General features: G+C 33.0%; 39 protein-coding genes and 2 pseudogenes (1 of these 41 cut by a window edge). 18 read left to right on the forward strand and 23 right to left on the reverse strand.

Annotated features, from left to right (window positions below; translation table 11 throughout):
* Positions 1 to 351 carry the final stretch of an alanine racemase gene (locus HX049_RS10410; RefSeq protein ID WP_286415743.1) on the forward strand. 729 nt of this gene lie to the left of the window's left edge, so only the last 351 of its 1080 coding nucleotides appear in the window; the start codon falls outside the window, past its left edge; its stop codon occupies positions 349 to 351.
* Positions 352 to 445: 94 nt separating this feature from the next.
* Positions 446 to 685: a Sec-independent protein translocase subunit TatA/TatB gene (locus HX049_RS10415; protein ID WP_286415744.1), complete on the forward strand. Its 240-nt coding sequence runs from the start codon at positions 446 to 448 to the stop codon at positions 683 to 685.
* 53 nt (positions 686 to 738) lie between these two features.
* Here HX049_RS10415 and HX049_RS10420 read toward each other — a convergent pair whose 3' ends face one another.
* Both HX049_RS10420 and HX049_RS10425 read right to left on the reverse strand, forming a co-directional pair.
* Positions 739 to 1422, reverse strand: coding sequence for a phosphoribosylaminoimidazolesuccinocarboxamide synthase (locus tag HX049_RS10420; RefSeq protein ID WP_286415745.1), 684 nt, complete (start codon positions 1420 to 1422; stop codon positions 739 to 741).
* Between the two features lie 161 nt (positions 1423 to 1583).
* Positions 1584 to 2318 (reverse strand): OmpA family protein, encoded by a 735-nt coding sequence (locus HX049_RS10425; protein ID WP_286415746.1) that lies wholly within the window; start codon positions 2316 to 2318, stop codon positions 1584 to 1586.
* Between the two features lie 409 nt (positions 2319 to 2727).
* On the opposite strand from HX049_RS10425, the gene HX049_RS10430 reads away from it, so the two are divergent.
* From HX049_RS10430 to HX049_RS10440, 3 genes are all read left to right on the forward strand, one after another.
* The gene (locus HX049_RS10430) at positions 2728 to 2967 is read left to right on the forward strand and encodes a hypothetical protein (protein WP_286415747.1); all 240 of its coding nucleotides are present in this window, start codon (positions 2728 to 2730) and stop codon (positions 2965 to 2967) included.
* Between the two features lie 355 nt (positions 2968 to 3322).
* Positions 3323 to 3550 (forward strand): hypothetical protein, encoded by a 228-nt coding sequence (locus HX049_RS10435; RefSeq protein ID WP_286415748.1) that lies wholly within the window; start codon positions 3323 to 3325, stop codon positions 3548 to 3550.
* A 123-nt stretch (positions 3551 to 3673) separates the two neighbouring features.
* The gene (locus HX049_RS10440) at positions 3674 to 5086 is read left to right on the forward strand and encodes a PLP-dependent aminotransferase family protein (RefSeq protein ID WP_286415749.1); all 1413 of its coding nucleotides are present in this window, start codon (positions 3674 to 3676) and stop codon (positions 5084 to 5086) included.
* A gap of 63 nt (positions 5087 to 5149) precedes the next feature.
* Here HX049_RS10440 and HX049_RS10445 read toward each other — a convergent pair whose 3' ends face one another.
* Both HX049_RS10445 and corA read right to left on the reverse strand, forming a co-directional pair.
* A complete protein-coding gene (locus HX049_RS10445; protein WP_039329459.1) occupies positions 5150 to 6184 on the reverse strand; it encodes an LLM class flavin-dependent oxidoreductase in 1035 nt (344 codons plus the stop codon).
* 1099 nt (positions 6185 to 7283) lie between these two features.
* A complete protein-coding gene (corA, locus tag HX049_RS10450) occupies positions 7284 to 8369 on the reverse strand; it encodes a magnesium/cobalt transporter CorA (protein WP_286415751.1) in 1086 nt (361 codons plus the stop codon).
* A gap of 79 nt (positions 8370 to 8448) precedes the next feature.
* Between corA and hutI the strand changes: the two genes are divergently transcribed.
* From hutI to HX049_RS10470, 4 genes are read left to right on the forward strand one after another with little or no spacing between them, the layout of a single operon-like run.
* Entirely contained in the window at positions 8449 to 9690 is a 1242-nt protein-coding gene (gene hutI / locus HX049_RS10455) for an imidazolonepropionase (RefSeq protein WP_286415752.1), read from the forward strand.
* A gap of 39 nt (positions 9691 to 9729) precedes the next feature.
* Complete coding sequence (locus HX049_RS10460) at positions 9730 to 10773, forward strand: formimidoylglutamase (RefSeq protein WP_286415753.1); 1044 nt, start codon at positions 9730 to 9732, stop codon at positions 10771 to 10773.
* A 2-nt stretch (positions 10774 to 10775) separates the two neighbouring features.
* Positions 10776 to 11450: a response regulator transcription factor gene (locus HX049_RS10465; protein WP_286415754.1), complete on the forward strand. Its 675-nt coding sequence runs from the start codon at positions 10776 to 10778 to the stop codon at positions 11448 to 11450.
* Position 11451: 1 nt separating this feature from the next.
* On the forward strand, positions 11452 to 12801 hold the full coding sequence (locus HX049_RS10470) for a HAMP domain-containing sensor histidine kinase (protein WP_286415755.1): 1350 nt from the start codon (positions 11452 to 11454) through the stop codon (positions 12799 to 12801).
* A gap of 3 nt (positions 12802 to 12804) precedes the next feature.
* On the opposite strand, the gene aroC is transcribed toward HX049_RS10470, so the two are convergent.
* Positions 12805 to 13872, reverse strand: a complete 1068-nt coding sequence (aroC, locus tag HX049_RS10475; RefSeq protein ID WP_286415756.1) for a chorismate synthase — start codon at positions 13870 to 13872, stop codon at positions 12805 to 12807.
* A 180-nt stretch (positions 13873 to 14052) separates the two neighbouring features.
* Between aroC and HX049_RS10480 the strand changes: the two genes are divergently transcribed.
* Both HX049_RS10480 and HX049_RS10485 read left to right on the forward strand, forming a co-directional pair.
* Complete coding sequence (locus HX049_RS10480; RefSeq protein WP_286415757.1) at positions 14053 to 14547, forward strand: GNAT family N-acetyltransferase; 495 nt, start codon at positions 14053 to 14055, stop codon at positions 14545 to 14547.
* A 725-nt stretch (positions 14548 to 15272) separates the two neighbouring features.
* Positions 15273 to 16136: a hypothetical protein gene (locus HX049_RS10485; RefSeq protein ID WP_286415758.1), complete on the forward strand. Its 864-nt coding sequence runs from the start codon at positions 15273 to 15275 to the stop codon at positions 16134 to 16136.
* A gap of 52 nt (positions 16137 to 16188) precedes the next feature.
* On the opposite strand, the gene HX049_RS10490 is transcribed toward HX049_RS10485, so the two are convergent.
* From HX049_RS10490 to HX049_RS10545, 12 genes are all read right to left on the reverse strand, one after another.
* Positions 16189 to 17967 (reverse strand): aminopeptidase P family protein, encoded by a 1779-nt coding sequence (locus tag HX049_RS10490; protein WP_286415759.1) that lies wholly within the window; start codon positions 17965 to 17967, stop codon positions 16189 to 16191.
* A gap of 156 nt (positions 17968 to 18123) precedes the next feature.
* A complete protein-coding gene (locus HX049_RS10495) occupies positions 18124 to 19257 on the reverse strand; it encodes a hypothetical protein (RefSeq protein ID WP_286415760.1) in 1134 nt (377 codons plus the stop codon).
* A 262-nt stretch (positions 19258 to 19519) separates the two neighbouring features.
* A complete protein-coding gene (locus tag HX049_RS10500; RefSeq protein ID WP_286415761.1) occupies positions 19520 to 20230 on the reverse strand; it encodes a sterol desaturase family protein in 711 nt (236 codons plus the stop codon).
* A 115-nt stretch (positions 20231 to 20345) separates the two neighbouring features.
* Positions 20346 to 21833, reverse strand: coding sequence for a S41 family peptidase (locus HX049_RS10505; protein ID WP_016649484.1), 1488 nt, complete (start codon positions 21831 to 21833; stop codon positions 20346 to 20348).
* Between the two features lie 328 nt (positions 21834 to 22161).
* On the reverse strand, positions 22162 to 23661 hold the full coding sequence (locus tag HX049_RS10510; protein ID WP_286415762.1) for a calcineurin-like phosphoesterase C-terminal domain-containing protein: 1500 nt from the start codon (positions 23659 to 23661) through the stop codon (positions 22162 to 22164).
* The gene (locus tag HX049_RS10515) at positions 23661 to 25454 is read right to left on the reverse strand and encodes an alkaline phosphatase (RefSeq protein ID WP_286415763.1); all 1794 of its coding nucleotides are present in this window, start codon (positions 25452 to 25454) and stop codon (positions 23661 to 23663) included. Before HX049_RS10515 ends, HX049_RS10510 begins: the two co-directional genes overlap by 1 nt.
* Positions 25455 to 25517: 63 nt before the next feature.
* The gene (locus tag HX049_RS10520) at positions 25518 to 27107 is read right to left on the reverse strand and encodes a RagB/SusD family nutrient uptake outer membrane protein (protein ID WP_006258980.1); all 1590 of its coding nucleotides are present in this window, start codon (positions 27105 to 27107) and stop codon (positions 25518 to 25520) included.
* A gap of 12 nt (positions 27108 to 27119) precedes the next feature.
* On the reverse strand, positions 27120 to 30188 hold the full coding sequence (locus HX049_RS10525; RefSeq protein WP_286415764.1) for a SusC/RagA family TonB-linked outer membrane protein: 3069 nt from the start codon (positions 30186 to 30188) through the stop codon (positions 27120 to 27122).
* A 181-nt stretch (positions 30189 to 30369) separates the two neighbouring features.
* Complete coding sequence (locus tag HX049_RS10530; RefSeq protein ID WP_286415765.1) at positions 30370 to 34107, reverse strand: AraC family transcriptional regulator; 3738 nt, start codon at positions 34105 to 34107, stop codon at positions 30370 to 30372.
* A 175-nt stretch (positions 34108 to 34282) separates the two neighbouring features.
* Positions 34283 to 34630 carry a hypothetical protein gene (locus HX049_RS10535; RefSeq protein ID WP_286415766.1) on the reverse strand — a complete coding sequence of 116 codons (348 nt, stop codon included), beginning with the start codon at positions 34628 to 34630 and terminating at the stop codon, positions 34283 to 34285.
* Positions 34631 to 34726: 96 nt separating this feature from the next.
* On the reverse strand, positions 34727 to 35053 hold the full coding sequence (locus HX049_RS10540) for a hypothetical protein (RefSeq protein ID WP_286415767.1): 327 nt from the start codon (positions 35051 to 35053) through the stop codon (positions 34727 to 34729).
* An 842-nt stretch (positions 35054 to 35895) separates the two neighbouring features.
* Positions 35896 to 36873, reverse strand: coding sequence for a deoxyhypusine synthase family protein (locus HX049_RS10545; protein WP_286415768.1), 978 nt, complete (start codon positions 36871 to 36873; stop codon positions 35896 to 35898).
* Between the two features lie 236 nt (positions 36874 to 37109).
* Between HX049_RS10545 and HX049_RS10550 the strand changes: the two genes are divergently transcribed.
* Complete coding sequence (locus HX049_RS10550) at positions 37110 to 37562, forward strand: PaaI family thioesterase (protein WP_286415769.1); 453 nt, start codon at positions 37110 to 37112, stop codon at positions 37560 to 37562.
* A 358-nt stretch (positions 37563 to 37920) separates the two neighbouring features.
* Here HX049_RS10550 and HX049_RS10555 read toward each other — a convergent pair whose 3' ends face one another.
* The 3 genes from HX049_RS10555 to HX049_RS10565 form a co-directional block, all read right to left on the reverse strand.
* On the reverse strand, positions 37921 to 38679 hold the full coding sequence (locus tag HX049_RS10555) for a LytR/AlgR family response regulator transcription factor (protein ID WP_286415770.1): 759 nt from the start codon (positions 38677 to 38679) through the stop codon (positions 37921 to 37923).
* Between the two features lie 3 nt (positions 38680 to 38682).
* Positions 38683 to 39729: a sensor histidine kinase gene (locus HX049_RS10560; protein WP_286415771.1), complete on the reverse strand. Its 1047-nt coding sequence runs from the start codon at positions 39727 to 39729 to the stop codon at positions 38683 to 38685.
* A 154-nt stretch (positions 39730 to 39883) separates the two neighbouring features.
* Complete coding sequence (locus HX049_RS10565) at positions 39884 to 40471, reverse strand: GNAT family N-acetyltransferase (RefSeq protein ID WP_286415772.1); 588 nt, start codon at positions 40469 to 40471, stop codon at positions 39884 to 39886.
* 241 nt (positions 40472 to 40712) lie between these two features.
* On the opposite strand from HX049_RS10565, the gene HX049_RS10570 reads away from it, so the two are divergent.
* The 3 genes and pseudogenes from HX049_RS10570 to HX049_RS18460 all read left to right on the forward strand — a co-directional run bounded on the left by HX049_RS10570 (position 40713) and on the right by HX049_RS18460 (position 43867).
* The gene (locus HX049_RS10570) at positions 40713 to 43118 is read left to right on the forward strand and encodes a TonB-dependent receptor domain-containing protein (RefSeq protein ID WP_286415773.1); all 2406 of its coding nucleotides are present in this window, start codon (positions 40713 to 40715) and stop codon (positions 43116 to 43118) included.
* Positions 43119 to 43351: 233 nt separating this feature from the next.
* Complete coding sequence (locus HX049_RS10575) at positions 43352 to 43585, forward strand: hypothetical protein (protein WP_286415774.1); 234 nt, start codon at positions 43352 to 43354, stop codon at positions 43583 to 43585.
* Between the two features lie 55 nt (positions 43586 to 43640).
* A pseudogene (locus HX049_RS18460) lies at positions 43641 to 43867 on the forward strand (aminoglycoside adenylyltransferase domain-containing protein).
* A gap of 58 nt (positions 43868 to 43925) precedes the next feature.
* On the opposite strand, the gene HX049_RS10580 reads toward HX049_RS18460, so the two are convergent.
* Positions 43926 to 44246, reverse strand: a complete 321-nt coding sequence (locus tag HX049_RS10580; protein WP_286415775.1) for a winged helix-turn-helix transcriptional regulator — start codon at positions 44244 to 44246, stop codon at positions 43926 to 43928.
* A 225-nt stretch (positions 44247 to 44471) separates the two neighbouring features.
* Between HX049_RS10580 and HX049_RS10585 the strand changes: the two genes are divergently transcribed.
* Positions 44472 to 45365 carry an NmrA family NAD(P)-binding protein gene (locus HX049_RS10585; RefSeq protein WP_286415776.1) on the forward strand — a complete coding sequence of 298 codons (894 nt, stop codon included), beginning with the start codon at positions 44472 to 44474 and terminating at the stop codon, positions 45363 to 45365.
* Between the two features lie 550 nt (positions 45366 to 45915).
* Here HX049_RS10585 and HX049_RS10590 read toward each other — a convergent pair.
* Positions 45916 to 46383, reverse strand: a complete 468-nt coding sequence (locus tag HX049_RS10590) for a YbaK/EbsC family protein (RefSeq protein WP_286415777.1) — start codon at positions 46381 to 46383, stop codon at positions 45916 to 45918.
* 609 nt (positions 46384 to 46992) lie between these two features.
* Between HX049_RS10590 and HX049_RS10595 the strand changes: the two genes are divergently transcribed.
* Entirely contained in the window at positions 46993 to 48447 is a 1455-nt protein-coding gene (locus HX049_RS10595; protein ID WP_286415778.1) for a PLP-dependent aminotransferase family protein, read from the forward strand.
* 161 nt (positions 48448 to 48608) lie between these two features.
* Here HX049_RS10595 and glyA read toward each other — a convergent pair whose 3' ends face one another.
* A complete protein-coding gene (glyA, locus tag HX049_RS10600; protein WP_286415779.1) occupies positions 48609 to 49889 on the reverse strand; it encodes a serine hydroxymethyltransferase in 1281 nt (426 codons plus the stop codon).
* A gap of 239 nt (positions 49890 to 50128) precedes the next feature.
* Here glyA and HX049_RS10605 point away from each other — a divergent pair.
* Positions 50129 to 50370: pseudogene (locus HX049_RS10605) on the forward strand (alpha/beta fold hydrolase); the annotation flags it as partial.

Raw genomic sequence — 50370 nt, forward strand, 5'->3', positions numbered from 1 at the left:
CTTCATGCTGAAATCATTGAGTTATATGAAAAACCAATGATGCCTGAAGGAGAATTCGGTCTGAAAATGACAGGAGAGAAAGTAGAATTAGCTCCAGAATGGGAAAATAGCGTTAATTATCGCGCAATTATAGATCTCGGATTATTAGATATAGAAGAGGATCATATCACTCCTACTAATGCGAAACAACAATTCGTTGGGTCTAGTTCTGATATGATGGTTATGGATCTAGGAGATAATCCTGATAAATTAAAAGTAGGTGACACTATCTCATTCTATATGAGCTATATGGGAATTCTTAGAATTATGAATTCTAATTATGTTGAAAAAAGAGTAATTGGTAAAGAGTAATTCCTTTATTCGTAAATTAAAATCATGTTAAAAAAAATTGATTAAGAATTCTCTTAATTACATTTGTTTTCCTCAATCAAAACATCTTTACAATATGGTTTCAACAATTATCCCATTAGGCGGAGTAGCTCCTTCTGAATTAATAGTTGTTGTTGCAATAGCTTTATTACTTTTTGGTGGAAAGAAAATTCCAGAATTAATGAAGGGACTTGGAACAGGAATTAAAGAATTCAAACAAGCTACAAGAGAAACAAATACAACTAATGCTATTGCAAATGAGCATGCTCAAGAGCCAAAAAGCAATGTTGATTCGACAAACGAACCTATTAAATAAGGGGTTTTAAGCAAAAAAAAGGGATATAGTACATATCCCTTTTTTTTTGCTTCTTATCTCAAGAACTCCTTTTCTAAGTCTAATGGAGCGATATAAACATTGTCCTTATACACTCTCATATTACCTCCAGAAATTTCGTCTATTAAAATAATATCATTTGTAGCTTTATCTCTTCCAAATTCTAATTTGATATCATATAACTCTAAGTTTTTAGTAGCTAATTCATCCTTTATAATTTGGCAAATCTCTTTAGTACGAGATTTTAAAATTGTATATTCTTCTTTTGATAATATACCTAACATTTCTAATGCATCGTCAGAAATAGTTGGATCAGCTCTTTCATCATCTTTAATAGTTACTTCTACGAAGCTATCTAATGGTTGACCCTCTGTACAATAAGCGCCATATCTTCTAAAGAAACTTCCTACCGCTCTATAGCGACAGATTACTTCTAATCCTTTTCCAAAAGGTATAGCCTCTTTTACAACCATTGATACATCCTCTATATCAGCAGAAACATAATGTGTAGGTACATTTTTTTGTGCTAAAACTTCAAAGAAGTGTTTTGTCATTTTTAGTCCACTCTTACCTGCTCCATCGATAGTTAATCCTACTGTATTAGCACCTGGATCGAATACACCATCTTCTCCTGTTACATCATCTTTAAACTTTAAAAGAACTTGATTGTTTGATAGACTATATACATCTTTAGTCTTTCCTTGATACTTTAATGTCATTGTGTGTTAGTGTTGTTATTAAAGCTCAAAAATAAGACAAATGTCCCAACTCTAACTATTTTTCAGAAACTTTATTTATAACAACAATAATCAAAACTAAACAACATAAAAAAAGCTGAAAGTATTCATTACTTTCAGCTTCTTATATTTATACTTATCGTTTAAATAAGGTCAAAATCACATCTTCTATTTTCTGATCTCCCACTTGGATAACTACCTTCTTTAGGTGGTACGTTCTGGTATACAGTTTCAACTAATTTTAATAATCTTGAAGGAGAAATTCCTTTCATGATCATATAATTAATAACTCTATCAGCTCTTCTATCAGCTAACCATTCGTCATATCTAGCATTACCTCTAGTATCAAAATACACGTGCACTCTTACTCTAGCCTCTCTGTTATTATACATATAAGATACTATCTCATCTACAGATGCTTTATTATCAGCATTTAAATAAGAACTATTAAAGTCGTAATAAAAAGAAGGCAACGTAGAGCTGTCATAGTTTTGATTAGAAGTTCTAGATGTATTATAATCCCCACTCGCTATTGTATAGCTCTTATTTTGAGTTTCTTGTACACTCGTTAAACCAAAATTGGCTACTACACCATTGTCCATTTGATTCAGAAGAACCTCTGCTTTACTATAATTCTTTGCTGCTGTAGATACTTTATGAATGTCTGCCATTCTCTTAGGCTCGAATACATAAACCCCATCTGTAGAAGTGTACACTGTAGCAATTCTATCACCCTTATCATTAAAAAACGTTACTTCTCCTTCTGCTATTGGATTATTTGTTTTTTTATCAAATACTCTACCTTCTACTTTCTGAGCAGACATAGACATAAATCCAAATAAAGAAAATCCTAAAGTAATTAATTGTAATTTTTTCATATCATTCAAGTGTAAACAAATAAACATTGTTATAGCTCTTAGACAAAACTACACATTATTTTATAATTTTTAACATTATAGCTCTTTAATTTAAAGCAACGAGCACTGTTTTTGAATTTTAAATAAAAAAAAATCAGTATATCAAAAACAACAATATCTTTTATTGTAATTTAAATTAAAAAAATCAAACATTAAGCTATACTTGTCAGTTATTGTTAATTTACAAAGCCATTATTATTGATTTCACTTTCAAAAAAGAAACATTATTAGTAGTTGTACTTCTAAATAATGAATTCAATAAAAAATCCCTTTATATAGATGAAAATAGTATAAAAAAAACAGTTTTTGAGAATTATTTCAATCAATTATATAATTTTATACCTATACAATATATTTAATTAAGAATATAATGACAGCCGAAGAACTTAATAATATTGCAGAAAATGCTCTTGATGATCAATACAAGAAAATTATAAATCAACTGAAAGAATGTGCTATAAAAGGAAAAAACTCATGTCTCATAACTAATTTACCGATTTCTATCTCAAAAAAATTAAAACAAAAAGGATTTATTATCATTCCTGTCTATAAATACAAATACTTCCTCTTTAAAAAGAAAAAAATAAAGTATTATCTCATCCAATTCTAGGGAGTTTTATAGGCAATCAAAGCTTAACACCTTACTAACATTTTACTAATACATAATCTTAACAATTGGAATAGTGTTTGTCCACTTATTATTAAACACATACACTTCTAAACAATGAGATTCCTACTTATCTTTTTGTCCTGCATCGTTTACAGTTTTGGACAGAAAAAAAAAGACTACCATCACCTCTTATCAAAAGAAAACCCTACAAGAAAAGAATATTGTTCGAATTATAAGAGATTCCGTAGGTAATGAATCTTATCAGTTCCTAATCTAACCTAAAGCTCTTAAAGCTGAAATCGAAGAGTACTTTTCTCCTCATTTTTCTAAAATCACTTCTCCTATACTAACTATCTTGAAGCATAATAATCTATACTATTTTGTTTCTAAAAGTAAAGATTACACACTTGCTTCTCTTGCTCATCTAGTTTCCATACCTCGTGTAGAAGGTGAATATCTAATCTATGGAAGTAACCATTGTATTACACCTAATGACAAGACTATCTGTTACCCTTCTTCAGACGGAACCTCTTGTACAGAGAGACAACCGCCTTGTATAAAACTGATAACAAAGAAAAACTAATAAATACTATATTCTCTTTTTCATTGTACCTTTGATTGAACTTTTAAATCTAGTCTATACCTTATCTAAAGATGAAGTGTAGACTAGGTTTAAATCTATTATTCTTACATCTATTTTATTAATATGCTTAGACCTTGGCCGTTACAGATACAAATCAGTAATACAGAAAAAAAAGCTATTTATCTTCAGATAGCTGATGCTATCATAGAAGCTATAAAAACAGGACAACTAAAAGAAGAAGAAGCTTTACCTGGTAGTAGAAAATTAGCAGAGATCTTAGGAGTAAACAGAAATACAGTTATAGAAGCCTATGATGTATTATTAAGTGAAGGTTGGATCAATTCTAAATCTCGCAGTGGTACTTTCGTCTCTAAACTTGCTGAGATAAATACTACTCCTCTAAAAAAGAAACCTATAGTGAATGATAACCATAAAGTTATTCATTATAATATCAGTGTTGATGATGGAAATCCGGATACATCTATCGCTCCTGTAGAAGAACTAGCTAGAGCTTATCGCCAAATATTTAAACGAAAAGGAAAGTGGCAGATGATGGGATACTCATCTCCTTTAGGATTATTTGAATTTAGAGAACATATTAGTAAGATGCTTAATCATTGGCGTGGAATGCAGGTAACTGCTGAAGAAATATGTATTTCTAGAGGAAGCCAAATGGCCATGTATCTTATAGCTCAAGTATTATTAAAGAAAGATGACTATATCATAGTGGAACACCCTGGATATAGAAAGGCATGGCACACATTTGAGCATGCTGGAGCTAGATTACTATATGCTGATGTAGATGAACAAGGTATAAATATAGATCAGGTAGAACGCCTTCTAAAAGAAAACAAAAAAATTAAAGCGATCTATATCACCCCACACCATCAATACCCAACTACAGCAACCCTTAGTTTGCAAAGAAGGTATAAACTTATAGAGCTATCTAATCTCTATAATTTTACAATTATAGAAGATGATTACGATTATGAGTTTCACTATGGACATAGACCCATTATGCCAATAAGTAGTTTACCTAATAATCAAAACTATGTATATATAGGAACATTGAGTAAAGTCGTAGCTCCTTCTCTTCGTATCGGTTATATAGCTACCAATAGTGATCTAATCCTAAAAATAGGAGAGCTAAGAAGTATCATCGATGTACAAGGTGACAATATAATGGAACAAGCTATCTTACAATTAATGGAGGATGGGACAATAAGGAAGCATTTAAAAAAAGCTCATAGCTACTATAAAAACAAGAGAGATATAACTGCCAATTTACTAGAGAAAAACCTTAACGAACAAGTAAATTATACAATCGCTGATGGAGGGTTGGCAATCTGGTTAGTTCCTAAAAAAGAGACAGATTGGGACAAACTTAAAAAGAAACTAGACTTAGATAAAATTGCTTTTATGGGTCCCGAAAGGTTCTCCTATAGCAAGAAATTACAAGGGATTAGATTTAGTTTCGGATCTTTGTCAGAACGACAAATAGAAGAAGCTATCCTTTGCTTAAAAAGACATTTATAACAATAAAAAAATTCCTCTAGTAAAGACTTTACTAAAGGAATTTTTTTATTCTAATCATTGGTATTATTTACGCAAAGCTTTTTTAACTGCAGGAGCTATTTTAGTACCTAATAGTTCTATATTTTTCATTTGTGTTAAGTGATCAGGTGCTCCTAAGTCACTATGCATTAACCAACGTGTTAATCCAAACATCTCTTGATGATATAAAATCTTATCTACTACTTGATCTACATCTCCTATGAATAAAGCACCATCTCTACTTCTTCCTCCTTCATACTGCTCATAAGTGTAGGGCTGCCATCCACGTGACGCTCCTATTCTATCCATCTGCTCTTTATATACAGGGAAATAATCTTTAGCTAACGCATTTCCATCTACTCCTACTAATCCATGTGAGTGAGTAGCGATCTGCATCTTACTAATATCATGACCTGCATTAATATACTCTTGTTTATAATAATCGAAGAATGGTTTATATTGCTCTGGCATTCCACCAATAATAGCAAACACAAGTGGTAATCCTAATTTAGCCGCTCTTAATACAGACTCTGGTGTTCCTCCTGCCGCAATCCATACATCCATTGGCTGTTCACTTCGTGGAAAGACCTGCTGTTCTTTTAGAGAAGCTCTGTGTTTTCCTGTCCATGTCAGTGGTCCATCTATAGCATTGATATTCAACAACAAATTAAGTTTTTCTGTAAACAACTCATTGTAGTCATTAAGATCATATCCAAATAAAGGGAATGACTCTATAAAACTTCCACGTCCCACCGTAATCTCTGCTCTACCATTAGACATTGCATCTATAGTAGAGAATGATTGATACACGCGCACAGGATCATTAGAACTTAATACTGTTACTGCACTTGTTAATTTTATATTCTTAGTAACAGTAGCTGCTCCGGCTAATATGATATCTGGAGTAGAAACTGCGTAATCTTTGCGATGATGTTCTCCTATACCGAAAACATCCAATCCTACTTCATCCATTAATTTAACCTCCTCTATAATCTCATTTATACGTTGTGTACTTGACTGATAACTATTGTTTTGTTTGTCGAATTTTAAATCCCCAAACATGCTAATTCCTATTTCCATCTTTCTCTTTTTTTATGATAGTATAAAATTACTCCTATTCTAAGAAAATATACTTAATCTATATTAAGATATATCGCGTCACATATTGTCAATAATTACTCCCTACTAGATAAAAGCTTAATATTATTCAAAGAAAATGACCAAAAAGGCATTTTAAGTTAAAAAAACAGCTTGTTCAAACATAAAAGTATTACAGTTTTCTACATTTATTTAAAGAACTTAATCTCTTTTAATATAATTTGAAGTTGTAAGACATACAGATTAACAATCAAAAGGTTTTATTCGCAAAAAGGACACTTTTAGTAAGTTTTAGCGTCAAATTAGGAAATTATACAAGGCTTTTTTTATACTTTTGTCCTACAAGATTAATAATAAAGAGGAATAGAAGTATAAATTCTAGATTATTATGTTTCTCTTTCTAAGTAAATACAAATCTTTTGTCTCACATTATTAAAATACTATTATTCAGTATTTTAATATTTAACAAAGAGACTGAGTGCTAAAAAAGAACTATCATAGAACATAAAGTTCTATTTAAGTTATAATGTTGTTTCCTATTATGAAAGCTCTATTGTTGTTGATAGAGCTTTTTTTCGTATCCTATAGTAATTTTTAAACGTTACTAAAACAGCAAAATTACTTTGATTATCAATAAGTAATATATCATTAAAAATTAGAAACCTAAGTGCATATTCTTCGGGAGTTTATTGGGCAGTCTTTGGGTGCTCTTCGCAAAACTGCCTCCTAAGTCCGAACAAATATCGAACTCTTCCGAAGAGCTTCCGAATAAATGGGTATATTTAAAACAAATAACCACTGATAATAAGATACTTATGATTTAAAAAAATGAAAATAAATAGACTTTTTTGGAAATATTGAGAAGTATTCGGAAAAGAATGAAAGAAAATGGAAAAAAGTGGAAGTAAACATTTTTTCTTCGAAATAAATAGCTAAACAACTATTTTATTCATCAACTCTTACACTATTGAAAGCTCTACCTAGAGTAGCTTAATATTTCTTTGCTATCCATCATAAAACAAAGATATTGTTTTAAGCGTTCCCAGACATTTAAAGTCAATCTAATATCACTAGAAGCTTATTAAAACCATTTTCTCCATTTAAAATAGGTAATCATTAAAACAACCAAACCTAACATTACCCATAAAGTATAGAAATATCCATTCTCTGTTTTTAATTCTGGCATATTCTCAAAGTTCATTCCATATACTCCAACGATAAACGTTAGCGGAATAAAGACTACAGAGACAATAGTCAATACCTTCATGATCTCATTCATTCGATTGCTCTGAGATGAGAAATAATAGTTGGTAGCACTATCTAATTTATTCAAATTATAATCAATTTGATCAAGCATTTCATAGCTTTTATACTGTAATCGATCAAAGAAAACAATACTACTTCTGCTGATCTGACACTCTACATTCTTTTTATCATGTTGTGTTTTTAGATTGTATAACACTTCTCTTAGCGGTATAATAGCCCTTTTCACCTCTTGTAACTGTTGGGTATACTCCTCTATACTTACAAGTATCTGTTTATGATATTTAGTTCTAGCTTCTAACAGGATTTGTTCTACATTATCTTCTATCAAATCTAAGGTTACGAAATAACTCTCCATGAGTGAATCTAGTAATCCATACAATAGATATCCTGAATCTTTTCTTCTTATTTGTCCTGTTTTGGTTCTAATACGCTCTCTGATCAAATTAAAGAACGCTCCTCTTTTCTCTTGAAATGACAACAGTACATTCTCTTGAAGGATGAAGCTTATCTGTTCTATCCCTACTAGAATGTCTTCATGAGAAGACGGCAAAATAGCCTTAACACTAAAGAATAATGTGTTATCTAACTCCTCCACTCTAGTTCTTCTAGAGAAATTTAGAATCTCTGCCATGATATAAGATTCTATATGAAAAAAGTTACCTACTTCTTTTAATAAATCTATATCATGCAGTCCATGTAAGTTAAACCACTTTATAGCATGAGGAGATGCTGCTATCAATATCTCTTCTATTTCCTTCAGACTTAAATCATTGTACTCCTCGAACGTATTCTCATCATAAATGAACAATTGCATAGAAATAGGTACTTCTGGGAAAGAACCTGCATATTCTAAAGAATTTGGTTGAAGTTTTCTAGCTTTCTTATATTTAACTCGTCTCACATTTTGTAAATTTGCTTAAAGATAAAAGTTTTTAGACTTTTATCTCATTTATAAGCCTAAAAAAACAACTCAAACAAATATGAAAACACTAATTAAGAATATAAAAGAAATACTACAAGTTAGAAATGAAGCTATAGAGAAAGTATCTGGAGCTGATATGGCAACTTTACCTAAGCTAGACAATGCATATCTACTTATAGAACACGACTTGATAGCAGATTATGGTACGATGGACACTTGTCCTAATGAGAATGAAATGGATCAAGTAATAGATGCTACAGGGAAAACGATCTTACCTACATGGGTAGATAGTCATACACACTTAGTCTATGCTGGTAATAGAGAATTAGAGTTCGTTGACCGCATCAATGGTCTTAGTTATGAAGAGATTTTCAACAGAGGTGGTGGTATCTTAAACTCTGCAAAAAAACTACAAGAAACTTCAGAAGAAGATTTATATGAACAATCGCGCAAACGTTTAGAAGAAGTAATCAGCCAAGGTACAGGAGCTGTTGAAATTAAATCTGGATATGGTCTTACTGTTGAAGCAGAGCTTAAAATGCTACGCGTGATTAAAAAACTAAAAGAAAACTATCCTATAGCGATTAAAGCAACTTTCTTAGGGGCTCACGCCTTCCCTACTGAATATAAAGATAACCACCAGGGGTATATTGATCTTATAGTCAATGAAATGATTCCTGCTATCGCTAAAGAAAACTTAGCAGAATATGTAGACGCTTTCTTAGAGACAGGTTATTTCTCTTGTGAAGAAACAGAGCGAATCATTAAAGCAGGACAAGAACATGGACTTATCGCTAAAGTTCACGTTAACCAGTTTACTGCTATTGGCGGAATCGAAACTTGTGTAAAAAATGGCGCGCTATCAGTAGATCACCTAGAAATAGTAACAGACGAAGATATCGAAATCTTAAAAGGAAGTAAAACAATGCCTGTAGCCTTACCTACATGTTCTTTCTTTATCTCTATTCCTTATACGCCTGTTAGAAAGATGTTAGCAGCAGGTCTACCACTAGCTTTAGCTTCTGACTCTAACCCTGGTACTACACCATCTGGGAATATGAACTTTGTCGTAGCTACAGCATGCATCAAAATGAAAATGACTCCTGAAGAAGCGATTAATGCAGCTACAATAAATGGAGCTTATGCAATGGGACTACAACAAGAGTACGGTAGTATAACAAAAGGCAAAAAAGCTAGTTTAATTATCACAAAACCACTAAATTCATTTTATGAATTACCTTATGCTTTTGGCTCTAACCTTATAGATCAGGTAATTCTAAATGGACAAATACAAAAATAAAAGATACCCTAGTATCTATTGCATCACAACAACATAGCTATGAACAAACAAAAACTAGTGTTATTTAAGAAAACTGATTTGGTTGCCTTGACCAAATTCAGAAGTGGAGAAATCAAATTTGGAGAAAGAGTTCACACTTTAGAATCAGAAGAGAATTGGCATAGCGAATTAGCTACTACAGAAGCTAAATATGCTATTATTGGTATTCCTGAAGATATAGGTGTAAAAGCGAATCTAGGTCGTACAGGTACTTCTTCTGCTTGGCAAAATTTCTTAAACAGCCTTTTAAATATTCAACACAACAGATTCTGTAAAGGAAGCTGGACTACGTTAATTGGCCATTTAGATTTCAGTGAAGAGCAAAAAGAAGCAGAACAACTAGATCCTAATAATCGAGAAGACCGCAAAAGACTCTTCGAATTAGTGTCTCGTATAGATAAAGAAGTGTCACATACCATCGCTAAAATTGTAAAAGCAGGCAAGATACCTATTGTTATAGGGGGTGGACACAATAATGCTTACGGTAACATTAAAGGACTTGCCTTAGCAAAAGGCAAAGCGATTAATGTAATCAACTTTGATGCGCATACAGATTTTAGACCACTAGAAGGAAGACATAGTGGTAATGGGTTTTCTTATGCATTCGAAGAAGGTTTTTTAAAGAACTATTTTATCTTCGGTCTTCATGAGAACTATACTTCTAAGACTGTTTTTGGGGATATAAAACTTCATGCAGACCGCGTTAAGTATAATACTTATGAGCAAATACGCATTCGCAAAGAGAAATCTTTTGACACCGAATTACTAACAGCTCAACGACATATAGAAAACAATACTTACGGTATCGAAATAGATTTAGATGCTGTGCCACTAGTAGCTAGTAGTGCTATCACTCCTACAGGCTTCTCTGCTGAGAGACTGAGACAGTTCATTCACTACTTTGCTAAATCTAAGAATGTTGGATATATTCACATCTGTGAAGGGGCTCCTTCTTTAGATTTCGAGCAGAACAGCCATCTTGTAGGAAAGTTAATCACTTATTTAGTAACAGATTTTATCAAATCAAATACAGAAAAACTTTAATCTTGAATATATTACTTGTCGAAGACGATTCTCGCATTAGCGATTTTATCGTCAAAGGTTTAAAAGAAAGTGGTATGCAAGTACAACTTGCTGCTTCTGGAGAAGAGGCAAGAGATTTTATTCTTAATGCCGATTGGGATCTTATCTTGATGGATATTATGCTTCCAGGTATAGATGGTATTCAGTTGACCAAAATGATTCGTTTTAAAAAGAACTATACCCCTATACTGATGTTAAGTGCTCTAAGTGAAACCACTGATAAGATATCTGCTCTAGACAGTGGTGCAGATGATTATCTAACGAAGCCATTTCACTTTAGCGAATTACTATCGAGAATTAATGCCTTGACAAGACGAACTAAATTTAACTACGAGAAGAAAGACCATATTTACATCTGTAGTGACCTAAAACTAGACCCTGAGAAACACCTAGTTACACAAGGAGGTAAAACAATAGACCTGTCTCCTAGAGAATACAAATTATTACTTTTCTTATTAGAAAATAAAGATCGCGTAGTCTCTAGGATGCAGATTCTAGAACGTGTATGGGGAATACAATTTGATACCAATACTAATGTAGTAGATGTCTATATATCTTACCTCAGAAGTAAAATAGATGAATCTAAAGTAAAAATGATACACACCATAAAAGGAACTGGCTATATGCTACAAGAATAATATGAATTTACGCACTCGTCTTACCACATACAGTACTATAGTATTCGGTATAGTATTTTTTATTGCATCACTTATTATATTCTTAGCTTACTTCTCTAAGACACAAGAGTCTGTGTTTAACAATCTGAAGAATACTACTCTACTATCTGCAATATATTACTTAGAACAAGACGAGCTATCTCATACAGAACATTCTGTTGTAAAAGAAGAGTTTAGAGCAACTATTCAATCTAAAAATGTAGCTGTATATAACTTTAGTAATCAGTTATCCTATGGAGCTCTAGTTAATGATCCTGTACTGACAAACGCTATTTTAAGCAAAACGAGAACAGATAAATCACATCGATTTAAAGCAAATGACTTTTTTTATTACGGAATATATTACCCTGATAATCAAGGGGATTTTGTAGTCTATACGAGAGAGTCTACAGATGACTTTATGAATCAGATGAGAAGCCTTATTCTTATCCTATGCATTGTACTTGTAGGAGGATTACTAGCCATTTATTTCTTAAGTAAATACATCTCTAATATCGCCTATAAGCCTCTTAAGAATATTGTGCAACAGGTAAATGAGGTAAACTACTCTAATTTAGAAAACGGGATAGAAGTACCGAAAACAAATGATGAATTAGAAGAATTAATCTCTACTTATAATAACCTACTAATCAGACTATCTGAAACATTCTTGATTCAAAAGAACTTTATTAACTATGTCTCTCATGAGTTTAAAACTCCCCTTACTGCTATCAGTGGTAACCTAGAAGTTTTTGCTCAGAAAGAACGTTCTCCTGAAGAATATAATCAAGTAGTCAAGGAGGCTTTACAAAATGTGTACAAGATAGAGAATATCTTAAGTAACTTACTTTTATTATCAGGTCTAAAGAATACGGATAAAGACGCTAGTCTATTTAGAATAGACGAGATAATCTGGACTATATATGAAGCGTTACAGGATAAGCTAACAGAACTACAGACTACCTTAGAGATAAATATAAATGTAGATGACTTCACTAAACTAGAGTATAAAGGTAACGAAACTCTAATCCATCTAGCATTATACAATATTGTTGAAAATGCTGTAAAATATTCTAATAGTAAACCTGTTTCAGTAGAGCTATCTCTATATAACAATAGGCTACAGCTAAAGGTAAAAGACCATGGAAAAGGTATCTCTGAAGAAGAACTTACTTTTATAAAACAAACATTCTATAGAGGTAAGAATGTAGGGGATATTAAAGGTAGTGGTATAGGACTGTCCCTTGCTACTATCATCTTTGAGCAACATCGTATTCAATTTGATATTACTTCTCAGTTAGAACAAGGGACAATTATTACTTTAACTTTTTAAAGTTTATTTTCTTTTGAAACCAAACTGTTCGATATAAAAATCTAGAAGAGTGATTGCAGTCATCGCCTCTACGATAGGTACTGCACGTGGTAATACACACGCGTCATGTCTTCCTTTCCCTTGTACAGTAACCACCTCATGTGCTGTATTAATAGACTGTTGGTCTTTCATTAAGGTAGCAGTTGGTTTAAAAGCAACTTTGAAATAGATATCCATTCCATTACTTATACCGCCTACGATTCCTCCTGCATTATTTGTTGTTGTAGAGCCATCAGAAAGAATAGAATCATTATGTTGACTACCTCTCATCTTTGTCCCTTCAAAACCACGACCAAACTCTACTCCTTTAACAGCATTGATCCCTAACATAGCTTTAGCCAAATCAGCATCAAGTCGGTCAAACACAGGTTCTCCTAATCCTACAGGCACATTCTGTACCACGCATATAATAGTTCCTCCTATAGAATCCCCATCTTTTTTTACTTCCTTAATTAAAGTCTCCATTTCTACTGCTTTAATAGGATCAGCACAACGAACAGGGTTGTTCTCTATCTCGTTAAAATCTAATTCACTGTATTTTTTCTCAACAGCAATATCTCCTACTGAAGACACATAAGCTGTTATTTTTATTTCTTTTAATACTTGCTTTGCTATTGCTCCCGCTACTACTCTACTGGCAGTCTCACGAGCAGAACTACGCCCACCTCCTCTGTGGTCACGATGTCCATATTTTTCATCATATACATAATCTGCATGGCTTGGACGATAAATATCTTTGATATGATCATAATCCTTTGATTTTGAATTTGTATTTTCAATTATAAAACCTATAGGAGTACCTGTTGTCTTCCCTTCAAATATTCCTGAAAGAAACTTTACTTCATCCGCTTCTTTTCGCTGTGTAACTATCTTAGATTGACCTGGTTTCCGTCTGTCTAATTCCAACTGAATTTGTTCTAAATCTAACTCTATTCCTGCTGGGCAACCGTCTATAATACCACCGATTGCTACTCCATGAGATTCCCCGAAAGTAGTTACTCTAAATCTATTGCCATAAGTATTACCTGCCATATTAATGTATTTTATACAAGTTTACTACTTTTATAAGTTTTGCACCTTGTTATTCTAGATATTTTTTGATTAAGTTACTTTCTATACCTTACTTTATTTACTCTCAAAGTCCTTCTATATCCCCTAACCGCTTCCTTTTTTAAGGAGATATCAATATATTTGCGATTCAAACTAAAACAAATGATTATACTAAAACCATTTACCAAAACGGATGCCCAAATAATTATAGATTGGAATTTTACGGAAGAAGAACTACTACAGTTTGGAGGAACTGCATTTACACACCCTCTTACAGAAGATCAAGTCTTAGCTTTTATGAAAGTAGAAAACTCTTTATTCTTTAAAGCAATTGACACAGATAATGACACTGTAATTGGAGTTGGCGAAATTATTTTGATGGAGAATAATGCTACTAAACTAGCTCGTATAGTGGTAGGTGATCGAAATAATAGAGGAAAAGGTTATGGGCAAAAGATGATGCAAGCCTTTGTAGATTATTGTCTAAATGATATCCAAAGTGATTCTGTTACCCTTAATGTTTTTGATTGGAATATTGGAGCTATTAAATGCTATGAAAAAATAGGCTTTACCTTTGCTGATGTTCCTATGAGAAGTTTTGATCTACCAAACGGAGAACAATGGTTTAGTAAACAAATGGATTATACTAAAAAGTAACTACTTACTATATCTATTATACCTATTTCTATTTTCTAATGACAAGGTTGCTAATCGATCTAAATTTTCAACAGATTATTTCCTTAGTGACTCCGTTATAATGTTTGTTTTAACGGACTCACTAAGGACTCAAATGTCTAGTCCTGCTATCACTGTTAATAATCCTACTTAGTTCTATACAGTCTTATAGTATTCCTTCTATTCTTTTATAATTCCTCTTATTTAAAAGATCTTATCTATAATCAGGTTTTCGTTTAAAGATAACATAGATCAGCTCGATTCTAATTTTCATCTTTACTACTGCTGATAAAGCTTATTTTCTGTACAGAAATCACATTTTATTAAACTTAAAAGACATCTTTAAGCAAGATAAATACATTCATAGTAGTACAAAACACTGTTTTTATAAAAAATTATAGTTTTCAAAGGGAGAAAAAACAGTTCTTTTTAGGTCATTCAAGTATTTAAAATCATTTTATATAGATTCCTTATAACCTTTTTTTCCTACTTTATATTTCAATACTAAATTCTTCTAAACACCACGGTTATACAGACATTAAGCCATATCCCTCTATTGACTATAATGCAATAGTATGCCATAAACATTTAGCTATTAATAATTTTAACACAAGAATAAATATTTAAATTAAAATATTCTTGTTTGTTTTTATAGAAAAATTATTTAAATTGTCCTTAACAAAACCTAACTAATCAAACAACTTATTATGACACTTGAATTATTTGAAGAACTCTCAGATGTTCTGGGGGTATTCGTAGAGAAATTTACTAACCTCAACATTAAAACTAACAAGCATTCTCTAGCTTGGCAACGATTTCACTACAATTATTTTGATTCAATGACAACTACGCTGTATAAGTCATTAGTTCACTTAAACTATGCAACTATACAACAAGAGAAAGACAATGTTCAATATGCAGAAGCTTTCTCATTAGTATTGGATAAAAATTTTAAACCACTAAGAGATATTAACTTTGACAAGTTCGAATCTAATGTTCAACAGCAGATTTTGAAAGTAGTGCTAGGTGATCTTCCCTTTTTAACTAAAGGACTGAACGAAGATACTTATCATTACATTAAATTTAACTGTTTAAATAGAGAGAATAGACTATGTGGCTTAGGAGGAACTTTATTTAAAAACTCTAAAACAGGAGAACTCATTCTAAACTTATTCTACTTAAACATTCGTAACAAACGCATTGATTCTTTATTAGAAGTAGACTTCTATATGAAAGACAAGGCTAAGTACGTAAAGCTTTATAGAGAATTAGCGTTAAGTAAAGTAACAACACCACAGGCACTTAAAGATGCATTAGATAAGAAGAATATCTCTAGTGTAGATTTTAATAATGATTTCATCTATTTCTTTGGAGAGGAGTACCTTACTTTTTATGATAAGAGAAAGTACTTACAGAGTTTAGAACTTGTATTCTTTACGAAGAATTCATTCGAGGAGATTGCTGATGTATGTGGTTTTAACTCTACTGAGTCATTAATCACCAAGTACAAAAAATTTGAAAGTAACGGATATAATCCTATTATTCGCTACTCAAACATATTACAAGCATAATAAAAAACAAAAAAGGTTGATTCAAATGAATCAACCTTTTTTTATGTGCAACTTAAATTGCTTTTGTCTTTTCTTTTAACCAAGCAGCTTCATCAGCTGATAATTTTGACTCTAAAGATTCATACACCCATTGATTATAGTTATTTAACCAATCAATATGTACTTGATCTAATAGTGACTTCTCTACTAAATCTGTTGCGATATAACAGATTGTGATTGTTTCGAAATCCATAAAATCACCGAATTGATTAGAAGCTAAATCCTTAGATACTACTAAGTTTTCGATACGAATACCGTGCTTACCTTCTCTGTATAATCCTGGTTCTATAGAACTGATCATTCCTGGCTCTATCGCAATATCTACTGCAGCACCATTAAAAGTGTGAGGCCCCTCGTGTACGTTCAAGAAGAATCCTACTCCATGACCTGTACCATGTCCATAGTTGCGCATAGTAGCCCAGATAGGACGACGTGTTATAGCATCGATTTGATATCCTCTAGTACCTTTAGTGAAGATAGCCATAGATCCTTCTATAGTTCCTTTTAAAACAATAGTATAATCTTCTTTTTCTTCTTGAGTCAACTGCCCTAAAGATACTACACGCGTAATATCTGTAGTTCCTGTCTCATATTGTCCACCAGAATCTACTAATAGCAATCCTTTAGCCTCTAACTTATAATTGCTATCCAGTTCTGCTTTATAGTGTGGTAAAGCTCCGTGATCTTTATATCCAGCAATAGTATCAAAACTAATATCTTTAAAACCTGGCTGTTCTGCACGTAATCCTCTTAAATGATCTGCAATACTCATCTCAGATAATTCGCCAGAAGCTACATTTTCTTCTATCCATTTAAAGAACTTCGTCAGTGCTACACCATCATTAATCATAGCATGTCTCTCATGATTTAACTCTACTTCATTCTTCACTGCTTTTAGCATAGTAGACGGGTTCATATCCTCTAAGATAGTTACTCCCTCAGGAACAGAATCATAAGTAGCAAAACAAGTACGCTTAGGATCTAATAAGATAGTTTCGCTTGTTCCTAGTGATTTTAGGTAATTTCTTACCTCCTCATAAGGTTTGATTAAAATACCATATCCTTGTAACTCCTCAGCTGTACCTTTATCTAATTTTTTAGAATCAATGAATAAGATTGATTTTTCTTGGCTGATAAACACAAACCCTAGTGTAACAGGATTACATTTTACATCTGTACCTCTTATATTCAATACCCAAGCTAAATCATCTAAAGATGAAATTAGGTGACATGTCGCTCTTTTTTGTTTTAAAACTTTGCGTACAGCTGCTATCTTATCTGGTGTAGATTGTCCTGTAATAGAAATAGGTAATGTATAAGCTGGCTCTGTTGGCAATGCTGGTCTATCATTCCATATTATATCTAATAAGTCTACATGACCATCTACCTTGATATTTAAAGGACCTAATATAGTATTTACAGCATTTGCTACTGCTAATGAAGCTAAATTACCATCAAAGGCAACTGTATTACCAGCCTGTAACTTCTCACCTAACCATGAAACATACTCTGGTGCATGTTGAACTTTTAATTTTACTAACTCAAAACCAGATCCTTTTAACTGTGCTGGTCCTTGTACAAAATAACGAGAGTCAGTCCATAATCCAGCAAAATCTTGTGTAATCACTAATGTTCCTGCTGAACCACTAAAACCAGATGTCCAAACTATACACTTATAATAATCTGGTAAATATTCACTAATATGTGGATCTGAAGACGGGATAATATATCCATCAATACCTCTCTCCTTCATCAGTGAACGTATCTTCGATAATTTTTCTAAATATGTCATTACGATAATAAATTTTTCAAGCTAAAGGTACAAAATGACGAGTACTACAAAAAGATAAATCTGTTAAAATAGATTAGTTTTTACCTTCTATGATAGTAGCTTAATTTCTAATCCCTTAAATGCAAAAAAGCCAACTAAATGTTGACTTCTTTTATTTTATTTCTGTTCGTCTAAAATGTGAGTTGGCTTAATCGCAGAATTTAATCTTAGAATTTGTTTACTCAATACATCTTCAAAAGTAAAGTCTTTTAAATGAACATCTCTTCTAAACAACTCTGGATTATTCACTAAAGCGATTATAAAGTCTGAGAACACCTTATTACTCATCACAGTTGGATCTAGTACAGCACGAGCACGTACAAGCTTCTTATCAGATCTCCTATAATAATCAAAAACATACTGATTAGGCTTTTTCCAATCGCGTTTACCAAAGTTTTCAAAGTAAACATCAGAGATAGATTCCTTATCATTAGTCCTTGCGGTAACTCTTTTCTTATCAAAGCCAACATTAATGATAGAGGCAATATTTAAATATATTTCTTCTCCTTCTACTGTAGGACAAGTCTGTTCATATACTAAGAGAACATTACCTACTCTCTGTAAAAAAACATAATGTAAGACCTCGTGTTCATCCTTTATTTTCCATAACATGCGCTCTTTTTTATTGTCTAATGAAGAAAATAAGGTAACAGGTGTAGATAAGCCATTTATCACTACTTCTTGCTGTTCTAAGTCTTTCTGCCATGTTGTTACCCATTGTCCATCTACATAGTCTTGCTTTAAAGGTAATAGACTCCCTTCATGTAAATCATAGAACTGTCCACGTATAGAATCGTTCTTATCTAACTCACTAGATAATAGCGTGTAGTAATGATAATCATGATCTGTAGTATAACGATATCTCGGAATAGCATCTTCATAATAGACAATATCAAGATCATTAGAAACATTTTCTTCTACTAATAATCCTTTATGCATCTTACCATCGATATATATAGAGTTTACTTGTATTGTATCTTGTTTGTTCTCTACATCTATATATGCCTTAGCTTGCTGATCATAAAGTGAAATAAACTTTAATCGATCCGTTAGCATAGTTAGTGTATTAGGATATGACGCTGCCTTCTCTACAACTTTCAAACTATCATTAACAGTAGAAGTCTCTACTAGATAACTAATATTCTTCAACTTAAGAGTATCTCTATGTATAAAATCTGTCACTGTAGTATGATCTTGCGCATATAGTACTCCTCCTATACTTAGTGCCAATATTACAATACCCTTTTTCATATTTTTCTTTTTAAATAACATAGTATGCATAATCCTAAACTCCTTGTCTAAAACCATGAATATCAAATTTACAAATTTCAAATGACAAAAAAATAAAATTACGTTTCCAAAAACAATTAAATAGATAGTTATAAACCACTATATAGATATAGACACCATTATATATCAACACCTTACAAATGGGAACAAGTAAATCACATCATTATAATGATAGCAAAAAAAAGAGTACCCTACTAATATTCAAACATTTACAAGACATTTACTATACTTTTCGATACGTTTTAAAAAGTTTATCCCATAATAATGTGTAAAAACCATAATTACAGTTCGGATCTTGATGATGAATATTGTGAAACAAGGTAAGGCACAGTATATCTCGTGTCCAACGTTCAAAGTAAGTATTCTTAAACACATCCTTATCTATATGACCTATAGTTCCCCAAATAAGATTAATAAGTAAATAAAATCCTATCGAAAAAGTGTCAAAGGGATATATACACAAAAGCAAGATAAACAATAGACCAAAACCAATAGCCTCTAGTGGATGTAATACAAATAAACTTATCGCATTAACACTGTTGTGCTCATGATGTCTTAGATGCGCTAATGGATAAAAAATCGGGATATGAGCTAATCTGTGAAATACATACATCAGAAAGTCCATACCGATCACTAGTCCTAATGTTTGTAGAGCTATAACAGTGATAGAGCTACCTTCTAGAACATGAATATATCCATAATTATACAGCCCTACTCCTAATACAAAAACGCCTGCATTACACAGTAAAACAACAAATGATAATATTAAATCTCTTCTGGTAATCTCTTGTTTTATTTCTTGGATATACTCTCCCTTCTTACATCTGTTTAGAGTCAAATACAATCCAATAGATACACCATAGAACAGTATATTTAATACTATACTAAAAAGGATTAGTTGTGTAATAGACATTCCAATCACTAGATCTAACATGGTTCTCTATTTATATTATTAATAATCAAACTTACAAAAAACATATAATAAAAAGGATGACTGCTTGAGTCATCCTTCTATATTTTATATCTATATTTATTTAGAGTATTCTTAATTACTGTTCTTCATTCTGAGCTTGTCTCTTTAATAAATCTAAAGCAAATGTAAGTTCAGGGTCTTCTTCGTTTAAGATACTTCTATAAAAACCTTTTTCATCTACAGTATAGTCTGGTAGTACTCCTCTACACCCCTTCTCTGTACTGATAGAATTATTAAAGAACACTTCTGATCGAGGCAAATCTACCACTGTCTGCGTATTAGGCAGTTTATAATTAATAAACCATGATGCAGTAGTGAAGTTACTACATGTACGTGTCTCCTGTCCTATAATAATCCCTCTTTTATTCTCTTTAAACAAAGAAGCAAAATAGGCTGCTGCAGACACTGTGTTATTATCTATTAATAACATCGTATTCCCTTCAAAGAAATAACGATCACGAGGATAGTTCTCTACATAAGACTCGTCTAATCGATTATTACCATAATAGTACTCATCTCCTTCTACCTCGCTCTTGTCATATCTCTGGAACATAAAGTTATTCATATTCTTAATATCCATATCAGAATACTGTCTACCACTAGCATCTATAAGATTCTCACGTACATTGATGTCTATTACCTTAGTTGCATATCTGTAATTGTTCTTAAACACTTTTTCTTGTGATATAAAAGAGTAAAACAAAGGAATATTACTTAGATATCCTCCTCCATTACCTCTGATATCAATAATTAAATTCTTCACTCCTTCTTCATTAATCTTCTCAAAGAAAGAACTTAACTTCTGGTAGGCGAACTCTTCTGAAAAAGCAAAAGTCTTAATTGTTAAGCAGTATGTATCGTCATTGACCTTCTGTCCATAGATTCCATAAGAATAACTAATGATATCTACTGGCAATATAGCTTTCTGTACATTGTAATAGTTTCGTGCATAATTAACTGCCTTTAGTGTAGCTTCTTTACTCTCTACAGCATTTAGACTATCAAGATAAGTGATTTTATACTCTTGCTCAGGACTCATTAAAGACACATAGAACGAAAAGTCCTTTGCATCATCAGCTTCTATACTTCCATCCGTGGTTACATTAATACGCTTTAAGTAATCTTCTGATTTTACATCATTTACTTTTGTAATAATACTTCCTACAGGTATAGTAGGGTTGTGTTGATTCACAAACACCTTTCCATCATAGACAATTGTATTAATTGGAAAAAAAGAAGTTTCCTTTGTAAAATCCTCAAAAACGGTACTATCTGTACTCAATGAAGAGTGAGCATCATGAATTAAAGGAATCGGATTAGATAATAAGAAATTAGCATAAGAAGGATTCTCTTCTAGTTTTTTTCTTATCTCTGCAACTTTTGCATCCAAGTCCTTTTCACTAATAGTTCGAAATGGATTAGGATGTTGCTTTTTTATAATATTAATAAGTATATCAAAATCATTTAAATAATCTTCTTTCGTCAACTCCGAATATTTCTTCTGTCCTAATACAAAAGAACTACTCAATAATAAGGCAATTAATAATAAACCTTTTTTTATCATTCCTGTTCTCAATTAAATTATCTAAAATAAAGAATTTATAGCATTTTAAAACATTATTCCAAAAGCAATTTATGCAAATCTCTTTATTTCCTATGCATACAAAGATAAAGTTAAGCATATAGCTACGCAACTTTTACTAGTATGTATATTATAACAGCTAATTATCAATTTTATTATTTTATAAAAGTTAAAAAATCAATCTTTTTTAAAATAACCTACTTTGTGCTTTTAAATGGGAATCAAAAAAGAAAGGTGACCTCGCCAGGCCACCTTCCAATACAAACACTACTAATCTAAAAAGTTGAAACAACAACTTCTTACAACAAAACTATTTTGGGGTCCACAAGACACGATTCTCCACATGATTAAGACCGTATCTAGGGTCAATAGCTTTTACTTTAATTAACTGAGGGCCTTCTTTTAACCCCTTTGATATTGGCATACGCCATAAATGTTTACTCTTCCTTTTAGCGTCTACTAAAGGAGAAGTTTTCATATTTTTATATCGCCCTTGATTCTGTAGTTCTATTAAACGGGTATAATGAGGGTCTACGCCTTCATAATACTCCATCTTTTGCCAAATTACACCATCAAAGCTTATTTCAACATCTGTATTTAGATCTGCCGCAAATACATTCGCATAGATATATCCATCGTTTAAGTGTTCTAAACTCTTATCCCACTCTTGTACTTCTGGAGTCCAAATCTGAATCTGTTTATCCTCAGCTCTACCAGATACTTTATAGGACAAATTATAATTTCCTTTTTGTGTTTCTAATGTCCAGTATCCCTTCCAAGTACCATCATACATCATAGCAAAAGGAATACCTTCGATATCATGAGGCCCTTGCCACCACGCACCACAAACAGCTCCTGCTACTAATTGATGTACAGGTTTTTTATTATCTCTTTTAAAGTACTGATGATACTGTGTATGCGTATGTCCTACAGCTACAAAGACTTCTTTATATTCTTTAAACAAGTCTAGAAACTCTTGCTTATCTTCCATAAACTCAATAGGAATATGCATCATCACTTTTACCTTATCATACTTTAAAGCATAACGAGCTAGTACATTTTGTATAAAAGTTTTTTGTACCTCATCTATTGTTCCTATATATTCTTTGTCATTTACAGGTAGTATATTATTAAGTACTAAAATAAGCTCCTCTCCATATTCTAATGCATAATAAGATGGGCCAAAAGCTTTCTTATAACTACTATCTCTATCTTGAAGTGTTAGACCTGATCCAAAGTTTAAATCATGATTTCCAACTACATAATATATAGGGCTACCGATTACACCTAATGCCTGTGATAAAGGATCAAACACCTCTAATCGATCAAAAGCTAAATCTCCAAGAGGAAAGATTAAATCTGGAGGTGTGGTAGCTAATTCGCTTACCACGAGTTTTTCTACGTGATGAATATCATCCATTACATCCGACTGCAAATCTCCCAATAAAACAGCCTTTAGAGGTTTACCTTCCTCTTGCTTATACACAGGAAAATCATAACTCCTATGTTCTTCTCCAAAGGGAATATAAAACTCAACTTTATTAGACTTTGACAAAGGAGACTGATATCCTGAAGGCTTGATTAAAAAGATTTGCCCTTGCTCTAAACTGTTGATCTTATACTCACCTTTAGTATTAGTCACAACTAAATCCTTACCATTACTAATCAAAACATCTTTTAACAAAGGTTCTCCTTTATCGTATTGCCTATTTTGATTGCTATCTTCAAAAACTCTACCTTTTACTTGTGCCCCTTGAGCCCAAGCTCCACTAGTTATAATAAGACTTATACCTACTAATAAGCGCTTCATTAGTTATCAAGATTTAAGAGTTTTATAATCTTATGGTATACTTCATTATTCTCATAAGCTCCTCTAAACTCACCCGATTTAGGTCCATAAGCAAAAATAGGCACCATAGTTCCTGTATGATCATGAGAGATGAAATCCCCTTCAATAATGCCTTGTTTTACATCTCCTTGTGGAATTGCAAAACCGCCTGTCTCGTGATCTGCTGTTATAATAACTAAGGTTTGCCCGTCTTTATCTGCAAACTTTAAAGCTTCTGTTATCGCTTTATCAAAGTCAATTCCCTCTGTTACAATTCCCCCTGTATTATTAAAATGACCATAAGAATCTATTTTCGCTCCTTCTACCATTAAAAAGAAAGGTTGATCTCCTTTTGACAAAAAGTCTAAACTGTGTTTAGTAGACTCTGCTAAAACGTCTGTTCTTCCTTCTATTACGCCTTTTAATCCTCCTTCTGCTAAGAAATAACCAACACGAGCATCCTTACTAGTACTAAGCTGTTCTACTTGCTCTAGTAAAGTAAACTCTTGCTTTAGATTCACATTGTTAAAAGACTTCCTTCCTCCACCTACAAAGAGAGAAAGTTGGCTTTTTAATAAATCTTGAGCTATTAATGAACTATCATCTCTATCTTTTTGATGTGCGTAAAAAGCAGAAGGCGTAGCTCCTGTTAATTCATCCGTGGTAATTACTCCCGTTTTATAATTAAACGGCGCTAGGTACTCCGTCATATTCTTTAAAGGCATTCCGTCCATACCCATCCCAATAGAACGATTATAGGTTTTCTGACCTGTTGCTAAAGCAGTTCCTGCTGCTGCAGAGTCTGTTGTAAAATCATCCCCTGCTTGCGTTTTGATAAAGCCTACACTCTTCAACTGAAGTAAACTTAAGTCACCCCCATTTGCTAAAGCAGAAGAAGATATCTGTGTCAACCCATTTCCATCCCCTATTAAGAGAATAACATTCTTAATAGGTACATCCTTATCATCATTTGCAAATGTTGGCTTATAGACCTCAGATACTGTTGTATTATGATATACAGCACGATCTAAGTTTTTTAAGTATGTCTGTGCTAAGTAAGGATTATCAGTATTGATAACATCAATGCCCATATCATAAAACGCCTTAAATGCAGTTTTTCCATCAGGAGTTCCCCAAAAGCGAACTTGTTTACCTTGCTTGTGAACTAAGTCTATTACTTCTTGAAGTTTTTGTCTTTCTTCTTCTACCATGCGCCCCTTACCATTCCAAACAGAGTAATCTTTAAAATTAAGACTTACCATGGCTACTCGTTCCCATAGCATTGCATTTTTTAAAGGAGTTAAACTCTGGTGATCTAATTTTACATAGTAAGGATATTGTTCAAAAACTTTTGTATCTGGCTTATTCCCAGAAATAACAAAAGTAATTTCCTGTTCTTTAATTAATCTTTCATACTTCTTCAGTACTGGTAATAATAGCTCCATAGACTGATTTGCATTTGATTTTAAATCAATTAAAAAACTAAGTCCCTTCGCCTTACCAATACCTAATTGAATAGCTTTTTCTAATGATTCCAAATACAGGCTTTCTATCGTTCTATTCACTTGTACAGAACTTACTTCGTGTGCTACATATAATTTGCCTTGTTCTATGACTAAATCAATCTCTATTGACTCTGCTCCATTAGAGTAAGCCGTCCAGAAAGGAGTAGATTGATGATAATCATTATGAGAGTGTATCTTATAATTTTTTGATTGAGCATTAGCCATTAAAACACTCGAAATAAAGGCTATAGATAAAAAAAGTCGTTTCATTGTGTTGCATAAAAAAGAGGGCTAGCCCCAAAAAGGTAGCCCTCAATTGGTTTTGAAATTAAATTACCATCCTACGTTTTGTTGTATTCCTGATGATTGTACAGCCCTATTTGGTATTGGCCATACATGCATATAACTTGAATCAAAGTTTCTAGCTTTCCATACCTCTGATACCTTATAAGGAGAATCAGGGTTAGAACGATCTTCGTGAATTCTTCCATAAAGAGGTTTTCCATAAGCCTCTTTTGCATCTCCCCATCTTACTAAGTCAAAATGTCTATTTGCAAATTCTCCAGCTAACTCTACTCTTCTTTCATGTTTTAAGTCTGTCATCGTCGCCCCATTCTTAGGTGCTAATCCAGCGCGCTTACGCACCTGATTTAATGCCTGATCACCATTCTGCCCTAACATGATTTGAGCTTCAGCCTTCATTAGTAAGATCTCAGCGTAGCGCATTAGAGGAACATTATAATTCGTTGTAGGTTTATCTCCATTCATATTGATAAACTTCCCTAAAGCATCTTCTGTACTATACTCATACATATACTTGTTAAACTGAAGTCCAGACATCGAGTTCTCTGAAGAGTATCTTTTGGTTTGCCCAAAGTAGCTGAACTCATCTCCGAAGACCAATAGCGTTACTGCTCTACGTGCATCCCCTTTTTCGAACTCTTGATATAACCCTTCTGTAGGTGTAAAATATCCCCATCCGTTATAAGCTCCCCATCCTTTGTTCTCTAACATACAGCCCGGAAGGATACTCCCTCCTTCTATTCCAGAGTTTACAGACCAGATATACTCACTCTTCCAGTTGTTTAAAGCACTGTGTAATTCTCTGTAATCTTTAGAAGGATTACCTGTATTGACAAGTGCTCTTCCTGATCCAGAATTTGTAACTGCATCTGCATACTTAATTACTTCATTAAACTTAGAAGAGTCATATTGTGCCCAATATAAATAAGTTTTTGCGATATAGGCTAAAGCAGCATCTTTATGTGCTCTACCATAATTATCAGCCGAGTAAGAAGTAAAAAGAGGCAAAAGCTCTGATGCTTTTGTCAAATCCTGAACGATATGGTCATAGTTCTCAATCACGCTTTTTGGCCTTGTATAGCTTCCTGCTGGCTGAGACATATTAGCCTCTGTAATAATAGGCACACCACCGTTATTTCCATTATCTCCATACGTATGCGCTAGCCAGAAATAAAAGAAACCACGCATAAAATAAGCCTCTCCTAATACTCTCTTTTTTAATGATTCACTAATTTTCATTCCAGGAACATTAACAATGATATCATTAGCTCTTCGGATTACTTTATAAGCATTTTGATAAATACCATTGATATAGCCCTCATCCCCATTTAGGTTAAAGTTTTTGATATTGTCTGCTGTTGCATTAAGACGTCCTGTTACCATATCATCAGAAGCATTAATATACCAAAAGAATCCTCTCCCGAACATTTCATCTTCCATCATCATCTGATACAAGCTATTAGCCGCCTCTGTAGCATCTTGTTCTGTTTTCCAGAAGTTCTCATAAGATGTATTTCCTTTTGGATCTAACTCTGTAAAATCAGAACTACAAGCTCCTAGTGATAAGATTGCTGATAAACCTAATACTAAGCTATATTTAGATAAACTATATTTTTTCATAATTATAAGTGATTAAAAAGTAAATAAGAAACCTCCTGATATTGTTCTTGAAACAGGATATCTTGCTACGTCCATTCCTACACCTCCTACTTCTGGATCTATACCATCATATCCAGTAATGGTAAATAAATTATCTCCAGACATGAATATTCTTAAACTAGATTTTGGTGATAGACTATTCATTACACTCTTAGGCATAGTATATCCGATTGTTAAGTTCTTTAATCGTAAATAAGAAGCATCTTCTAAGTACCAACTAGAAGTTGTTCCATAGTTCTGATTATCATCTTTAGTAGATAATCTAGGAAGACTAGCATTCGGGTTATCAGGAGTCCATGCTCCCATCACACGGCTATCTAAATTATATCCTTGTAAAGAAGCATTGTAAGCTGTGAACTTATATCCGTTGAATACTTTCACATCACCTACTCCTTGGAAGAACATGCTTAGGTCAAAGTTTTTATATTCTAAGTTTAAACCAAAACTATAAGTAATCTTAGGTAAATAAGCATTCATAAACTGCTTATCATTATTATCTATCTTACCATCTCCATTGCTATCTTCAAACTTAAAGTCACCAGGTTTAGCATTAGGTTGTATTAATTTACCCTCATTAGAACGGTGCGCATCAATCTCTGATTGCGACTGGAAGATTCCCAAATAAGGAACTAAATAAGTAGAATAAAGAGGTCTACCTACTACAGATCTATATGGAGAAAGCACCCCACGAACATTATCTCCATGAGCGATATAATCTATTCCACTTTGGTTATATCCATTTAAGTTTACTAGTTCATTTTCTAAAAAACTTGCATTTCCAAAGATCTTATAGTTTAAGTCTCCTATATGATCATTATAACTCAATGACAATTCGATACCTTTATTTAGTACTTCACCACCATTTACATCTGCTGCCGCTGTACCATGATGAGCATCTTCTAATCCTGGAATAATCATCCCTTTAGTACGCTTACTAAAGTAATCAGCCACTACGTTTAAACGTCCATTAAAGAAAGCAGCATCTAGCCCAATATCAAAAGATTCTGATGTTTCCCATTTTAAGTTAGGGTTAGACTGACGGTTTACATAAGTTCCTTTACCTGTAAGCATACCATCTTCTCCCATAATAATATCACTATTGCTAAGTGGTACATCAAAAGAATAATAGCCAACAGAATTAATATTTCCTATTTGCCCCCAAGAAGCTCTTAATTTTAATTCACTTATTGCATTTACATTAAAGAAGTTCTCTTGTGATATTCTCCATCCCACAGACGCAGAAGGGAATACTTCTGATTGGTTATTCTTAGCTAGACGTGAAGTAGTGTCCTTACGCAAACTTCCCGATACGAAATATCGATCATCGAAGTTATACATCACACGTCCTATCAAAGAAGTTAAGGCATCTTCATACACCTCTGTAACTGGCTTTCTGATGATAGAGGCATTCCCCATATACTGGTTAAATGATTCTTCACTTCCAAAACCTTCTCCTTGAACAGAAATATAGTCGTAATTTGTTTTTTGTGCTGAATGAATAGCTGTTAAATTAACATCATGCTTACCAAATGTCTTGTGATAAGTCAACTGGTTATCCCATATCCAATGGGTTTTTTCGTAGTTATTTTCTAATAGGTAGTTATTTAAGTTTGTTCTTCCTAACTCTGGTGCCTTAGGCGTAAATTTCTTATACTTATTACTTGTGTAATCATAACTATAAGAAGTTTTGAAGGATAGTCCATCAACGATGTCATAGTTTAAATACACATTGGCATTTAAGAAATTCGTTGGATTAGATGTTGTAGGTCTTAACAGTAATGCTACTGGATTATACACATCTCCATACGCTCCAGCAAACTGTGCTAAATCATGAGGTACTACCCCTCCAAATTTACCATCAGCATCGTATACAGGCGCTGCAGAAGGCATATATAAAGCACTGATGACACTTCCTGAATAAGAACTTGTAGTATTAGTACCAATAGCATTCGTATTTGAGTAATATACATTCTCTCCGATAGTAACTTTATCAGTCAGCTTAGTATCTGCCTTTAATCTAAAGTTATAACGTTCAGAAAATGTTCCTATTAAAGTTCCTTCTTTTTTATTATACCCGAGAGAAGCAAAATAATTCGTATGGTCAGAAGCTCCAGAGATACTAGCATCTACATTGTGCATAGCTGCAGTTCTAAAGATTTCATCCATCCAATTTGTTCTATTCACTTGTCCCCACGGATTAAGTAGAGCATCATGCGCAGACTGTCTAGGAACTCCTGCATTATCTGCTGCCATATTATATACAGAAGCTTGCCCTTGTGCATCTAATGGTGTTGGTAGATTTGTTGCTTTTGAAAAACCTGTATACACATTTAAAGAAACACTAGGATCTCCCTTTACTCCTTTTTTAGTTGTAATTACAATTACTCCTGAAGCAGCCTGAGCTCCGTAGATTGCAGCTGCAGCCGCATCTTTTAAGATAGATACAGATTCAATATCATTTGGGCTAATTGCTGGTCCGTAATAAGGCACACCGTCTACTACAGTAAGTGGAGCCTCATTAGCTAATGAACCTGAACCACGAATAACCATCTTACTGCTCTCAGAGGGATCTCCTCCTTGCTGTGTTACAGTTACCCCAGCAACTTGTCCTTGTAAGAAATCACTTAAATTAGACACTGGTCTAGAGGCAACTTGCTTAATATTATCCACTGTTGCAATCGAAGTGGTAATATCTTTTTTCTTTGAAGCTCCATATCCAATTAGAACAACCTCATCTAAGATATTGCTGTCTTGTTCTAAAAGGATACTTACTAATTGAGCGCCTTGATAGTTGATCGTTTTTGTTTTGTATCCTAAATACTCCACAGAAAGAGTACCCGTTTCTTTGGCTAATTCTAACGTAAAATTCCCATCGGCATCCGTAGTTACCCAAGTAGAATTGTCCTTATTAGCGATTACTGTAGCAAAAGAAACAGGTAGCCCATCGCTTTTGCCTGCTACCTTTCCTTTTACTATCACTTGTGCATGTAAGAAAGTACTACCTCCTATACATAACAGCCATACTAAGAAATGTCTTTTCATAAGATTGATTACATTGATATTTCACTTTCGAAAGTACTTCTGCTTTGTATAATATAGGGGTAATTTTCTTTCAGTCAAGTGTAATAATCTTTCAGTAAAAGGCTAATTCTATATCAGAGTAGTGTACTATTTGGACAATAACCTTTAGTTAACACTAGGATAATCTATTCTACATGTTATTCTAGTCATTTTTAAAATGTGAAGGACTATGTTCAAAACGCTTTTTAAAAGATTTACTAAAGTACTTCGGATCGTTAAAACCACATTCAAAACAGACTTCTGAAATCGTTAGGTCACCTTTCTCGATTAATACTTTTGCTTTTTGTAAGCGCATTTCAATTAATATTTCTAAAGGAGATTGCTCTACAAACTCTTTAAACAAACGATAGCACTTCATCTTAGAAATACCTAGCTCTACTGTCAATTGATCTACACCAAAAGAGGCATCACTAAATCTTGTATTCATCATTTCCATTCCTTTTCTAAACAAACGTTCATTAGGTGAAAGATTCACTATAACATCCTCTGTTAGGTTCGTCTTCCAAAGGAGTGTATTGCTTTCCTTGTTTTCTTTATCATAGCGAATACGCTTAAAAACCATATTATCTAAGGTCGTTTTACCAACTGGTAAGTGAATAAAATCACTAACTCCCAATTGACTCAATTGCTCTTGTACAAAATAATCTACTGTCTCTGCGATATAAAAGATAAGTAACCTTTGTTTCTGAGCCTGTTTTTTAATCTGTGCAAATAAAGATAAAGTGCGATCAGACATCTCAATATTATAAAGTACTAAAGCATCATACTTATAATGCTCTATATTCCCTACCACTCTACTCACACTGTGATTATAGACCAAATTAGTATCTTCTTGTCCAGCTAATAACTGTTTGACAATTGCCTTATCCTCTTCTTTAGCATACACTAGGATATTATTTTTATCCTTTGGGAGCACTTGTAGCTCTTCTAAGAATTCATTCCAATTCCCTTTCTCAATCCCTTTATTCTCTTCTAATGGAACTAAAGGAATAGATATGCCAAGAGAGAACACTGACTGGCTATTAATCATTAGTTTACCATTTAGATTCTGTAATAAAGTCTCAAAAGCTCTGTAATAAGGACTAAAATTTCTGTTGTCATTCCAAAACGCAAATAAAGTATGACTCACAGAGTCTAAATCAATATGTAAAACATTGTTCTTCATATAGAAGCGAACCGTTATCTGCTGATTATCTTCTAAATATTTATAACATTCGTATAGCAGATAACGCAAGCACAGTTTAAAACGCAATAAATCTACTTCTACCCACTGAGCATCTACTTCATTACACACTACTACCTCTACATCATACTTCTCTTTTATCACCCCCCACTCCTCTTTTAGGTGCTCTATAAAAGAAGTCATCTCTACGCTTACTAATTCTATAGTATCAAAATCCTTAACCTGCTCTATATAGTTCCACTCCCGAACCATATCATAAACTTTAATCAACTCCTCCTTTTGTGTCGCTTCTACATTAAGTTCTTCTAGTATCCCCAATGTATTGACAATAGGCTTCTTAATTCTAGACAACAAGAAGATTCTGAAATTCTCCATCTCTATGTCATCATTCTTTAATTTGCTATGTAGATTCAGTAATTCTCCTTTCTGTTGTTGTATCTCCTGATTTAGAATACTAAGTTGTTCATTTTTATTAGCGAGATGTCTCTTTTGTGCTTCCACTTCCTTTGTGCGATCTCTTACTTGTTTTTTAAGCTCGATCTCTCTTTTTCTCATTTTCCTTTGCTTGATACGTACACGCCATAAAACAATCACCCCTCCAGCGATGACAAATAAAATAACAAAATAAGGCTGTAGAAAGAAAGGCTTTTCGATTTCAAAAGCAATCATATATACTATACGCTTGTCTTTTTGTACTGTATCACGTATCTCTATCTGATAGCGTTTATGGTCTAAATCATCTAAATTAACTTCTTTTTGAGGAAGAACCCTCCAATCGTCAAAAAGACCTACTATTCTATATTCAAATTGATTAATCGGATATTGATTAAAACCTATAGGATAGAGTGTAAGACGCAATTTATTCTCATCTGGCTCAAAAAAACTAACCTTCCCCTCTTCTGCTATACGTTCATTGAGTAAGACTCTAAATTCTGGAGCTTTTTGATCATTTCTCAGATGTCCTGGATCTATAATATTTAAGCCTTTATTTCCTCCATAAAGCAGAAAGCCTTTTTTACTCTGACTATATGCTCCTTCAGAAAATTCTAGTCCTTGCCAACCAATATAATTACTAAAGTTTAAGACGTTATAAGTATGTTTGTCTATTGAAGCTATTCCTTTAGTAGTACTAATCCAAACATCATCCTGAGAAGGAGTAAGACTATACACCAAATGACTAGGAAGACCATCTTCTTCTCTAATTTGCTTCTTAAGTTCATAGTCAGTATCAAATACTGATATTCCTCCTAAAGTAGCCACCCATAGATTACCTGTAAAAGCATCTGCATAAGTAGAGAATACACTATTGCCTAGCAATCCTTTTTCTTGATTAATGATATTAATCTCCCCAGATCGACAATCGTAGAATACCACCCCATGTTCTTCAGTAGCTAAAATCAATAAATTATCTTGAATAGAAATATGACGAATATGGTATTGCTTTAATTTATCTTGATTAACAAAAGGTTCAAACTTATTAGTCAATGCATTATACTTACTCACACCTCCCCAGCTCCCCATCCATAGATAATGATTAATATCTTCTGCAAAAGCATACGTTCTATTACTGATAAAATGCTTGGTAATTCCCTCTTGAAAAAACTCTTGTTTGCCCTGTTCTATTTTTACTACTCCAGCATAGGTTCCTATCCAGATATTACCATGAGAGTCCGAGTATAAACTGCGTATTCTATTCCAATCCTTATTCTCTTTATATTCTTTGATAACAACTGGTATGAAAGGTTCATTTCGCTTCTTTTGATAGAACACTCCTTGTGTATAATATCCTATCCATCTACCTCCTAACTTATCTACTGCAATAGCGCGGATGGTCTCATGTGGTAAATGAGGTTGTCTCTCTGAATGAGAAAACACATAATCAAGACTTGCCTTATTCGTTGGTAGAATAGAGACTCCACCATCTTTAGTCCCTACCCATATATTGTCAAACTTATCTATATGTAGTACCATCACCTCATTACTGAGTAAACTATAAGGATGCTGCGGATCTACTTTGTGGTTTTCGATAATCTTATATTCCCCCTCTATTGCTCTTAACAGAAAAACACCTTGACTTTTAGTACCGATCCATGTATTCCCATTAGCTTCTGTTGCAATAGCATTGATAATAAACTCGGGAAATTGCTCTCGTATATTTTCTAGTAAACTAGCTTGTACATAATACTGAGGTGATTTCTTTCTAGCATCCTCTACTAAGTGGTCTGCCATATCACCAATATAACGAGCGTCTACAGACACAAACTGACCTCCTCTAAAAGTGAACCACTTTTTTGATTCTAGCTGTACGAGAATATTGCCTTGCTCATCTAAACTCAATACACGAGGCTCACTAGAAAAACTATAATTCTGAAATACATCATCCTTTATCCACAAACTAATCTGTTTTCCATCAGATAAGATCCACAAACGATCTTCTTTATCTCTTAGTAATGCATAAATATCATTACCTCCAATAGAATTAGGATTCTTAGGGTCGTGTTTGTAGACCTTTACTTGTTTACCATCGAATAGGTTTAGCCCATCCCAAGTCCCTATCCAGACTGCCCCATCAGGGTGATTTGCTATACAATTAATAGAATTATTAGATAGTCCTTCTTTTGTAGTGATTGTTTTAAAGTGGACATTTTGCCCTAACGAAAGGCAAGAAAACAGAAAAAATATAAAAAACCAACGCATCGGCACTATTATAGCTTATAAAATGCGTAAAAATAAAGGTATTCAAATATTTAGTCCGTAAGCCCAAGTTAAATTATAGTTACCTATATGTTAGAAAAAATCTTTTAATACTATATAGATAACACATCTCTTGGCAATATCTCCTTACAGGGGTTACCAAATAACTGTATCTTATTCATTCTTTTATAATTTCATTTCTTCTTATATCATCACATAGATTAAAAATCTCTTTCCATATATCACTTTCTCTTATACCTTTAATACTCCATAAGTCAGTCCCCTCGATACTCAAATATAGATTTCTAACTCTCTCTGCTTTCTCATACGTTTCTATTGATATTCTTTTATTAGTAAGTAGCTTTATAAGCGTATCACAATAAAAAAATGTACGAACATTAATATCGAATACTTCAAAAATCAAATACTCTATTTCATCATCATTACGATCTAGAAGAAAAGTACCACTACAATTAAGAGTTTCTAAAAAAAAACTGTGCAATTGCTCTTCACTAATCTCTTTCATCTTATTTATCTTAATCTTCCTTTTATCACAAATATTCTCCGTTATTTCCCATACATCTTGTTTTATAAAAATAACATCTATTAAGTATTGCTTTCCTCAAGCATTATTAAAACCATAACTAATAAGTCTTTTAGCAATATCTAGATCGCTTACATTCTTATAGGTCTCTTGATTTGATTCTTCAATCATGTCAAGAAACACATAGAAATCAAATAAACTTGACAACACTATATTATTAACCTCAAACTCTAACACTCCTTCTGTCTGTTCTATTTCAAAAAAAGAGAGCTCGTTATCTATTTGAAAAGGTGTTTCCATATATATTTCGATAACCTCTGAATCAAAATTCAGGGAGTACTGCTTACAAAAGTCTTGATAAGTCCCTCCTTTTCTGAAATATTTCACTAAGTCCACTAACTTCATTATGTCATCTAATTATAACATCTACATTACTGCTATACAACTACAGTATCATTCTAAATAAAGCAGTGTTTTTTAATTTAAGGTAAATCATTTGCTATTATAAGAGTATTAATACATGAATAGCATTTCCTCACACTTTGAATAAAATTAATCAAAATAACAAAACCAAAATACAACAATTCAAATAGTTATATAAAACAATCCCCATTGCTTAATTCTCTTAGACACAGCATCTATTTTTCCCCTTTACCTCCTACACCCTCTTTTCTTCTATCTATTTTTTTACTACCTTTGCCTACGGTAAAAGCTTTAACTCAATGGCTATTATTGAGAATATTCTTCTATTTAAAGTCTGGTACATCTCACCAAAAAGAAAGGACAAATCACAGCTTTCAAAATCTGATTTTTAAAATTTTAACGATTTTTCAACACTGTAAATTCACTACGAACCGAGTATTCATGTGGTCTCCGTTGTGGTTTGTTCGGAAAACACCCCCTTTTTCCGAACACTTTGCAAAGAACTTCCGAACAACACTAAAGCAACCTCCATCAAACCCTTGATATCAATAGCTTTATCGCATGCTTAAAATTCCTAAAAGACCCTAAATGTTAATATTCTTAACAACTGTAATTTGTCCTGTTTTTAGATTGCTTATAATATTCTCATATTTAAAACTTTAGTAAGCTTTAGCATTTCTATAATAGAGTAAAAAAAGTCAATAAACTTATAGTTATAGTAGGGCTCTGATTACCAAACTCTTTCATTTCATTCCTAAGAAATGGAACTCAACTTTTAGTCCTTTACTCTAAAACAAAAAAAGAGCCTGAAGGCTCTTTCTTATTTATTGTTTCAATACCCATGAGAAAATCAATGGAGCTACAATAGTAGCATCTGATTCGATTACATAACTCGGTGTATCTACGTCTAGTTTACCCCAAGTAATCTTCTCGTTGGGAATACATCCTGAGTAAGATCCAAAAGAAGTAGTAGAATCTGTAATCTGACAGTAATATCTCCATCTCAATACTGAATCATCCTCTAAATCCTGTGCCAACATAGGAGCTACACACATAGCGAAATCTCCAGCAATACCTCCTCCTATCTGGAAGAAACCAACTCCTTGATCTACAGCATTCTTTTTATACCAATCTGCTAACCAAACCATATAGTCTATTCCACTGTTCACTGTTCTAGACTTCAATTCCCCCTTGATTACATAAGAAGCGAAGATATTCCCCATCGTAGAGTCTTCCCATCCTGGTACTACGATTGGTAAGTTTTTTTCTGCAGCAGCTAGCATCCATGAGTTTTTAGGATCTATCTCATAATGCTCTTCTAACACACCGCTTAATAGTAACTTATACATATACTCATGTGGAAAATAACTCTCACCTGCTGCTTCACTGTCTTTCCATATTTTCTCGATATGCCCTTGGATTCTTCTAAATGCTTCTTCTTCAGGGATACACGTATCCGTAACACGGTTATATTTATTTTCTAACAGCGCTAGCTCATCCTCAGGAGTTAAGTTTCTATAGTTAGGAATTCTTTTATAGTGAGAATGCGCTACTAAGTTCATAATATCCTCCTCTAAGTTAGCCCCTGTACATGAAATAATAGCTACTTTGTCCTGTCTAATCATCTCTGCTAATGAGATTCCTAGCTCAGCAGTACTCATCGCACCTGCAAGAGAAATAAGCATCTTCCCTCCTTCATCTAAAAACTTTTCATACCCTTGAGCAGCATCTACTACAGTTGCTGAGTTAAAGTGGCGATAATTATGCGCCATAAATTGAGAAATAGGTCCTCTATTTTCCATTTTACTTGTATTGATTAAATTATTATTTAATAATGATATAGCCTTATCACGCTATTTTTGGGATACAAAGATTAGGATATAGAAAAAGCTTTTTACTATCATTTGATAAAAAATGTTTGACATTTTTAGCAGTTATAATCCACACTCTAATCAGGTTAAATTTTTGTACTTCAATAAAAATAACTTTATTTGTAATAGAGGGATTCCTCTATCGAATAACAACCAAAACAAATATTATGACACAAGCAATCCAAGACCTATATCCTGAGAGCTTAGCGCACTGCTATGGCTGTGGAAAAAACAATCCTAATGGACATCAACTAAAAACATATCTTGACAGAGAAGAAACAATCGCTCGTTTTACTCCAGATACTAAATACACCGCTATACCAGGAAGCGTATATGGTGGATTAATCGCTTCTCTACTAGACTGTCATGGCACAGGATCAGCAGCGGCATTTCTGTGTAAGCACAATAATATCCCACTAGAAGGCACTATACCTGTAAGATGTGTAACAGCTTCTCTTAAAGTTGATTTTAAAGCCTCTACTCCTATGGGAGAAGAACTAGTGCTAAAGGGTAAACTAAGAAGCATAGAGGGCAGAAAGGTATGGGTAGATCTAACCCTAGAAGTTAATGGAGTAATCTGTGCTACGGGTGAAATCTTAGCTATACAATTAAAAGAGTAAGAGTTTGTTTTTTTGTGATGTCGTTTTTTTATAAAATCGCGATGGTGTGAAGATGTGAAATCGATTGGTCTATGCTGTCAATGTATAGTATATCACACCCTCTAAGTACATTATAGGAGTTCATACACGTCACTGATTAAATATCTGCGACAGCACAAGTAGTAAACTTATTAGCAATACAGCTAAAAGAGTAATCATATAAGTTAAAAAAAGGGAACCTCAATATAAGGTTCCCTTTTTAGCAACTAACTTTCACTATATCAACAACTAGTGATTTTAATAATATTAATGTAAACTGTATTAAGCCCGTAGGGCAAGACTGTAAACTAATTGCTGTGAACTGTTAACCTCCTAAGAACTAGGTGTCAAGCCATTGCTTTATCGCTCGTGTTCTCTCTCTACTTAGATCTACCTCTACATCACCTTGTAATACTACACTTACCTTACTGTTTAGATTATTCTGAATAGCAGTAATGCTCTCATAGCTTATTAGATATTGTCTAGATATTCTAAAGAATCGATTAGGGTCTAATTCTGATTCTAGTTCTTCCATAGTGAATGGTAATACGTGAACAGATTTATCAAACATAACCGCTTTAGACAAACGAAATTCTGTATAGATATAGGCAATATCACTTGTCTGTACAACTTTATACCTATCGTTATTACTCAGTAAAAAACGTGTTCTATAACTCTGTTTCTTTCCGTGTATAACCTCGGTTAGATTGCTTAAGATTTCTTTATCTAAAACTTGTAATTGGTGAAGTTTCTTATACTTCGTTATGCTTTGTTCTAAGGCAGATTTTTTGATTGGTTTTAATAAATAATCTATACTGTTAACCTGAAATACTTGCAAGGCATACTGATCATAAGCTGTCGTAAAAACAATCGGTACGTTTACTTCTATGGCATCAAATATTTCGAAGCATACTCCATCTCCTAATCTTATATCCATAAAGATTAGGTCAATATCATCATGCTGCTCTAGCCATTCTATACAGTCCTCTACACCTTCTATAACCTGCACGACCTGAATATCTTCTTTTATATCCTGAAGTAAGGTAGTCAGATGCTGTGCATTATACTGTTCGTCTTCTACTATCAATACTTTTATCATAGCTTATAACAATGGGATTTTAACTCTAAAAACGGATACGGTCTGCTCTATCACGACCTCTCTGTCTTCGATCAGTAAGTATCTCTTCTTTATATTTGTCAGCCCTAACTTAGAAGAATAAGGAAGAGTGTTCAATAATTGGAGATTATTCTCAATAATTACATATTCTTCTTCCCCATAAATATTCACAAAGAGGGGACTTTTTTTGGTTGCTTTATTGTGTTTTATTGCATTTTCTAATAACAATTGTAAGGTCATAGGTGGAATCTTCATTCCTAATAGCTCTGGTCTGACATTGATCTCTACTTGTATACTTTCGCCAAAGCGAATCTTAATCAAGTATAAATAATCAATCAAGAACTGTATCTCTTTGGCTAAACTGACTAAGTCATGCTCTAGATTTACCAATAAATAGCGTTGTACATCCGATAATCGCTCTAAGAACTCACTTGCTTTCTCTTTATCTTCTTGAATCAGACTTCTTAACACACTGTAATTATTAAACATAAAGTGTGGGTCTAACTGAGCTTTTAAAGATGCTAGTTGGCTCTGTAATACTATTTCTTTCATCTGTGCATTTTCATAAACGGATTCTTTCCACATCGTTATTAGCTTTCTTCCATTGTGTACAACGATAACAAAGACAGTCAAACATAAGCCTATAAAAAACATCTGTCTAGCGTCTAACCAATCTTCTCGTGCTGTATGATCTTGATCTATTAAATAGTAATCTGTCACAATAACTAAAAATAAGAAGACTACAACACAAATAATCACATGTAATACTCCAAACCGAATTACTTCTTTTATGGAATACGTCTTTATCGGCAACCGATCTGACAGATAGATCCCTAAGGTCGTTACAATCCAACTGATAGCAATAAACCAAATCACATCTGCCGTAAAGGTATATCCACTCTCAAAAGAAACTATCTGATACTGATCCGCAGTACTAATAATGTACAACGAAAAAATAAAAAACAACGCTACTAAGAGCGTTAAAGCTACTCTATACCTCCATTCTTTCTTACTTTGCTTTTGTGCTTTCATTACAGATTAAAATTATGCTATTCTTATCTAATTCTTTTGATTTTATACCTAAAGTAACAAAAAACAAAGCTCGTTTTACATTTTTTATAACTGAACTTGTCTTCCTTAGTCTTAAGTTAAGAAATAGCACTCAATTACAATACCAAAATAGGATTTAACCTATTATTTTCATCATATAATAATACCCTGAAAAGCCAAGTTTATCACTTGTTCGTTCGTCTAATTCGTTGTATTTTACTTCTACAAAACCTATTTGCTCATATAGCTTTTTTGCGCGAGGATTTTCTTTGATTACATCTAAACTTACATATCTTGCATGATGTTCTAAAGCTAACTTTTCTACTTCTTCTAATAGCATTTTACCAACTCCTAGTCCTCTAAAATTCTCATCTACTGCGATAGCATCTACATACACTACATCCTTATCTCTCTTAGATGGAAAGTACATGATGAGCTGTAGCATCTTATAAAGTCCTCTTATCAGCCCATATACCTTAATCATAATACTCAGAGAAATATTCAAAGTACATTGACCATTGTGTTGATAAGCTGCTACACCTATTAATTCTCCTTCACTAGAACGGGCCACGATAATATGCTTAGCATCTAGAGATGCTAAAATAACTTGATGTACTTCTTCCTCTGTCCCTAGTATTCCTTTTAGTTTTTCATTAAAAGCCTGTTGCAAAACATGAGCAGCAGTACTGCGGTACCCCCTGCCCAAATATCTATTTATTCTCATCTTCTCTAATTATTCTTACACAAAAGTACTGGAGTATTAAGCTCCCATAGGGTATAGATACATCAATTGACATTTTTTGCTCTTGAATAGCCTATTCACTTCTATTTAAACTTAATTGCACTATAATCATCGTTTCGGTGGCTTTAGTATAGAAATGAGTTAGTTAATGTAAAAGTTCCAATAAGCCATAAAACATCCTAATACATTTACCTCAGAAATAAATGCTAATGCCATTTTAATTATGAAGCAACTATTATTAATTCTATTAGGGGTAATGACTTTACCTTCTTGGGCTCAATCTCAATTACAAGGGGTGATAAAAGACACACAAGCCAATCCTATCGGATGGGCAACTGTAGTCTTACAAGCAACGGACAATCCAAAAGAAGAATACTTTATCACAAGTGAAGAAGATGGAAGTTTTGTTTTTGCAGATATTAAGTCAAAAGGAAGTTTTAAACTAACTACTAGCTTTATAGGGTATAAAGATGTGGCCTCTACTATCACTATAAGTGATCATAATACGCCAATCAATCTAATCATAGAAAGTGACGAAAACATCTTAGATGAGGTAATGATCACCAGCCATAGAAAAGCTCTAAAAGTAACTCCTGGCAAAGCTACATTAAATATAGAGCAGAGTAACTTAGCACAAACACAGTCTGCCTATGATGTGCTAAAGACACTCCCTGGAGTTACTATTAGTCAAAACGGAGAATTAAAAATAAAAGGTAAATCAGGTGTCACAGTATTGATGGACGGACAGCCTACTCAGCTATCTGCAGAACAATTAAAAACCATACTTAAAGGAACTCCTGGCTCTACTTTAGAGTCTATTGAAATTATGAATATACCTCCTGCTAATATAGATGCTTCTGGTACAGGTGGGGTAATTAATATTATCTCTAAGAAAAAGCTAGTTCAAGGCTTTTATGGAACAGTTAATTCAACTGTAGGTGTTAGTAATAAAGTAAGCACAGATCACTCTTTAAACTTAGGGTATGGCAATGATAACTGGAACTATAACTTTTTGTACTCATTTAGCTATTCGCCTGATAGATTAAGAGAGAGATATGATAAAAAAGATCTGGCTTCATTAGATCATACATGGTCAAATCAATCTCAATTCTCGGTTCTTAATAGTAAGTCTCACTTAATCAAACTAGATATAGACAGAACATTTCAGAATGGTCATGTACTAAGCTTAAAGACTTCTATGGACTATAATGATACACCTAGTACAGTACATACCAACACAGAATTAGGTAATAATAACGATCTCTTTCACAGTGTACAAAAGAATGAGAGCAAGAGTAAATTGACTAATTTTAAAGCTGATGTAGTCTATAAAATGAAAATAGCAGAAAAAGAAAGTTGGACTACTTCCATCGGTACAATGTATGTCAAATCAGATATCAATGATGTAATCTATGGTAATAATGGACAACTATTACTGCCAAACGCCTTACTAACCAAACAACAGAATAAATATCCTACAAATAGAAAAGAGTTCAACTTTAAATCTGATTACCAGAAACAACTTTGGGATGAAGAAAATACAACTGCAAAAGTAGAGTTTGGCGTAAAGAGTAATTATTCTATTCTTAAAACAGATGAACGTTTATACACATTCATCTCCAATGGAAACAATATTAATGTTTTGCACAAAAGTCAATTTGAGTATAAAACAGGCGTACATGCTTTCTATGGATCAGTAGATATGACATTCGATAAATGGGCTATAACAGCAGGTTTAAGAGGAGAATACACACATATCAATGGAGATACCTTAGCTCATAAAAAGTTAGTAAAACAAGATTACTTCTCGCTATTCCCTACTGTACGACTAACGTATACAGCTAGTGATTACTATTCTGTAATGGCTTCTTACTCTAGAAGAATAGAAAGGCCTGAGTTCGATAAATTAAATCCAGCAGTGCGCTATTTAAATAGTACAACAACATCTATGGGAAACCCTAATCTACAGCCTGAGTATTCTAATAATATAGAATTAGATCAGCAGTTCTTAGGTTTCATAGATTTATCTATCGGATATAGTCGCATTACAGACCCTATGCTATACAGTTATTTTAACGAAGGAATAAACAAATCTTATTTTACTAGTATTAATGGTAAAAGTAGAAGTGAATGGTACGCTTCATTATCTGCTCCTATACCAAGTATCAATTGGTGGGAAAACTACCATGGGGTCTACTTTTTTAATACTCGATTTGACAATAACTTAATCAATGAGAATAAAAATAGTGTTGGGGTATTTACCTATAACAACTTTAAGTTGCCTTATAATATGAATATCGAGCTTACTGCTTGGTACCAAAACGGAGGAATAGAATCTAACTTTAGATATCGTTCATTAGGGGAAGTGAATTTAGGAGTCAGTAAGAAATTCTTAAATGAGAAATTTACAGCTACACTTGCAGTAAGTGATCTGTTCAAAACAGGAGGTATTAGAACAACAACTTTAGAACATCCTGATCAACTGACCAACTTCACTGTAAAGAATGATATGAGAGTATTCAAACTAGGAATAACTTATAATTTCGGTGGAAAGAACAAAAAAGGAGATACTCCACAAGAGGAAACAACGATAAACAAAGGACATCCTCCTGTCAAGATTATTAAATAGACCATCAAATAATTATGTTTCAATAGGTCAATGAGGTATGTATTATTTTCAACTTCTTCACTATTCTTATATAGTACATATCGTAGTTGACCTCGGAGAGGCTGTCTTATTAGGCAGCCTCTTATCATTTTATCCTTATTAATCAAACGTTATCTCTGGAAATAAAGAAAGTACTCATAGAACAATTACTTGTACTATCAGGAGAAATTGACAATAACCAAGGCAAAAGGTATTTGGAAGTAACCATTGTAAACCAATCAGAATTAAGTAACTTGGAATTTCCACTACACAGAGAGTTTCAGTATGGTGAGTGGCTAAGAGAAGAATATAGCAATGGATACATTCCTGAGACTGTAAAGGATGAAGACCTTACTATCTTACTTAGAAAAGTGAGGCTTAATAGCTTAGCTCTATATGGAAAAGAAGCTACTGAAGTAATACCTACTATCTCGGATAATCGTATTTAATAAGGCTATTTTAGCATCTCTTCCTAACTTAATAAGAGAAATAGAAGATGATGAAATAAATGTGATTCTTACCCTTTGTAGAGTGTATTACTCTATTCAAACTAGGAAGTAATCTCAAAAGACAAAGCAGTAGATTATATACTGCCTATTACTCCTGATAAGTTTAAACCTATACTTGTTCAGGCTAAAGCTGTTTATTTAGGAGAAAGCAATGTTTCTAAAGATACAGATGTAGATGTACTGCATCAGTTTGCTGATTTAAAAATAACACTAATTAAATAAGCTTTTCTAAAGAATAGCTTATTTTTATTCATTGTAAGAATGAGAATATACACCAATTCTAAAGAGGTTCTATATTCTCATTTCTTTTTATTGCTATCTCTGTTATTTTGTCTCCATGAGTATCTCCCCAGACTTCCATAGCGTCAATAACCATAAGCAGTATCTTTCCAAACTCCGTTAACTTGTACTCTACATGTAATGGATATCCCTCAAAGATTTCTTTTGAGATAATCTCATAGTCTAAAAGCTCGCTTAATTGTTGGTTAATTACCCTTAGTGTAGCCGTTGGTATTGCTTTGTGAATATGAGCAGGTCTATTGGTGCCATTATTAATGCAATTAATAATACAAGGTTTCCATTTTCCCCCAATAACTTTCATCGTAATAGAAACGCCATAATCTAGTAATTGTGGTATTGTGGTATTTTATTATTGTACATAAATAAGTTTTGTAATCTTAATAATAGTTCAAATATATTGAATGATTTTTAAATACTTTATAGGGATAATTTTATCCATATGATTCTTTTAGCCTATATTCCATATCTTTTTTCTTGTTTTCACCTTTGCTATATAGATAAATTAAAAAGGTAAATAACTTACGATATGATAGAGAAAAACAAAGATAATGTACTGATTATAGGCGCAAGTGGACAAGTGGGATCAAGGATTATTAATACCTTACTTGCAAACAAAGCCAATGTGAATATAGTTGCTGCTATACGCTCAGAAAAACAGAAAGAAAGTTTTGAGCCAAGACAAATAGATACCACATTTATAGATCTAGATGATCCATCTACACACCTAAATGCTCTAGAAGGAATTGATACGTTATTTCTTCTAACAGGGTATAGAGTCAATATGCTAAAACAAAGTAAAACGATTTTAGATAATGCGAAGAAAACAGGTGTTAGAAATGTAGTTCATCTAGGAGCCTGCGGACGTGATGATACTACTGTTGGACATTGGGCTTGGCATCAAATGGTAGAACGTTATATCGAGTGGCATGGTTTTACTTCTACGCATTTGCGCCCAGAAGCTTTTATGCAAAATATTCTAAGCTATGGAGGAAAGAGCACAGCTGAAAAAGGTATTTTAAACGCTTATCTAGCTGATGCGAGACAAAGCTGGGTCGATGTAGATGATATTGCTCTAGTGGCTGCTAAAGTCATTGAATTACCTGCTAAACATGCTGGGCAAACCTATAGACTTGGATATGACGCTAAAAACTATGCGGAGATAGCTGAGCTTATCACTAGTATTGTTGGTAAACCATATGAGTATATCGCCTTACCACCTAAGGATTTTCTTCAAGATATGATTAATGCTGGCGCAGAGATCAGCTATATGACCTGCGTATATGAGCATTGGGAATTATATGCCAATGGCCTAATACCAGGAGCGGATGACGTCTTTGATAATTTCTATGCCATAACTGGTAAACAGCCCACAAGATGGCCTGAATTTATTGCAAAACACAAAGAGCAATTAAGTTACTAAGTATAGTTACCCTTAGCTATTATACTAACGCCACTGGCTACTTACTTTAAACAGTTACTTTTGTAAGTAGTCACTTAAGAATTATGATATAACAAATGGAAAATAACAGTCAAATACATAACGAGATATCAAATACTCCTATGCTGGACAAGTTATGTCTCTAATTTTATTCGCATACCAGACAAAAAGGCAACCATAGTGGTGCTGACAAATAACACAAAAAACAGTACTATTGAAATTAGTCATCAATTAGCTAGTATTGTTTTACAATAAGCAAAAGCATAGAAACAAGAAAGCTTGCTTTGTTTGTCATTCTTGATGATGCAAACAAAACAAGCTGTCTCTTATTTTCAGATTCAGTGAGCCTAAAACATGGCTATATTTTTTAGGATTACATTAAATTTTATCTTTCTTCCTCCTTTGTTTTATTGGTAGTTTGCATGATGTCTTATCTTGATTGGTATCAAAATAAGAAATACCAGTATTGCTAAACTTCTAATGGCTCTAAGTGGTTGTATTTGGAATTACATAACAAAACCATAATTTCAACCTACTTTGTCACAGAGACCCAATCAACAAAATTACATAAACCAATCAATTCTTCTTGTTTTAGTTGAACTACAGTATTAGCACTACCCCCAGCAGGATAGAGCACTTGATGTTTTTTTAAAGATTCATCAAAATAGATTTTAGTTGGTCCCTTTACCTTAAAAGGACAGACTCCCCCTACTCGATGGCCTACTAACTCTTCTACATCTTCATATTTAAGCATCTTAGCTTTAATACCAAAAGTGTCTTTAAAAGCTTTATTATCTATTTTACTATTTCCTGAAGCGACGACAAGAATAGCAGTTCCCTCTTCTGGGGCATAAAGTGTTATACTCTTTGCTATTTGGTCGCTATCACAACCAATCGCAATTGCAGCTTCACCTACAGTAGCTGTACTCTCCTTAAATTCAATAAAACGATCTTCAAACCCCTTGCTTTTCAGATAGTCTTTCACTTTTAAATGGTTCATAATAATTAATATTGGTTTTTAAAAATAGGAATTATAATACAATTGACAAGATTAATTAGTAAAGACTTCTTTTCTATGAAAGCCAAAAAAAGCAGCTTATTGCCATATCACTTAGTATTTTTAAATCTACTCTTACTTTTAAATCGTTAATCTTAATTACATTTATTATACAATCAAAAGAAGATTTAAAAGCCTTTGCTAGAATCCTTGCATTCTTAATGAACTACCCTGAGGCAAAGTCTCGCAAAAATCTTTTGGTTATAATTTGTAATATCTTAAAAAGATATTACAAAACTAAAACTATAAAAAGTATAGCATATTAGTCTAATGCGAGATAAAAATAGCTCAAAACACAGATAACAAGAAGTAGTAAACTGTATCGTAATATAATCTAACTAATCAAAGATATTTTATAGATGAGTTATACTAAGACTGATTTATCTTAGGTATAATTTAACTAAGTCGATTATCCTTGAATTATAAAATAAGTTGCTACTATCAAAAACAACACTTCGATCTTCCCTTACCAATTATTCAACGAAAACAACAATTCATTCTCGTTATTTACTCTATATTTATGCATCCTTTATAAATCAACTCATAGTTCATATGTATCCAATAGAACATATCATTCGTATCGATAAAAAAAGTAAAATGCCCATCTATAGACAAATTGCTATATCAATTATCAATGCAATAAAAAATGGATATCTAAAAGCAGGAGATCAACTCCCAGGAAGTAGAGATTTAGCAAATTCTTTAAACCTTCACAGAAAAACTATAATTGCAGCTTACGAAGAACTGTATACACAAGACTGGATTTCTATGTCACCTCGAAAAAGAGCAACTATATCAGAGTCCATTCCTAATCTCAAAGCATCAAAGTGGGAAGAATTCTCTAGTATACACTCCTATGATATTGACTTTAATTTACCTTTTAATCAATACCATGATGTGGATCACTCTGTAGAAGAAAACACAGTTATTCCAGATATTATTATCGATGATGGTTTTCCAGATATTAGACTTTCTCCTATAAGTGCATTACTAAAGACCTATCGCTCTTATGTTACAAGAACCTATTCAATTAAAAATGCTAATCTTGAAAATCCACAGGGAACCCTCGCTCTAAGAGAACAACTTGTCTATTATCTATCTGAAACTAGAGGGCTTATTTTCTCTAAAGAGAATATTCTTATTACTCATGGAGCACAAATGAGTATTTATCTTTCAGCACAATTATTACTCAATAAAAAGGCAAAAATTGTTGTAGCTAAACCTAATTACCCAAAAGCTAGTCAAACATTCAGCAATGCTGGAGCGAAAGTTTTAGAAATAGGAATAGATGAAAAAGGATTAAAAACAGATGAACTAGAATCACTTTGTAAAACAACAACAATAACAGCTGTTTATGTTATTTCTCATCATCACTACCCTACTACTGTCACTTTAAGTGTTGACAGACGTATTCATCTCTTAGAACTTTCTAAGCAATATCACTTCGCTATCATAGAAGATGATTATGACTTTGATTATCACTATACAACTCCTCCATACCTTCCATTAGCTAGTGGCGGGCATAATGGTAATGTTATTTATATTGGTTCATTTTCTAAAATATTAGGATCATCCATTCGTATAGGTTTTATGGTCGCTCCAAAAAACTTCATTCAACAATGTGTTGAACTAAGAAAAACAATTGATGTGGGAAATGATGCCTATATGCAAAACTCTTTAGCTAACTTAATTAAAGAAGGAGAATTTACAAGGTATTTTAAAAAAGCTAAAAAGTTTTATCAGGAAAGACTAGAGTTATTAGATCAACTATTAAAAAATGAACTGAACAAGTATATTTCTTACACTCTGCCTACAGGAGGGATGGCAGTATGGATAAAAGTAGATAAACAATTTCCAATATCAGCAATACAAAACCTATCCAAAATAAGGATTAAACATATCAGTAAAGAAGAGAATGCTTTTAGATTTGGATTTGCTTCTTTAAACGAGAAAGAAATCCTTCAAGCTATTCATATTCTGAAAGATCATTTTATCAAACATCAATAAATGCAATACCTCGTGAGAAGTTACACACGAGGTATTACATTTATAGCATGGTTTAAGTAACTTTAATTTAAATATAGAGACTACTTTTTCTACTCACAACACACGATCTCTAGAATTACTGATTCTATATTTAGAAACAATTACTGCTATTATATCTAAGATTACCTAGAAAACATAGGGTAATCTTTCATCATATTTTGAATTTCTTGCTTTATCTGCTTGTGTTTCATAGCATTATCTTTATATATTAATACTTCATCAATAAAGTGCACTATTTTTTTCATATCTGCTTCTTTTAACCCTCTGGTAGTTACTGCCGCAGCTCCCACCCTAATACCTGAAGTAATGAAGTTTGATTTATCATCATAAGGAACCATATTCTTATTCACTGTAATCCCAGCATGTTCTAAAATGCTTTCAGCCTCCTTACCAGATATATCTTTATTTCTTAAATCAATTAGTACTAAATGGTTATCTGTTCCTCCAGAGACGATATTATATCCACGCAACAAAAAAGCATCTGCCATTACTTTCATGTTTTTTTGAATCTGATTAGCATATACCTTAAAGTCATCTGTCAATACTTCATTAAAAGCTACTGCTTTGGCTGCAATAGTATGCATTAGTGGACCACCTTGATTACCAGGAAATACAGATGCATCTAGAAGACTAGACATCATTCTTAGCTCTCCTTTTAAAGTCTTATATCCAAAGGGATTTTCAAAATCTTTCCCCATTAAAATAACTCCACCTCGTGGACCTCGCAATGTTTTATGTGTTGTTGTTGTAACAATGTGGCAATGCGGTATAGGATTACTTAATAATCCTTTGGCTATTAATCCTGCAGGATGTGCCATATCTGCTAATAATATTGCTCCTACCTTATCCGCTATTTCTCTAAAACGGCAATAATTAATATCTCTAGAATATGCACTTCCACCAGCTATAATCATTTTAGGCTTTTCTTTGATAGCTATCTCTTCGATTTTATCATAATTAAGTACCCCTGTTTCTTGATCTACTCCATAGAATGAAGGAACATATAATCTGCCTGAAAAATTCACGGAAGAACCATGAGTCAAGTGCCCTCCATGGGTTAGGTCAAATCCTAATATTTTGTCTCCTGGTTTTAAGCAAACTGAAAAAACCGCGACATTAGCTTGTGATCCAGAATGTGGTTGAACATTAGCATATTCTGCACCATAAATCTCTTTTAAAGATGCAATAGCCATATTCTCTACAAAGTCAACATATTCACACCCTCCATAATATCGTTTATCAGGATATCCTTCTGCATACTTATTAGTTAATATAGATCCATTAGCCCTTAAAACATCCTCACTAACAAAGTTCTCTGAAGCAATTAATTCTAAGCCCTCCCTTTGTCTTCTTTCTTCTCTTTTGATTAATTCAAATAAAATGTTGTTGTTGTTGTTGTGCATAGTTGTGTAAATTAGTTTAGCTATGATTACTAGTTTATAATCTAGATTAAAAAGCAAAAATAACAGTTAGTAGCCTAGTAATTTGGAGACAGATTTTTTATTCTTAGGCATCCAGATTGGTCCTTTTAACAATTAAAGAGTTTAATATTTTTTATTTCTAAAAACAGTGCCATTACTTAGTTATGTTTTTTTATCTCAAATCATTTTAAGTACATTTAACCTTATTAAACTACATAGACATGAAACAGTTTTCATATAAAAAAATAGGGATAATATTCTTATTACTATTTCAATTATCTTTAATTGAAGTATTTGCACAAACACCTTCAAAAACAGAACTAGAATATTTTACAATTGAAAATATCCCTCTTTATATTATCAATACTAATGATATTAATTTAGCTATACGCTATAAAAAAGGGCAAGGTACACCTATTGTATTTATACACGGTTCATGGGATGATCATAATTCTTGGTTACC

The organism is Myroides odoratimimus (assembly GCF_030326305.1).
GTDB classification, from domain to species: domain Bacteria; phylum Bacteroidota; class Bacteroidia; order Flavobacteriales; family Flavobacteriaceae; genus Flavobacterium; species Flavobacterium odoratimimum_A.

Excerpts from the sequence above, each read along its gene's own strand:
- HX049_RS10510 (WP_286415762.1), bottom strand. The coding sequence starts at position 23,661 with ATGAAGCGCTTATTAGTAGGTATAAGTCTTATTATAACTAGTGGAGCT.
- HX049_RS10505 (WP_016649484.1), bottom strand. The coding sequence starts at position 21,833 with ATGATAAAAAAAGGTTTATTATTAATTGCCTTATTATTGAGTAGTTCT.
- HX049_RS10480 (WP_286415757.1), top strand. The coding sequence starts at position 14,053 with ATGATTATACTAAAACCATTTACCAAAACGGATGCCCAAATAATTATA.
- HX049_RS10515 (WP_286415763.1), bottom strand. The coding sequence starts at position 25,454 with ATGAAACGACTTTTTTTATCTATAGCCTTTATTTCGAGTGTTTTAATG.
- HX049_RS10495 (WP_286415760.1), bottom strand. The coding sequence starts at position 19,257 with ATGAAAAAGGGTATTGTAATATTGGCACTAAGTATAGGAGGAGTACTA.
- HX049_RS10565 (WP_286415772.1), bottom strand. The coding sequence starts at position 40,471 with ATGAGAATAAATAGATATTTGGGCAGGGGGTACCGCAGTACTGCTGCT.
- HX049_RS10580 (WP_286415775.1), bottom strand. The coding sequence starts at position 44,246 with ATGAAAGTTATTGGGGGAAAATGGAAACCTTGTATTATTAATTGCATT.
- HX049_RS10425 (WP_286415746.1), bottom strand. The coding sequence starts at position 2,318 with ATGAAAAAATTACAATTAATTACTTTAGGATTTTCTTTATTTGGATTT.
- HX049_RS10520 (WP_006258980.1), bottom strand. The coding sequence starts at position 27,107 with ATGAAAAAATATAGTTTATCTAAATATAGCTTAGTATTAGGTTTATCA.
- HX049_RS10545 (WP_286415768.1), bottom strand. The coding sequence starts at position 36,873 with ATGGAAAATAGAGGACCTATTTCTCAATTTATGGCGCATAATTATCGC.
- HX049_RS10445 (WP_039329459.1), bottom strand. The coding sequence starts at position 6,184 with ATGGAAATAGGAATTAGCATGTTTGGGGATTTAAAATTCGACAAACAA.
- HX049_RS10415 (WP_286415744.1), top strand. The coding sequence starts at position 446 with ATGGTTTCAACAATTATCCCATTAGGCGGAGTAGCTCCTTCTGAATTA.
- HX049_RS10460 (WP_286415753.1), top strand. The coding sequence starts at position 9,730 with ATGAACAAACAAAAACTAGTGTTATTTAAGAAAACTGATTTGGTTGCC.
- hutI (WP_286415752.1), top strand. The coding sequence starts at position 8,449 with ATGAAAACACTAATTAAGAATATAAAAGAAATACTACAAGTTAGAAAT.
- HX049_RS10470 (WP_286415755.1), top strand. The coding sequence starts at position 11,452 with ATGAATTTACGCACTCGTCTTACCACATACAGTACTATAGTATTCGGT.
- HX049_RS10525 (WP_286415764.1), bottom strand. The coding sequence starts at position 30,188 with ATGAAAAGACATTTCTTAGTATGGCTGTTATGTATAGGAGGTAGTACT.
- HX049_RS10595 (WP_286415778.1), top strand. The coding sequence starts at position 46,993 with ATGTATCCAATAGAACATATCATTCGTATCGATAAAAAAAGTAAAATG.
- HX049_RS10500 (WP_286415761.1), bottom strand. The coding sequence starts at position 20,230 with ATGTTAGATCTAGTGATTGGAATGTCTATTACACAACTAATCCTTTTT.
- HX049_RS10560 (WP_286415771.1), bottom strand. The coding sequence starts at position 39,729 with ATGAAAGCACAAAAGCAAAGTAAGAAAGAATGGAGGTATAGAGTAGCT.
- HX049_RS10555 (WP_286415770.1), bottom strand. The coding sequence starts at position 38,679 with ATGATAAAAGTATTGATAGTAGAAGACGAACAGTATAATGCACAGCAT.
- HX049_RS10590 (WP_286415777.1), bottom strand. The coding sequence starts at position 46,383 with ATGAACCATTTAAAAGTGAAAGACTATCTGAAAAGCAAGGGGTTTGAA.
- HX049_RS10570 (WP_286415773.1), top strand. The coding sequence starts at position 40,713 with ATGAAGCAACTATTATTAATTCTATTAGGGGTAATGACTTTACCTTCT.
- HX049_RS10550 (WP_286415769.1), top strand. The coding sequence starts at position 37,110 with ATGACACAAGCAATCCAAGACCTATATCCTGAGAGCTTAGCGCACTGC.
- HX049_RS10430 (WP_286415747.1), top strand. The coding sequence starts at position 2,728 with ATGACAGCCGAAGAACTTAATAATATTGCAGAAAATGCTCTTGATGAT.
- HX049_RS10420 (WP_286415745.1), bottom strand. The coding sequence starts at position 1,422 with ATGACATTAAAGTATCAAGGAAAGACTAAAGATGTATATAGTCTATCA.
- HX049_RS10535 (WP_286415766.1), bottom strand. The coding sequence starts at position 34,630 with ATGAAAGAGATTAGTGAAGAGCAATTGCACAGTTTTTTTTTAGAAACT.
- HX049_RS10490 (WP_286415759.1), bottom strand. The coding sequence starts at position 17,967 with ATGACATATTTAGAAAAATTATCGAAGATACGTTCACTGATGAAGGAG.
- aroC (WP_286415756.1), bottom strand. The coding sequence starts at position 13,872 with ATGGCAGGTAATACTTATGGCAATAGATTTAGAGTAACTACTTTCGGG.
- glyA (WP_286415779.1), bottom strand. The coding sequence starts at position 49,889 with ATGCACAACAACAACAACAACATTTTATTTGAATTAATCAAAAGAGAA.
- HX049_RS10530 (WP_286415765.1), bottom strand. The coding sequence starts at position 34,107 with ATGCGTTGGTTTTTTATATTTTTTCTGTTTTCTTGCCTTTCGTTAGGG.
- HX049_RS10540 (WP_286415767.1), bottom strand. The coding sequence starts at position 35,053 with ATGAAGTTAGTGGACTTAGTGAAATATTTCAGAAAAGGAGGGACTTAT.
- HX049_RS10585 (WP_286415776.1), top strand. The coding sequence starts at position 44,472 with ATGATAGAGAAAAACAAAGATAATGTACTGATTATAGGCGCAAGTGGA.
- HX049_RS10485 (WP_286415758.1), top strand. The coding sequence starts at position 15,273 with ATGACACTTGAATTATTTGAAGAACTCTCAGATGTTCTGGGGGTATTC.
- HX049_RS10440 (WP_286415749.1), top strand. The coding sequence starts at position 3,674 with ATGCTTAGACCTTGGCCGTTACAGATACAAATCAGTAATACAGAAAAA.